This window comes from Streptomyces sp. NPDC023573, from assembly GCF_055559735.1.
In genome coordinates this window covers 1-56,616 of sequence record NZ_JBVHKB010000007.1, presented here as the reverse complement: position 1 = coordinate 56,616, position 56,616 = coordinate 1, and the positions used below count along the sequence as shown (strand labels likewise).

At 68.9% G+C, this 56,616-nt stretch carries 48 protein-coding genes and 12 pseudogenes (1 of these 60 only partly in view); 32 read left to right on the top strand and 28 right to left on the bottom strand.

The features are described from left to right. Window positions 1-1,880 carry the 5' portion of a glycoside hydrolase family 9 protein gene (locus ACZ32T_RS22590; protein ID WP_467368632.1) on the bottom strand. 709 nt of this gene lie to the left of the window's left edge, so the window shows 1,880 of its 2,589 coding nt (coding positions 1-1,880); it begins with the start codon at window positions 1,878-1,880; its stop codon lies beyond the left edge, outside the window. 275 nt (window positions 1,881-2,155) lie between these two features. Here ACZ32T_RS22590 and ACZ32T_RS22585 point away from each other — a divergent pair, with 275 nt between their 5' ends. After that, complete coding sequence (locus ACZ32T_RS22585; RefSeq protein WP_467368630.1) at window positions 2,156-2,287, top strand: hypothetical protein; 132 nt, start codon at window positions 2,156-2,158, stop codon at window positions 2,285-2,287. Window positions 2,288-2,432: 145 nt separating this feature from the next. Here the strand turns inward: ACZ32T_RS22585 and ACZ32T_RS22580 are convergent, their stop codons facing one another. Then, complete coding sequence (locus ACZ32T_RS22580; RefSeq protein WP_467368628.1) at window positions 2,433-2,606, bottom strand: hypothetical protein; 174 nt, start codon at window positions 2,604-2,606, stop codon at window positions 2,433-2,435. A 321-nt stretch (window positions 2,607-2,927) separates the two neighbouring features. Beyond that, complete coding sequence (locus tag ACZ32T_RS22575) at window positions 2,928-4,535, bottom strand: alpha/beta hydrolase (protein WP_467368626.1); 1,608 nt, start codon at window positions 4,533-4,535, stop codon at window positions 2,928-2,930. A 741-nt stretch (window positions 4,536-5,276) separates the two neighbouring features. Here ACZ32T_RS22575 and ACZ32T_RS22570 point away from each other — a divergent pair. Continuing rightward, on the top strand, window positions 5,277-5,552 hold the full coding sequence (locus tag ACZ32T_RS22570) for a transposase (protein WP_467368624.1): 276 nt from the start codon (window positions 5,277-5,279) through the stop codon (window positions 5,550-5,552). Window positions 5,553-5,609: 57 nt separating this feature from the next. On the opposite strand, the gene ACZ32T_RS22565 is transcribed toward ACZ32T_RS22570, so the two are convergent. Further along, a complete protein-coding gene (locus ACZ32T_RS22565; protein ID WP_467368622.1) occupies window positions 5,610-6,437 on the bottom strand; it encodes an enoyl-CoA hydratase/isomerase family protein in 828 nt (275 codons plus the stop codon). 120 nt (window positions 6,438-6,557) lie between these two features. Here ACZ32T_RS22565 and ACZ32T_RS22560 point away from each other — a divergent pair, with 120 nt between their 5' ends. Next, window positions 6,558-6,953, top strand: a complete 396-nt coding sequence (locus tag ACZ32T_RS22560; protein ID WP_311578434.1) for a winged helix-turn-helix transcriptional regulator — start codon at window positions 6,558-6,560, stop codon at window positions 6,951-6,953. A gap of 524 nt (window positions 6,954-7,477) precedes the next feature. Here the strand turns inward: ACZ32T_RS22560 and ACZ32T_RS22555 are convergent. After that, window positions 7,478-8,028: pseudogene (locus ACZ32T_RS22555) on the bottom strand (AAA family ATPase). Window positions 8,029-8,699: 671 nt separating this feature from the next. Between ACZ32T_RS22555 and ACZ32T_RS22550 the strand changes: the two are divergent. Continuing rightward, a pseudogene (locus tag ACZ32T_RS22550) lies at window positions 8,700-9,389 on the top strand (restriction endonuclease). A 41-nt stretch (window positions 9,390-9,430) separates the two neighbouring features. On the opposite strand, the gene ACZ32T_RS22545 reads toward ACZ32T_RS22550, so the two are convergent. After that, window positions 9,431-10,054, bottom strand: a complete 624-nt coding sequence (locus tag ACZ32T_RS22545; protein ID WP_467272009.1) for a type III effector protein — start codon at window positions 10,052-10,054, stop codon at window positions 9,431-9,433. Between the two features lie 128 nt (window positions 10,055-10,182). On the opposite strand from ACZ32T_RS22545, the gene ACZ32T_RS22540 reads away from it, so the two are divergent. From ACZ32T_RS22540 to ACZ32T_RS22530, 3 genes are all read left to right on the top strand, one after another. Next, window positions 10,183-10,614 (top strand): Hsp20/alpha crystallin family protein, encoded by a 432-nt coding sequence (locus tag ACZ32T_RS22540; protein ID WP_467272007.1) that lies wholly within the window; start codon window positions 10,183-10,185, stop codon window positions 10,612-10,614. Continuing rightward, window positions 10,611-10,958, top strand: a complete 348-nt coding sequence (locus tag ACZ32T_RS22535) for a DUF2267 domain-containing protein (protein ID WP_467369018.1) — start codon at window positions 10,611-10,613, stop codon at window positions 10,956-10,958. The genes ACZ32T_RS22540 and ACZ32T_RS22535 overlap by 4 nt, the downstream gene beginning before the upstream one ends. A gap of 62 nt (window positions 10,959-11,020) precedes the next feature. After that, entirely contained in the window at window positions 11,021-11,464 is a 444-nt protein-coding gene (locus ACZ32T_RS22530) for a DUF2267 domain-containing protein (RefSeq protein WP_467272003.1), read from the top strand. A 688-nt stretch (window positions 11,465-12,152) separates the two neighbouring features. Here ACZ32T_RS22530 and ACZ32T_RS22525 read toward each other — a convergent pair. Then, entirely contained in the window at window positions 12,153-14,771 is a 2,619-nt protein-coding gene (locus ACZ32T_RS22525; protein ID WP_467368619.1) for a helicase associated domain-containing protein, read from the bottom strand. Window positions 14,772-14,938: 167 nt separating this feature from the next. On the opposite strand from ACZ32T_RS22525, the gene ACZ32T_RS22520 reads away from it, so the two are divergent. From ACZ32T_RS22520 to ACZ32T_RS22500, 5 genes and pseudogenes are all read left to right on the top strand, one after another. Beyond that, window positions 14,939-16,510 (top strand): helix-turn-helix transcriptional regulator, encoded by a 1,572-nt coding sequence (locus ACZ32T_RS22520; protein WP_467368617.1) that lies wholly within the window; start codon window positions 14,939-14,941, stop codon window positions 16,508-16,510. Beyond that, window positions 16,510-17,085, top strand: a complete 576-nt coding sequence (locus ACZ32T_RS22515; RefSeq protein WP_467368615.1) for a transcriptional regulator — start codon at window positions 16,510-16,512, stop codon at window positions 17,083-17,085. Before ACZ32T_RS22520 ends, ACZ32T_RS22515 begins: the two co-directional genes overlap by 1 nt. A gap of 1,062 nt (window positions 17,086-18,147) precedes the next feature. Next, the gene (locus tag ACZ32T_RS22510) at window positions 18,148-19,056 is read left to right on the top strand and encodes a helix-turn-helix domain-containing protein (protein WP_467368613.1); all 909 of its coding nucleotides are present in this window, start codon (window positions 18,148-18,150) and stop codon (window positions 19,054-19,056) included. A 274-nt stretch (window positions 19,057-19,330) separates the two neighbouring features. Then, window positions 19,331-19,456: pseudogene (locus ACZ32T_RS22505) on the top strand (hypothetical protein); the annotation flags it as partial. A gap of 414 nt (window positions 19,457-19,870) precedes the next feature. Further along, entirely contained in the window at window positions 19,871-20,458 is a 588-nt protein-coding gene (locus ACZ32T_RS22500; RefSeq protein WP_467369015.1) for an SMI1/KNR4 family protein, read from the top strand. 418 nt (window positions 20,459-20,876) lie between these two features. On the opposite strand, the gene ACZ32T_RS22495 is transcribed toward ACZ32T_RS22500, so the two are convergent. The 3 genes from ACZ32T_RS22495 to ACZ32T_RS22485 form a co-directional block, all read right to left on the bottom strand. Beyond that, window positions 20,877-21,329 carry a DUF6098 family protein gene (locus ACZ32T_RS22495; protein WP_467368611.1) on the bottom strand — a complete coding sequence of 151 codons (453 nt, stop codon included), beginning with the start codon at window positions 21,327-21,329 and terminating at the stop codon, window positions 20,877-20,879. 686 nt (window positions 21,330-22,015) lie between these two features. Further along, on the bottom strand, window positions 22,016-22,633 hold the full coding sequence (locus ACZ32T_RS22490; protein WP_467368609.1) for a dihydrofolate reductase family protein: 618 nt from the start codon (window positions 22,631-22,633) through the stop codon (window positions 22,016-22,018). Between the two features lie 96 nt (window positions 22,634-22,729). Further along, the gene (locus ACZ32T_RS22485; RefSeq protein WP_467368607.1) at window positions 22,730-22,891 is read right to left on the bottom strand and encodes a hypothetical protein; all 162 of its coding nucleotides are present in this window, start codon (window positions 22,889-22,891) and stop codon (window positions 22,730-22,732) included. Between the two features lie 109 nt (window positions 22,892-23,000). Here ACZ32T_RS22485 and ACZ32T_RS22480 point away from each other — a divergent pair. Next, window positions 23,001-23,072: pseudogene (locus ACZ32T_RS22480) on the top strand (Hsp20/alpha crystallin family protein); the annotation flags it as partial. 197 nt (window positions 23,073-23,269) lie between these two features. On the opposite strand, the gene ACZ32T_RS22475 reads toward ACZ32T_RS22480, so the two are convergent. From ACZ32T_RS22475 to ACZ32T_RS22465, 3 genes and pseudogenes are all read right to left on the bottom strand, one after another. Continuing rightward, on the bottom strand, window positions 23,270-23,776 hold the full coding sequence (locus tag ACZ32T_RS22475) for a GNAT family N-acetyltransferase (RefSeq protein WP_467369014.1): 507 nt from the start codon (window positions 23,774-23,776) through the stop codon (window positions 23,270-23,272). A gap of 259 nt (window positions 23,777-24,035) precedes the next feature. Continuing rightward, window positions 24,036-24,244: pseudogene (locus tag ACZ32T_RS22470) on the bottom strand (Hsp20 family protein); the annotation flags it as partial. Window positions 24,245-24,503: 259 nt separating this feature from the next. Beyond that, a complete protein-coding gene (locus tag ACZ32T_RS22465) occupies window positions 24,504-24,665 on the bottom strand; it encodes a DUF6098 family protein (protein ID WP_467369012.1) in 162 nt (53 codons plus the stop codon). An 8-nt stretch (window positions 24,666-24,673) separates the two neighbouring features. Between ACZ32T_RS22465 and ACZ32T_RS22460 the strand changes: the two are divergent. Beyond that, a pseudogene (locus ACZ32T_RS22460) lies at window positions 24,674-24,884 on the top strand (VOC family protein); the annotation flags it as partial. A 3-nt stretch (window positions 24,885-24,887) separates the two neighbouring features. On the opposite strand, the gene ACZ32T_RS22455 reads toward ACZ32T_RS22460, so the two are convergent. Further along, window positions 24,888-25,142 carry a hypothetical protein gene (locus ACZ32T_RS22455; RefSeq protein WP_467368605.1) on the bottom strand — a complete coding sequence of 85 codons (255 nt, stop codon included), beginning with the start codon at window positions 25,140-25,142 and terminating at the stop codon, window positions 24,888-24,890. A 209-nt stretch (window positions 25,143-25,351) separates the two neighbouring features. On the opposite strand from ACZ32T_RS22455, the gene ACZ32T_RS22450 reads away from it, so the two are divergent. After that, window positions 25,352-25,927, top strand: a complete 576-nt coding sequence (locus ACZ32T_RS22450; protein ID WP_467368603.1) for a DUF6328 family protein — start codon at window positions 25,352-25,354, stop codon at window positions 25,925-25,927. Between the two features lie 28 nt (window positions 25,928-25,955). On the opposite strand, the pseudogene ACZ32T_RS22445 reads toward ACZ32T_RS22450, so the two are convergent. Beyond that, window positions 25,956-26,134: pseudogene (locus tag ACZ32T_RS22445) on the bottom strand (transposase); the annotation flags it as partial. Window positions 26,135-26,219: 85 nt separating this feature from the next. On the opposite strand from ACZ32T_RS22445, the gene ACZ32T_RS22440 reads away from it, so the two are divergent. Beyond that, the gene (locus tag ACZ32T_RS22440; RefSeq protein ID WP_467368601.1) at window positions 26,220-26,834 is read left to right on the top strand and encodes a hypothetical protein; all 615 of its coding nucleotides are present in this window, start codon (window positions 26,220-26,222) and stop codon (window positions 26,832-26,834) included. 195 nt (window positions 26,835-27,029) lie between these two features. Then, window positions 27,030-27,500 (top strand): hypothetical protein, encoded by a 471-nt coding sequence (locus tag ACZ32T_RS22435; protein ID WP_467271977.1) that lies wholly within the window; start codon window positions 27,030-27,032, stop codon window positions 27,498-27,500. A 614-nt stretch (window positions 27,501-28,114) separates the two neighbouring features. Here ACZ32T_RS22435 and ACZ32T_RS22430 read toward each other — a convergent pair. Next, window positions 28,115-28,846 (bottom strand): class I SAM-dependent methyltransferase, encoded by a 732-nt coding sequence (locus ACZ32T_RS22430; protein WP_467271975.1) that lies wholly within the window; start codon window positions 28,844-28,846, stop codon window positions 28,115-28,117. 266 nt (window positions 28,847-29,112) lie between these two features. Between ACZ32T_RS22430 and ACZ32T_RS22425 the strand changes: the two are divergent. Next, window positions 29,113-29,793 (top strand): annotated as a pseudogene (locus ACZ32T_RS22425) (transposase); the annotation flags it as partial. A 28-nt stretch (window positions 29,794-29,821) separates the two neighbouring features. Here ACZ32T_RS22425 and ACZ32T_RS22420 read toward each other — a convergent pair. Beyond that, window positions 29,822-30,478: a hypothetical protein gene (locus ACZ32T_RS22420; RefSeq protein ID WP_467368599.1), complete on the bottom strand. Its 657-nt coding sequence runs from the start codon at window positions 30,476-30,478 to the stop codon at window positions 29,822-29,824. Next, complete coding sequence (locus ACZ32T_RS22415) at window positions 30,475-31,128, bottom strand: hypothetical protein (RefSeq protein WP_467368597.1); 654 nt, start codon at window positions 31,126-31,128, stop codon at window positions 30,475-30,477. Before ACZ32T_RS22415 ends, ACZ32T_RS22420 begins: the two co-directional genes overlap by 4 nt. A gap of 244 nt (window positions 31,129-31,372) precedes the next feature. Here ACZ32T_RS22415 and ACZ32T_RS22410 point away from each other — a divergent pair, with 244 nt between their 5' ends. Further along, window positions 31,373-31,564, top strand: coding sequence for a hypothetical protein (locus tag ACZ32T_RS22410; RefSeq protein ID WP_467369010.1), 192 nt, complete (start codon window positions 31,373-31,375; stop codon window positions 31,562-31,564). A 235-nt stretch (window positions 31,565-31,799) separates the two neighbouring features. Continuing rightward, a complete protein-coding gene (locus ACZ32T_RS22405) occupies window positions 31,800-33,335 on the top strand; it encodes a hypothetical protein (protein ID WP_467368595.1) in 1,536 nt (511 codons plus the stop codon). Between the two features lie 816 nt (window positions 33,336-34,151). On the opposite strand, the gene ACZ32T_RS22400 is transcribed toward ACZ32T_RS22405, so the two are convergent. After that, window positions 34,152-34,448 (bottom strand): hypothetical protein, encoded by a 297-nt coding sequence (locus ACZ32T_RS22400; protein WP_467368593.1) that lies wholly within the window; start codon window positions 34,446-34,448, stop codon window positions 34,152-34,154. Between the two features lie 88 nt (window positions 34,449-34,536). Between ACZ32T_RS22400 and ACZ32T_RS22395 the strand changes: the two genes are divergently transcribed. Then, entirely contained in the window at window positions 34,537-35,331 is a 795-nt protein-coding gene (locus ACZ32T_RS22395; RefSeq protein WP_467368591.1) for a hypothetical protein, read from the top strand. After that, window positions 35,324-35,710, top strand: a complete 387-nt coding sequence (locus tag ACZ32T_RS22390) for a GntR family transcriptional regulator (protein ID WP_467368589.1) — start codon at window positions 35,324-35,326, stop codon at window positions 35,708-35,710. The genes ACZ32T_RS22395 and ACZ32T_RS22390 overlap by 8 nt, the downstream gene beginning before the upstream one ends. A gap of 220 nt (window positions 35,711-35,930) precedes the next feature. Here ACZ32T_RS22390 and ACZ32T_RS22385 read toward each other — a convergent pair whose 3' ends face one another. Next, complete coding sequence (locus tag ACZ32T_RS22385) at window positions 35,931-36,314, bottom strand: DUF6223 family protein (protein ID WP_467368587.1); 384 nt, start codon at window positions 36,312-36,314, stop codon at window positions 35,931-35,933. A gap of 231 nt (window positions 36,315-36,545) precedes the next feature. Here ACZ32T_RS22385 and ACZ32T_RS22380 point away from each other — a divergent pair. After that, window positions 36,546-37,673 (top strand): annotated as a pseudogene (locus tag ACZ32T_RS22380) (sensor histidine kinase). Continuing rightward, on the top strand, window positions 37,670-38,332 hold the full coding sequence (locus ACZ32T_RS22375) for a response regulator (RefSeq protein ID WP_467368585.1): 663 nt from the start codon (window positions 37,670-37,672) through the stop codon (window positions 38,330-38,332). The pseudogene ACZ32T_RS22380 and the gene ACZ32T_RS22375 overlap by 4 nt, the downstream one beginning before the upstream one ends. On the opposite strand, the gene ACZ32T_RS22370 is transcribed toward ACZ32T_RS22375, so the two are convergent. Both ACZ32T_RS22370 and ACZ32T_RS22365 read right to left on the bottom strand, forming a co-directional pair. After that, a complete protein-coding gene (locus ACZ32T_RS22370; RefSeq protein ID WP_467368583.1) occupies window positions 38,296-38,766 on the bottom strand; it encodes an Rv3488 family transcriptional regulator in 471 nt (156 codons plus the stop codon). The two genes, ACZ32T_RS22375 and ACZ32T_RS22370, sit on opposite strands and share 37 nt — an antisense overlap. Window positions 38,767-38,807: 41 nt before the next feature. Next, entirely contained in the window at window positions 38,808-38,945 is a 138-nt protein-coding gene (locus tag ACZ32T_RS22365; RefSeq protein WP_467368581.1) for a hypothetical protein, read from the bottom strand. Window positions 38,946-39,323: 378 nt separating this feature from the next. Here ACZ32T_RS22365 and ACZ32T_RS22360 point away from each other — a divergent pair, with 378 nt between their 5' ends. Beyond that, window positions 39,324-40,313 carry an ArsR/SmtB family transcription factor gene (locus ACZ32T_RS22360; protein ID WP_467271957.1) on the top strand — a complete coding sequence of 330 codons (990 nt, stop codon included), beginning with the start codon at window positions 39,324-39,326 and terminating at the stop codon, window positions 40,311-40,313. 35 nt (window positions 40,314-40,348) lie between these two features. Here ACZ32T_RS22360 and ACZ32T_RS22355 read toward each other — a convergent pair whose 3' ends face one another. Both ACZ32T_RS22355 and ACZ32T_RS22350 read right to left on the bottom strand, forming a co-directional pair. Further along, window positions 40,349-40,801, bottom strand: coding sequence for a VOC family protein (locus ACZ32T_RS22355; protein WP_467271954.1), 453 nt, complete (start codon window positions 40,799-40,801; stop codon window positions 40,349-40,351). 782 nt (window positions 40,802-41,583) lie between these two features. Beyond that, window positions 41,584-45,012, bottom strand: coding sequence for a tetratricopeptide repeat protein (locus ACZ32T_RS22350; RefSeq protein ID WP_467368579.1), 3,429 nt, complete (start codon window positions 45,010-45,012; stop codon window positions 41,584-41,586). A 203-nt stretch (window positions 45,013-45,215) separates the two neighbouring features. Here ACZ32T_RS22350 and ACZ32T_RS22345 point away from each other — a divergent pair, with 203 nt between their 5' ends. Next, entirely contained in the window at window positions 45,216-45,398 is a 183-nt protein-coding gene (locus ACZ32T_RS22345; RefSeq protein WP_467271948.1) for a hypothetical protein, read from the top strand. Window positions 45,399-45,883: 485 nt separating this feature from the next. Here ACZ32T_RS22345 and ACZ32T_RS22340 read toward each other — a convergent pair. Beyond that, window positions 45,884-45,978 (bottom strand): annotated as a pseudogene (locus tag ACZ32T_RS22340) (transposase); the annotation flags it as partial. A gap of 546 nt (window positions 45,979-46,524) precedes the next feature. After that, window positions 46,525-46,863, bottom strand: coding sequence for a hypothetical protein (locus ACZ32T_RS22335; protein WP_467368577.1), 339 nt, complete (start codon window positions 46,861-46,863; stop codon window positions 46,525-46,527). Window positions 46,864-47,225: 362 nt separating this feature from the next. On the opposite strand from ACZ32T_RS22335, the gene ACZ32T_RS22330 reads away from it, so the two are divergent. After that, the gene (locus tag ACZ32T_RS22330) at window positions 47,226-48,335 is read left to right on the top strand and encodes a hypothetical protein (protein WP_467368576.1); all 1,110 of its coding nucleotides are present in this window, start codon (window positions 47,226-47,228) and stop codon (window positions 48,333-48,335) included. A 71-nt stretch (window positions 48,336-48,406) separates the two neighbouring features. After that, the gene (locus ACZ32T_RS22325; protein ID WP_467368574.1) at window positions 48,407-49,273 is read left to right on the top strand and encodes a DUF3592 domain-containing protein; all 867 of its coding nucleotides are present in this window, start codon (window positions 48,407-48,409) and stop codon (window positions 49,271-49,273) included. 100 nt (window positions 49,274-49,373) lie between these two features. Here the strand turns inward: ACZ32T_RS22325 and ACZ32T_RS22320 are convergent, their stop codons facing one another. Continuing rightward, complete coding sequence (locus ACZ32T_RS22320) at window positions 49,374-50,186, bottom strand: MerR family transcriptional regulator (RefSeq protein ID WP_467369007.1); 813 nt, start codon at window positions 50,184-50,186, stop codon at window positions 49,374-49,376. A 108-nt stretch (window positions 50,187-50,294) separates the two neighbouring features. Between ACZ32T_RS22320 and ACZ32T_RS22315 the strand changes: the two genes are divergently transcribed. From ACZ32T_RS22315 to ACZ32T_RS22305, 3 genes and pseudogenes are all read left to right on the top strand, one after another. Further along, complete coding sequence (locus ACZ32T_RS22315; RefSeq protein ID WP_467368572.1) at window positions 50,295-51,806, top strand: alpha/beta hydrolase; 1,512 nt, start codon at window positions 50,295-50,297, stop codon at window positions 51,804-51,806. 1,067 nt (window positions 51,807-52,873) lie between these two features. Beyond that, window positions 52,874-53,242, top strand: coding sequence for a VOC family protein (locus tag ACZ32T_RS22310; protein WP_467368570.1), 369 nt, complete (start codon window positions 52,874-52,876; stop codon window positions 53,240-53,242). A 321-nt stretch (window positions 53,243-53,563) separates the two neighbouring features. After that, window positions 53,564-54,161: pseudogene (locus ACZ32T_RS22305) on the top strand (transcriptional regulator). A 251-nt stretch (window positions 54,162-54,412) separates the two neighbouring features. Here the strand turns inward: ACZ32T_RS22305 and ACZ32T_RS22300 are convergent. Beyond that, the gene (locus ACZ32T_RS22300) at window positions 54,413-55,597 is read right to left on the bottom strand and encodes a hypothetical protein (RefSeq protein ID WP_467368568.1); all 1,185 of its coding nucleotides are present in this window, start codon (window positions 55,595-55,597) and stop codon (window positions 54,413-54,415) included. 313 nt (window positions 55,598-55,910) lie between these two features. Here ACZ32T_RS22300 and ACZ32T_RS22295 point away from each other — a divergent pair. Next, window positions 55,911-56,616 (top strand): annotated as a pseudogene (locus tag ACZ32T_RS22295) (transposase); the annotation flags it as partial.

Genomic DNA, 56,616 nt, shown 5'->3' with positions numbered 1-56,616 from the left:
GCCGTGGCCAGCACGGTCATGTTGTTCAAAACCTGACTGTTGGATCCCCAGACGTAGTCCTCACCCTCGGGGTCGTACGGAAGGCCGTACACCTGCGCGCCGGACTGCGCGGCGTAGCGGTCGGCGGCCGCCGTGACCACCGAACGGACCTCGCCGAGCTGCGCCGACGTCAGACCGCTCGGCACGGTGGCCAGGGTGAGCACACCCAGTCCGCCGGTGGACCCCCACGAGATGCCGCCGCCGGCCGGGAAGACCGCGTCCGTGTCACCGTGCAGGCCGGAGGAGAGCACCGCCTGGCGGTAGGTGTCCTTGCCCGTCGTGGTGAACAGCTCGGCGGCCGCCCAGTAGAACTCGTCCGACACGTCGTTGTCGCTGTACGCGCCGCCGCCGATGCCGTCGGCCGGGTCGGCGAGCAGGTCCGGGTGCTGTTCCGCCGCGGCCCACGCGGTCTCGGCGGCCCGCAGGCAGCGGTCCGCGAAGTCCTCGTCGAAGGGGGCGTAGAGCCGGGCGCACTGGGCGGCCGTGGCGGCGAGGTTCAGCGTGGCCGCCGTCGACGGGGGATGCAACTCGCGCTGCTGGGGGTCGAGATGCGGCTTCATGGGCAGCCCGGTCCACTCGGCGTCGTGCATCTTGTGGTGCGCCATCCCCGCCAGCGGCTCGCCGGCCGGGACCTGCATCCTGATCAGGAAGTCCATCTCCCAGCGCGCCTCGTCCAGGATGTCCGGCACCCCGTTGTCGCGCTCGGGAACCCGCAGCTCACCGTCGCCGAGCTCCGCCGACTCGGCGTTCGGGGCGGTCAGGGTGCGCTCGTAGGTGGACATCAACTGGGCCACCGAGATGCCGCCGTTGACCACGTACTTGCCGTGGTCGCCCGCGTCGTACCAGCCGCCCGACACGTCCAGGCGGTAGTCGCATTCCCCCGCCCTGCAGGGAACGTCCGTGTCGCCCTTGTTGGGTGCGACGCCGATGTGTCCGGCCGGGCGCGCGTACTCCTCACCGACTAGGTCCGCCTCGATGGGCGTGCCACTGCGGTTGTGGTAGAAGTACGCCAGCGCGTCGGAGCGCAGTCCGTCGTACAGGTCGCCGCGGATAGAGAACGGCTCGCTCACCTCACCGTCGACCTCCACGGTGTAGCCGTCGCCCGCCGTGGTGACGCCGTCGAAGTCGAAGGTGTGGACCCGCTGACGTGAGCTCGGGTCCTCGCCGTGCGGAACGGTCGTACCGGTGGCGGCGGTCGAGCCGTCACCTGTCTTCACCGTCCACGTCAGCGGCGCGTCGGCGTCGGTGACCACGGTGCCGCTCTTGGGGCCGTGGGGCAGGTACCCGACCTGGTTGACACGTACCGGCGAGCCGGTGTCCGGTACGTAGACGGGCGGTTCGGCCCCGCCCCGCAACGACACGTCGTCCAGACAGAACCGGGTCGCCCGCTCACCACCGCCGATCTGCAGCTGCACCGACGCGGCGGGCAGGTCCACCGAGGCAGTGAACGTACGGGTCACCTGCGTGACCTCCGTACTCACCGGGTCCGCGGTGGCGAGCACCGTGGTGTAAGGCTCCGCCGCCTCCTGGACCCGCGTCTGGACGGTCAGGGGGACAGTCGAACTGGCCGTGTAGGAGAGTTCGTAGCTCTCGCCCGCGACGATCGGGACATCGTTCTGGCCGACGATGACGTCCCAGGCGTTGGCCGTGCCGGCGGGTACCTCCGCGCACAGCCGGCCGTCCGACACGGCCGCCGGCGCGTTCGCCGTCCACCACCAGGGGGCGGTACCGGCGGAGAAGTCGCCGTTGGTGATCTGTTCGGGGCCGGGCTCGGCCGCCAGGGCACCGGCCGCGCCGGGCACCGCCGGAGCCACCGCGAACAGTAAGGCGGCGGCTGACATCCCGAACACGCGTCTTCCGCGCCGGGGGCGGATGCGCACGGGCCGTGCGGAGAGTGGTGAGGCATTCACCGGGAAGGCCTTTCGTCGACAGGGGCGGTGGTTGTGGAGAGCGGTCATCGATATATGGGAGCGCTCCCACCCGCATTGTGAGGGCGGACTGCTCATTCCGCCAGGGTCATGACAGCTCTAGCTCGTGCGACTTCATCCAACTGGTGAGTATGGGTGATGTCCGCCCGACTCTCGGGCTCGGTCGGCCTGCGGAACCGTCATCGTCGGTGAGCACCATCGCCTTCACGGCGATCTTCCTGTTCCACCCGTCAGCCAGGGCCTGGCCCGGACTGCCTGCTGTGGGAGAACCCCGCAACGTGTTCCTCGACGAGGTCGCATGGCACCCGTTGCATCCGTAGGGCACTGTCGGGCAGAGAGAAGCCCGGGTGGCGGGAGCGGCGATCAGCCGCTCCCGCCACCCGGGCGGGCGGCCCGGAAGCCAACTCCTACTTCTGCATCTCGCGCTTCACCTCGGCCTTGGACGTGTCGCGGCCCGGAAACCAGTCATTGCCCGGATCGCCCCCAGTACGCGTCCTTGTCCAGCATCCGCATCTTCGACAGGAACGGATTGAGCCCGATGGACATCCGGTCCATCGATCCGCCGTTGATCGCGTGGGACATCGACGAACGGCCGCAGGTTTCCCGCCAGGCGGGCGGGTCGTAGCGGGTGTTGTCCACCAGGTGCTCGGTGCCGTCGTCAGCGCGTCGAGCCGGATGGATGGTGGTCGGCGGTAGCGGACGAGGGCTGAGTCGCGCCCCGTCACGAGGCGTCGTACACGGGGACCACGAGCGAGGAACGGTCGTGGTGGCACCCGGGCGACGTCCTGCCGGAAAGCGGGAGCTACGAGCGGACTGTGCCGCGGGCCACCACTGGAGCACCGACGCGAAGGGGCGCCGCCTCCCGCTCCCCCAGGGGCTGCTCCGGGGCCGCGTGGCGACTCAGGGGCAACGCGCGCCCGACTCTCGACACCCAAGGCACCCGGCCCGCGTTCCGGCGGGTTACTTCCGGGTGACGTCGGTGCAGTAGACGTCCTTGCCCGGCAGATGGCCGGTGACCAGGAAGCCGACGGTGGCCTTGTCGGCACAGGCTGAGCCCGCGCCGTAGACGGAGTGCCCGCCGTTGTCCACGCCGACGAGGGCAGAGCCGTCGCGGAGCGACTTGTGCAGCCCGACGCCGCCTTCCCACGGGGTGGCATTGTCCCGGCGGTTCTGCAGGATCAGAGTGTTACGCGGGCCGCCCTTCACGATCTTGACGGTGGCCTCAGCGGGCTTGTCCCAGTAGGCGCATGCCCAGATGTTGGCGGGCATGCCCGCGGTGAGCGGCCACTTCTCGCGGTCGGCTGCGGTGCGGGCGGCGTAGCCGGCGACGTCGTGTGGCCATTCGGCGTCGCCGCAGGTGAGAGCCATGAACATGGTGGCCTGGTTGTCCGCGGGGATGCCCGGGGCCATCGGTGCGGCGGTGAACACCTCCTTGAGGACCGCGATGTCGGCGGCCGTGGTGCTGCCATGGGCCAGGTCGTCGGCGGCCTTCCAGAACTTGGCGAGCACAGGAAGGGTGTTGTTGTGCAGGAGCAGGGCGTAGGTCATGTTCCGCAGCAGCGCTCCGTCCAACGACACCGATGCGCCGGGAACCACCGCGGGCGTGCGGTCGAGCTGGTCGGCGAGGGCGAGGTAAGTGTCGGTGACCTGCGCGACGTTCGTGCCCAGCTTGAGGGTGTCGGCCTGTGCCGCAGCGACGCGGGCGGCATCGGGGAACCGGTCAGCCATGCCCTTGCCCCAGGTGTCCGACACCTGGTTGGCCCATACCTTGGTGGGGTCGACGTTGCCTTCCAGGACCATCCGGTCGGTGCGGTCCCGGAAGAGGGAGCGGTAGACGGTGCCGAGGTAGGTGCCGTAGGACTGGCCCCAGTAGGAGATCTGCTTCTCACCGAGCGCCTGGCGGATGCGGTCCATGTCGCGGGCTGTGTTGGCGGTGTTGTAGTACCCCAGGTTCTTGCCCACCGTGTCGGCGCACTGCTTGGCGTTGGCTTTGGCGAGAGCCACATTTTTGGTGATCGAGCCGTCCGCGGCAGGATAGGGGAAGAACCCGGACACGCTGGGGTCCTGCAGACCGCAACTCTGTGGGGTGCTGTGTTCGACGCCGCGCGGGTCGAAACCGATCAGGTCGTAGCGGTCCAGCACGGACTTCGGCAGTATGGACGCCATGGTCTCGGGCATACCGAGACCGCCCAGGGCCGGCCCGCCGGGGTTCAGCAGAAGAACGCCGTGCCGTTTCCCGGGCTTTGCGGTGGACAGCCGCGAGACCGCCAGGTCGATCTTCGTACGGCTCTGGTTCTGGTAGTCGAGTGGCACCTCCAACGTCCCGCAGGCCAGGTTGGGATCGCGGGTTCGTCCCTCGGCCAGGTCCGGGCACGTGCCCCAAATGATCTTGGTGTCGCCCGCGGTCTCGCCGACGCTCTGGCCGGAGACCTCGGCCGGCTGTGCGTCCCTGGCGTCGGAACCACACGCGACCAGTGTGGTTCCTCCCAGCGTGGAAACCAGCAGAGCTGCGGCGATGCGACGGCCTCTGGAGAAACCGTGCTGCGCGGAACGGCGTGTGGCGGTCATGGTGTTGTCCTCAACTACTGGGCTGGTCGGCCTTGTCCGGCCGTCTTGTTGACGCTTCGAGTCAACAAGAGAGCACCGGTGGCGCGCGTCACCCCAGAGAGGACAAAAACATGTAGCTCGCTCGGGGGATCGGTCCTGGGCGTCGGCGTACGGACTTTCCTGACTCCGGCAATGTTTCGTAGCCGGGAATCATCTCAATGGCATGGTGGGCCGGTCCTCGTATCGTCGGAGGAAGTGGGCGATCAGGACGACGCGGTGGCACAGGAGCAGAACGCCGGTACGGCTGGCCCCGAGGCGTAGCCATGCCCGACGCCACCCCACACTCCGGTGCCATCAGCGATCTGGAGAAGGGCCGAGTTCTCGATTCGTCCTCAGTGGCGGCAGAGCATTGCCGGTCTGGTCCCCAGGGCGGTGTTCCAGGTTCGTAAAACGCCTGATGTAGACCGATGTGCGCGGCCGGCTGGCTCAGCGGGTGTGGTCAGGCTTGCCCATTCTTTCCCCCCGGATGAAAAAATAGCCCACCGCACAAATACACCCGAGAATTCTTATAAGAGCGTGTCTCGCGTGGCCTTGATCGATGCGGCATGATGTCGGCTTGTGAGTGTTCATCTGTCACAGCGGCTGGTGCCTGACGAACTGTGGGAGCTGGTCCAGCCGTTGCTGCCGTCATTTGCTCCGCGTCCGCAGAGTGGCGGGACCGCACCGGTCGACGAATGAGCGATATTCACGGCCGTGGTGTGAGTGCTGACCTGCGGGTGTGCTTGGCGGCATCTGCCGGAGACGTTCGGCGTGTCACCCGCAACGGCGCATCGCCGGTTCGCTGCCTGGGCCGAGGACGGCCTGTGGCGGCGGCTGCACTGCAAGGTCCTGGCCGGCCGAAGCAGCCTGGTTGTCACCAACGAGGCATCCGACTCGTCACAGGCGCTCATTCAGCAGTCCTTCTGTCACCAGAATGGTGCCGCACCGCCGCCGAACGGGCCGCCAGGCAGGCGGTCGACGCCCGGCTCGCCACCCTAGCTCCGCAAAGCCGACCACCAGCCCTACGGGCTGGCGCAGAGGGCGAGACGGGTTCCGCTACCCGGCGAGATGGCGGAACAGACTCTCGAGGTCCTGTTCGCCGTCCCGAGTCTGGGCGTCGTTGGCCAGCCCGGCGTCCATGAGCTGTGCTGTGGCGGGTCGGAATACGAGCCCGGCCCAGGCGGCGTTCTCCCGCGCCAGGCCATCAGAATGATCGCGGGGAACGATGGCATGCTTGGCTGCCGCGACAACGCCGTCGGGCAGCGCGGCGATGTTACCGGCGAGGCGGTTGACGAACTCGTCGAGCTGGTCGGCGGGGACGGCTCGGTTGACCCAGCCGTACCGCTCGGCGGTCTCGGCATCCATCAGGTCGGCGCCGAGCACGATCTCCAAGGCGCGGTTACGCCCGACGCGCTCGGTGAGGTACTGCGTGGCGCCACCGCCAGGGACGATGCCCATGAGAGCTTCGATCTGGCCGAGCCCGGCCGTGCCTGTCGCTGCGAACGCCATGTCCGCGGCTACGACGAACTCGGCTCCGCCGCCGCGCGCCTTGCCGGCGAGCTTGACGATGGTCACCTGAGGTTGGCGGCGTAGCTGCTCCCCGACGGCCTGGAAGACGTTGACGCCGCCCGGCAGGCCGGCCATGAGTCCGGCGAGGGCATCCGGGGTGGCGGTCATGTCGACGTGGGCGAGGAAGAAGTCCGGGTCCGCGCTGTCGAACACGATCACGCGTACGGTGTCGTCGCCGGCCAGCGTGGTGAGCAGGCGCCGCAGGTCGGTCATGACCGCGACGCTGAGGACGTTGATCGGCGGGTTGTCGATCGTGACGTGTATGACTGCATCCTTCCGGCTGACGCGCAAGGTCTGGTAGGCGTCGTTGCCCATGGCTTTTCCCCTAGGTACCTGGCAGGATTCTGGTTCCTGTTGCATACCTACAGTGAAACCGTCTGTGACCTGCGTCAATAAGGAACTTCAGGCATCCCAGGGATCGTGGAGGATACCGCCATGGCCACTTCTGAGGCCGTCTACCGGGCCATCGCCGAGCACGACGTGGTGTTTCGGGCCGACTGTCCGAGCCGGCCCATCCTTGATCAGATCGCCGACAAGTGGTCGATGATGGTGATGGCAGTCCTGGTCGAACCACGCCGGTTCAACGAGATCAAGCGCCGTCTCGACGGCGTCACGCAACGTGTCCTCACGCAGACCCTGCGCCGGCTCGAGCGCAACGGGATGGTCGAGCGCCGCGTGCTGCCGACCTCGCCGGTCGGCGTCGAATACTCGCTGACCTCGCTCGGCGAATCCCTGCGCGAGCCGTTCGCCCACCTCTACGACTGGACCGTGGCGAACGCTTCCGAGATCCAAGCACGCCAGCGCGACTACGACCAGCGAGCCCCGCGCTGACACCACGACCATGAGGCGAGCCGTAGCGAGCGGTATCCACCCGGTCCCATGACCTGTGCCACGCGCCGACCACGACCGGCGACTCAAGCTCATGCGGGGGCTGTGACGGTCGGGGGAACAGTGCCGATTGTGTCGTTGATCGAAGAACTGGGGCTGCGGCCCGGGCGCGGGTGGAGTCAGAGCAGCTCACGGCCTGCCTCGCGAGCTTTCCAAAGCGAGAGCTACGCCCATCGACAGCCATCCACAGTACCGTCGGTGACAACAAGCCTGCCTATGTGACAATTGGCGTGCTTCGGCTGAAAAAATCACCACGTGAGACGCGCTCTGAGTGTCTATCCTCTGCTGTTTCCCGAAGAAATCATGAAAACAGAAAAGGCAATTCCTAGGGCTCCGAATGTGGCAGCGAACTGGCTATACCGTTTTGAACTGCATCCCGTCGCTCCACCGCCCATCCGGCCGCTCCAAGCAATGGCGTAGCAACTGAGGTTGGTTTCTTCCGTGAAATGGGACCCAGTCAGCCCCGGTCAGTCGGCCTGTACTCGGGCGGCGGAGAGGTTGTCGAGAATCGATGAGACGGTCTGGATCGGCGTTTGCTCCGACGTGTCCAGCCAGAGCCCGATACGCGGCGTCTCCTGACGTAGAGTTCGGTCCAGGGCGTCGACCGTCCAAGCGGCTCCATATCCGGTCTTCGAGCGCTGAGCTTCTCTGCTCTGCACGGTTGCCGTGGAAGGAGCCAGCACGACAACATACAAGGGCCGTGTACGCACCCTCGCGACATACCCGTCCAAGTCTTCCCCCAGGACGATGTCCTGCACGACCGCGGTCCAACCGTGGTCCGCGTACTCGTCTGCCACCAGCGCGGACAGGCGGTAGCGCAGTTCCAGTTGGGCTCTGGCCTCGGCGGTCTCTTCCCGCAGCACTTCCTCCCGGCCGGACACCACCATCCGTCGGAATGCGTCGCCGCGCACGTGGGCGGCACGGGGCAGTTGCCCGGCCAGCAATTCCGCCACGGTGGACTTCCCCGCCGCCATGAGCCGGTGATCAGGACGACTGCGGAACCCAGTTCGATGCCCACGGAGACCTCTCGTGTACAGACGGCGACCCTCCGCTCAGGGGAGGGCGCGAAACCCTGGTAGGACAGGTCTCACCACAAGATCATGTCCGAACCGCCAAAGGCTTCCAGCTGGTCACCTATGCTGCCACGCTCGATGTACCCCGACACAACGTCGTTCACCTCTCGTCTGCTCGCCGCGCAGCGTCGTCGTCTTCACACTCCATGCGCGTCACGAGCCCTGGGCACGTTCCGTCATGCCACCAGGATCGCCGCGGGCCTCCGGAATAGTCAGCTTGATCGGCTCGCGTCTGACGGTGAGGCGATACCGCGCGAGGGCATGCCGAAGAGCCGCAGTACGTGCGCAGGGACGGGACGAGAGTGAAGGCCCATTCCCGGTGGGCTGCGGGCGGTCGCCGGGAGATGTCCATCGTGGTCATGGTCGGGCTGGCGGTGGTCGTGCTCGGTAATCCTTCGAGCTCGGCCGACGATCCGGGGGAGACGCCCCGTTCGACATCGACATCGACATCGGTGTATCCGCTCAAGTTTCCCGGAAAGCAGGAGGCGACGACCAGGTCGAGGCCTCAGCCGGCCGTCTCCTATCCGATCGAGTTCCCGGAGACGCGGAAGGCTCCGGCGCGGCCGGTGCCTCGGTCCACGGTGACGTATCCGATCCCCTGGGAACGGAGCAGCCGATGACCGCCCACCGACCCGCTCCACGACGCCGGCCCCGTTCACGGAAGCGCAGGCAGGCCTACACCGGCGGCGAAGTTCTCGTCGGTGTCATCGTCATCGTGTGGCTGGTATCCGGGTTGATGGACTGGCTCGCCGCCCGCCCCTGGGTTCTCCCTCTCGTTCTGCTGGCGGCAGGGGCCGGAGCTTTCCTCTGGTTCCGGCTCCGTGTGCAGGGGGAGCGGAAACAACAGGCTCAGACAAGGACCCAGCGGAATCCGATGGCGCGTCTGGACCTGTCGCATCACCGCCAGTTCGAGCACGCGATGCCGGATCTGCTGCTTCGCGACGGCTGCCGTGACGCCGTACAGGGCGGCGGCGCCGGCGGCAACGGAGCTGACGTCAAGGCCACCGACCCCTTCGGCCGCTCCTGGTCATCCAGTGCAAACACCGCCGCGCCGGACTTGCCGGAGCAGCTGTCGGTACGCCGGATCTGCATGTCCTCAATGGCACCGGACGCCCCGTACCCAAGGGCGACGTCATCGTCCTGGTCACCAACGGCCGCTTCACCAGGCCTGCCCAGGACTTCGCCACGTCCCAGCGCCTGCACCTGGTTGACCGGCACACCCTGGCCACCTGGGCAGGCGGACCGCGTCCCTGTGGGAGCTCCTGCCGGCGTACCACCACCCCGCAGGCCAACTGGCCTGTCGTGAAGGGGTGTGGACCGGGCTGCTGTGGCGGTGCCGCAGACGGTTCAGGAGGATGTGAGGGTGTCGAGCCGGGCGGTGAGGTCCGGGTGCGCGGCGGCCAGGTACGGGCGGGCGGCAGTCAGGGGAGCGATGAGGTCGGCGGGGTCGTCCTGGGCGAGGGCCGCGTGGAGCTTGCGGAGCGGGCGGCGGGCGGCAGGGGGAAGGTCGGTGAGTGCGGTGATCTGGCCCGCGAGACGGCGTAGGTCGGCTGCGTTGCGGCGAGCCCAAGCGGCGGTACTGCGGTCGGCGGCCCTGGCCTGGCGGGTGGCCGTCACGCGTTGCTCGCCGGTGGTCCCGGCGGGGCCGGGGCGGCCGCGCAGGTAGCGGCGTTCGGCGGCCTGGCGGCTGGCGACGCCGAGGGGGTTGGCGAGGTCGGCCCAGCTGGCGCCTGCGTCACGGGCCGTTTCGATCAAGCCCGTCTCCCATCCGGCGAGCTGCTCGCGTACCTGCCGCAGCAGCGACAAGGAGGCCAGGGCCTGCTCCGGACCGGGGGCAGGGGCGTTCGGGGTCGTGTGCTGGGCTTCGCGCAGGGCGTTGTCGATGGCGTGAAGGGCCGCCGCGGCGGCGAGGAACGACGCCGGGCTGGGGGCGTCGGTGCTGGGTGGGGACGGCTGGTCGGCCGGTGTCACGGGCACCTCCCTAGGAAGGTCGTCAGACTGACGACACCATGTTTGTCATCCATTGGATGACATGCTACAACGGTGTCAGTGAGGCGCATTGGCAGTAACTGCCTGAACCTGCTGGAGGTGTTTTCACGATGTTGATGCGCACTGACCCCTTCCGTGAGCTGGACCGGCTGGCGCAACAGCTGATGGGCCCGGGAACCTGGTCGAAGCCGTCGGCGATGCCGATGGACGCCTATCGCGAGGGCGACGAGTACGTGGTGGCCTTCGACCTGCCCGGCGTCACCGCGGAGGCAATTGACATCGACGTCGAGCGGAACATGCTCACCGTCAAGGCCGAGCGGCGGCCGGTGTCGAAGGCCGACGACGTGCAGATGGAGCTGTCCGAGCGGCCGCTGGGCGTCTTCTCCCGCCAGATCATGCTCGCCGACACCCTTGACACCGAGCACATCCAGGCCGACTACGACGCGGGCGTGCTCATCCTGCGCATTCCGATCGCCGAGCGCGCCAAGCCCCGCAAGATCTCCATCGGCGTCGGCTCCGGCCGCAAGGAGATCTCCGGCTGAGACTGGCCGGACGTGTGCGGAGGACGGGAGGGGACCTCCCCTCACTCCGCCCTCCGCACCTGGTCGGCAACGTCCGCTCCCAGCTGGCGTCCCGCCTGCCGGAGAGCTTCGCCTACATCCTTCTCAATCCGCTCCGGAGCGCCGAACCTTTGTCCTCGGAGCGGTTCGTCCGCGCGACCGCCGCGTGGATCGAGGGCGCCACCGAGCAGACCGCGACGTGGGACGTGAGCGCAGTGCTGTCCACCGCCGCCGACACAGCCGGCGACGACCTGCTGGCACAGATCCTGCTCCAGCTCCCCGTCGGCTACGACCTCCTCTTCGGCCGACCCCAGCCCACCACCTGACCCACATGTCGGCGCCACCCACCGGCGCCATCCGACCCCGGCCACGAAAGGCATGCACCGCAGTGATCACCGACGTGCGCACACCGCTTGAGCACCAGCAGCCGTACGGGACGGCGTACGAGCAGATGCTGGAGAAGGTCCGCTACGAAGGCGCCTACCCCACCCGCGAGAGGGCAGAGGAGGCCGTCCGCCTGGTCCTTTCAGGGCTGGGGCGCCAGCTGACCGGCGACGAACGCGTCGACCTGGCCGCCTGCCTGCCCCTGGAGGCCGCCCGTGTTCTGACCACCCAGCTCCCCGACACCCGGCCGCTGACCGGATGGGCCTTCGTGAAGGACCTCGCCGCCCGCTCCGGCGCCTCCCTGGCCACGACCCGGTGGGACACCGGCTCCGTCTTCGCAGCCGTCGCCGCGCACGCCGGTCCCGACCTTATCACCCGCATCCTCCACCAGCTCCCCACCGGCTACGCGCTGCTGTTCGGCCGCGCCGAACTCACCCCGGCCGCGTAAGGCGTCCCCGTGCCGTAGCCCCGAGCAGCCCCACCTACCGTGCCGGGCGGTAGGGACAGCGGTAACGAGATGCCTGGCGGCCGGTTATGGGGGTCGCGAGGCGGCGCAGGCGGCTGGAGCGATCGTCGCTCACCCGCGCATTCCTGATGAGGTGTGCTGCGGTGCCGAGTTTCCCGGTGTGCTGCGCAGGGGGGTGCGATCCCATGGGCGGCCCGGAAGCAACATTGTGCTACTGCTTCCATCACTGGGCTTCCACTGAGGGTGAGGAAGCAAGCAGCTGCGGCTTCCGGGTGGCGGATGGGTCGCGCCTCCGCGTTGCGCGGGCCGGGTCAGCGACTCGCCCGCAGGGTTCGGGTGGGATGAGCACCGACCTGAACACCGTACCGTTCACGCAACCGGCTCAGAATCAGGCTCGCGCCGACCTGCTGGCACGCCTGGAGGAGGTGGACATCAACGAGTCCACGGGTGAAGAGATCGCCGCAGCCCAGGCCGAAGTGGCCCAGAACATGGGTTGGCAGGGACTCGTTCGAGGTTCGGGTCCTCCCGAAGGGCGCCTCGAACTGCGTCGCTCACATGGAGAATCACCGGACATGGGAGCGGCCTGCGTCCTACCGAGACTCCCACGGACAGCGAAACGAGTGCGACGCCCGCCCCGGAGGATCCGGGGGCGGGCGCCGTCGTCGTGGGGTCAGGTCGTCCAGTCGAGTCCGAGTGCGGCGAGCTGGGCGAGTTTGTCGGCGGTGAGCTTGGCCCTGCGGGTCTTGGAGTTCGTGAGAAATACCCCCAGTTTCACGGGGTGCTCCTGGCCGTCGACGACCACGGTTTCGATGTGGGCCCTTGGGACGGTCACGGTTCCGGTGCGGTTCTTGTACTGCTCCAGGGCGAGGACGCCTCGCTCGAACGCCCCCGCCGCCGGAGCCGTCTTCTTGGCCGGTGCGGCGGGCAGGGGTGCCAGCCCGAGACCTCGGAGCCGCTGCTGCTGCTCGGGCAACAGGTTCTCCCACACGGTGTGCTGGCGCTGGCGGTTGATCCAGGTGCCGACGTCGCAGCCATGGACGAGAACGCCCGGCAGGACTTCGGTCAGCCCGCCTTCCTCGGAGAGCAGGGCGCGCGCGGTGGCGTAGTGGCGCTGCCACTCGATCGACCACTGGGGGCGCCAGTCCGGGTCGATGGCTTCCAGTGCGGCCCGGCGCTCCGCCGCTCGCTCCTGGTCCTTGCCGAGCCCGCCGGCCTTGCGGAGATTGGCCAGCCACTGACCAACCGCCACCCCCTCCACCATCGCCTCCTTCGGCGCGGCGAGGGTGCCGTGCGCCGCGTGGTAGGTGCGGGCCGCGGTGAGGTTGCGCCAGAAGCCGGCGTCCGCGACCGACCACACCATGCCCACCTCGTTCAGGAGATCGGCCCGCCATGCCTTGAGTGTGCCGAGCCGGAACGCGCGGCGCTGCTCGCTGACCCATGCGCCCAGTGCATACGTGATGCTGTCCTCGCCGAGCTCCACGGACACGTCCAGCGGCACTTCGGCACTTCCGTGCTCGCGCACCCAGTGGCGCAGGGCGTTGTAGCCGGTGAGCCAGACCTCGGAGTCGGGACGCAGGACCCGGGTGCGCAGGAACAGCGCGACGTCCCCGGGGTCGCGGGGGAAGGAGAATCGCAGCAGCGGCACTCCGGCGCCCGGGTGTTCCTCCTCGCTCGCGTCGCCGCCGGTACCGTCCTGTGCGGCTGCCTGCGCCGTCTCCGCGTCCGTGCCGGTCTCGGTGCCGGCCGCCGCCTCGATGCCGTGGTCGGTGTCGTCCTCCTGGACGTCGTCGTCGCCTTCCTCGCGTACGGGATCGAGTGCGACGACGGAGGTTGCCTGTCCCCGGGCGGTCGTGGTGGACAGCGCCATGCGCTCGATGACCCGGTCGTCATGTGCCCGGAGTCCTTGGAGGACCGCGACGAGGCTGCGGTAACTGGGGGAGGCCATCATGTCGGAGGGGTCCTCGCCCGGCTCCAGGAAGACGGGCACGATGATGCGGGAGACCTTGCCCTCTCCGGGGTCTTGGCGCAGGCCCCGGCCGATGATCTGGACGATCTCTACGGGCGAGCTGCGGGTGTCCGCGAAAACGACCGCCCCGACGCCGCGCTTGCCGCGGATGTCGACGCCTTCACCGAGCACGCGGCAGCTGGAGAGGACACCGAGGTCGGTGACCCATCCGTCTTCGTCGATGCCGTCCGCGAACCGGTCCAGCACGACCCGGCGGTGTGTGGCGGGGTGCTCCCCGCACAGCCACTCCGCACCGACCCGCCCTGGATAGGTGACGGGGTCGGTCGCGTGGAGCTCGGCCGCTGTCTCCGGCAGTGCGCGGGCAAAGGCCATGGCGTCCAGGGTCCGGGCGTGGAACGTCATGAACGAGCGGACCCCTGACTCGTCCGCGTGCTTGAGCAGCGCCTCCTGGAGCGCCGCGAGGCGCCGGCCCCGCCGCTCCTCCGGCGACGCGTCCGGCCCGGGTGCCTGCGGGTCGCGGATCTCCAGCACATCGATCTCGAACCGCGCCAAAATTCCGCGCTCGACACTTTCCATCAGCCCGAACTCGAACAGCACCGGCCCGTACAGGTTGACGTCGTCCATCGAGGCGACCAGGCGCCCGCCGGTCTCGTCCGCGCCGGCACTTCCGGGTGCGGCTTCCCACAGGCGGGGGGTGGCCGTCATGTACAGCCGCCGCTCGGCAGGGATGCGCGCCTGGTCGTGCACGGCGGCCCACGCCTTACCGAGATCACCCGAAGTTCTGTGGGCCTCATCGACGACCAGGAGGTCGAAGGGGCGCATGGTCTGGCCGTACGAGCCGCGCAGCGCGCGTTCCAGCACACCCGGTGCCGCGCCGTTCTCCTCGTCGCCCTGGTCGTCGATGAGGCCTTGGGGGGAGAGGCTCGCGTACGTCGCGAACACGAGCATGGGACCGGTCTGCGCGGTCCACAGGGCGAGTTGGGTGGGGTTGGTCGTGCACCGGACGTCGAGTGCGTCCAGGAGCGGATCGGCCCCGAGGCTGCACACCGCGACCGCCGGGGCCTTATGCCCGACAGCCCGCCAGGCTTCCACGGTCTGGGTCAGGAGATCGAGGGTCGGGACCAGGACGCCGACCATGCCCCGGGGAACCATGCGCAGCGCGGCGACGGCCGCCGTGATGGTCTTGCCTGAACCGGTGGACATGTGGACCTGGCCGCGCCGCCCCTGCGCCGGCACGGAGCCGTTCACGGGGAGCGCGAGGCCTTCGATGATCGCGTCCACGGCCTCGACCTGATGCGGCCGAAGCGAGATCACACCCTGCATGCCCACTCCCTCACTGCCCAAGATCAACGACGGCCGGGGCGGCAGGGAGGCGTTGCCTCTCGCTCCGCTGTCCCGTAGCGCTACGACCGTAGCGTACTCGCACAAGACATGGTCACTGAGTGTCCAATGTGACGCCGTAAGTTGTCCAAGTCTGCTAGGGTCAGCGCATGAGCGAAGTGAACGGTGTGGAAGCGCTGCTTGAGGAAGCCCGGCTGAACGCCTCGATCCCGCCTCCTGCTGAGCGTCAGCGTCTGCGGGAGGCCGCGAGCCTGTCCCGCGCGCAGGTCGCCGCAGCGGTCGGTGTCGGGCGCACCACGGTCGCCAACTGGGAGACCGGCCACTCGGACCCGACCCCGCCCGGACGCCTGCCGTATCTGAAGCTCCTGAAGGGCCTGGCTGAGATCTACCCGGCCACCTCCGCACCCGGCGCCGCTCCCGAGCTCCCTGCGGGTCCGCCCCCCGTCCCGCCCGCGCTCGTCGCCGCACCGGAGACGCTGCGCGGCCCGGACGGGCGCGCCATCGAGGGCGACCCCGGCCCCTGTATTCGCTGCGGTGTCGAGACGACCTACCAGTCGACGGATGGCCGCCCGCTGCACTCAGGTGGCCTGTGCCAGCCCGCCGGCTCCGCCGCGCCTGCTGCTCAGGCCGCGCCCACTGCCCCGGCTGTCCCTGCTCCGGTCACCGCCGCTTCGGCACCGGTCTCGCCGACCCCGACGCCCCTGCCCAACCGGCCGGAGCGCCGCGCCCGCAGTGCCGCCCGCGCCCAGGCCGACACCACTCTCCTCATCAGCCGCGCCGTCCAGGAGGAGGCCGAGCGTGCCGGCGGGGACGAGGAAGCGGCGCTCAAGGCGCTGATCAAGCGTGCGATCCCTGACGTGATGCACCTGTTCAACGAGACCCGGGCGACCGCTCGTTACGACTACACTGCCTACCCGGCGCTGCCCGACATCCTGAAGAAGCCGTCGAAGAAGGACCCGGATCAGATCTGGGAGGCCCGCCCCAAGTTCCACCACCCCGGCTACTCGCTGCGGGCCCCCGGCGACATCAAGGTGACCGCACTCGATGTGAACGCGGCCTACCTGTCGGCGCTCAAGTGCTGGCTGCCCATCGGGAAGCTCGAGCACAGCACCGGCAGTGATGGTGTCGAGCCGAAGCGCTCCGGGGTGCACCTGATCACCCCCGCACCGTGGACGCACGCGCATCTGCCGGACCCGATCGGCGACCGCGACGAGCCCGGCGCCCTCTGGGTCACCAACAGCACATTGCGCCTCCTCCAACGCCTAGCCGGACCGAAGTATGGCCTCACGGACGCCCCGGTCATCCACGAGTCCTGGACCTCCGGTGCCACGGAGAACTTCCTGGACGCCTTGCGCAAGCTGCTGTCCGCCGCCCGTGACGAGGCAATCGTGAACCGGGACACGCTGACCTTGGAGTACGTCAAGGCGATGTACAGCAAGTTCATCTCGACGATGGGGGAGTCGATTCACAACCGGGAGATGGTGCGCCCGGACTGGATGCACATCATCCATTCCCAGGCGTACGCGAACCTGTGGGGCAAGGCGTACAAGGCGCACCAGGCCGGGCTGGATGTCGTCGCGATGATGGGCACCGACGAACTTCACGTCACGGGCGATTGGCGGAAGGTGTTCACCGAGGGCCGGGGCGTGGCACAGATGAAGATCAAGCACGGTGACGCGAAGGCGTCCGGTGAGTACGCCGTCGGCACGGTGGCCCGCTGATGGCCGGCCGCTGGATGGATCTGGGCATGTACAACGCCCGGGGCGTCCCTGGCGCGGACGCGCTCGGTATCGCGATCGAGCGGATGGTGACCGGCATCGCCTCGCCCGTCGACAGTGAACGCGGCCTCGCCGCACGCCTGAACTACCTGACCAAGACGGATGCTGGATACGAGGCGATGGACCGCGCCGGCATCCACGTCTCCCCCCGCACCCTGATGGCCTGGCTCGCCGAAGAACGCATCCCGAACAAGGCCAACCGGTCCCGGCTCGATGCCGCCTACTGGGACCTGCGCCGCCGCAACGTGGCCGCAGACCTGAAGAAGCGGCTCAACCGGGACGGCCGCGGAACCCGTGTCGAGATCAACCCCGTCGACCAGTCCCGCGTGGAGGGCAGGCATCAGCGGGACCTGTCCAGCCGCAGCATCACCGTGCGCGGCCTCTGGGACCGCGCCGTCGACGCCTGGATGAACGACGACGTCGACGAACTCGATGCCATCTGGGACGACATCATCGAGGACCTCGGATCCGAGTACGACGCGTACAGCAACGTCTCCTCCATCGGCTGGGCCGCCTGAGACCAGCGAAAAGCGCCCCGCCCCGGCATTGCAGCGACCTTGTTGGCCAATTCCGCATTGGACAAGGCGGGCGCTGGGTGGCGTCGGTCTCCTCGTCAAGCTCCACGTCCTCACCGAGGCCCGATACCGGCAGCTTCACCAGGAAGCAGGATCCAGCCGAGCCCGCGACCAGCGGCCCTGCTCCAACCTCACCGGGAGACAGACATCGGCTCACAAACCGCCCTCTCACAGCGCCCGGCAGGTGGCACTGACACAGCCTCTGCGGCGCAGCGACAGCTGATCCCGCCCGAGCGGCACCGGCCCACAGCGGCACCGGTTCCACAACTTGCTGCAGGTGGGGAATCGCGGCGAGCAGGTCGGAAGAACCTCCAAGCAGCCGGTGGGGACATTCGTGGAGCCTCATCAATGACCCACTGTTCTGCCGATGCCGGCACACCGGTTCAGCATTTCGGCGTTGCCTCACCGCCCCACAGACTCACGCCGCCTGGCGGCGCGCCACGCGATTCGCTGACGCGAAGGTCGGGATCAGCTGTCTCATGAGACATCCTGAACGCGAAGTGGGCGATGGCGTACTGGATCGCCGGTCAGATCGCCGACGGATCCCTGGATCCCGCCGTCGGCACTCACCTCATCTGGGCAGACATCGCCTACGACCTCGGCTACCCCGAAAAGCTATAACCCCTTGTGCACTGCACGCACAACCTGGACGGCTGGGAGGAGAGCTGGGGAGTCTCCGTCGAGGAACTCAGCGGAGAAGCGGTTGAGGCAGCGAAGCAGTTCCTCAGCAAGAGGTCTGCAGTCGAGGCGGGGGACTAACCCGGGGCTCGTTCTCGCCATCGGGATCGGACAACCGCGGGCTGATCCACTCACTCAGCGTGGCCGCACCACAGAACCTGAAACCTGAGACGGACAGCAGATGTTCACCACTTCGGGAGACACCTGCCTCCGGCTCTGTTCCCCCGAGCCCCTGGCCTGAAGGTTCTCTCTCGTCTCGTGATCGACCGGTCAGTGCGCACTGAGGCGCTTGAGTCTCCAGCCGCCGGAGGGTACAGGATCTTACTCATGGATGACGAACGCCCCGACGTGCTCACCATTGGCCGGCTCGCGCACCGCACCGGACTCTCGGTGCGTACCCTGCGCTTCTGGTCGGACGAGGGGGCGGTGCCGCCCGTGGCCCGCTCCGCGGGCGGCTACCGGTTGTACGACGCCGAGTCCGTGGCCCGGGTCGAGCTGGTCCGCACCCTGCGGGAGCTGGGCCTCGGGCTCGACGACGTGTGCCGCGTCCTGAGCGGCCGCACCACGGTCACCGAGGTCGCCGACGCGCATGTGGCCGCGCTCGACGCGCAGATCCGCTCACTCAAGGTGAGCCGGGCCGTCCTGTCCACCGTGGCGAAACGAGGTTCAACCGTTGAGGAGACAGCACTGATGAACCGGTTGGCGCGGCTTTCCGCCGCCGAGCGCAAGCAGATCATTGACGAGTTCAAGGAGGAGGTGTTCGGCGGCCTCGACGACCCGCGTTTGCGTGTCCGCATGCGCACCTTCAGCATCGCATTGCCCGACGATCCCACACCTGAGCAGGTCGACGCCTGGATCGAACTGGCGGAATTGGTGCGGGACCCCGGATTCCGCGCCCGGTTGCGCACATGGATGGAGCTCAACACGCCCGTACCGGGGCAAGGCCCTCCCCGCGGGGCGGCCATCTGGTGGGCCCGGCAGATCGTGCAGACCGTCGCGGAGGTCAGAAAAGGCGGGGTAGCTCCCGAAGGGCCGACCGCGGCCGAGGTGCTGTCCGAGCTGTTCGGTGACGCCGATCGGGCCGCCGTGCTGCGCAGCCTGGAGGCCGGGATCGAGGCAGGAGCGGAAAACTACCGCAGGCTTGTCGCCCGGGTACGCGGGCAGGAATCGTCGCCCGACGCGACCGAGGAGCTCGAATGGCTGGCGCGAGCCCTGCGCGCCGCTGGTCAGCCCTGACCCGCGTTGGCACACCCGCGACGACTGGTGGCACTGGTCGCTCCGTCCTGTGCGCAGTCGTAGGTTGCGGACTGTCCGAATCTTGGCGCCTCCCGAAGTGGTGACCGTCTGCTGTCCGTTCTCAGGTTCTGGCTCACTTTCCGTGGATCACCACGCTGAGTGACGTTCGTCTGGCGGGCGGGCTCCTGGGAAGCTGCCTGAAAATGATCCGCCCCCAGGGCGGTGTGGCTGACAGTTCGGCCCGTGGGCCGTATGCATCGAGGCTCAGAGCACGGTGGCCGGGTCCGATTGCCCTGGCTGTGGAGGCTGGTCGCGGCGGATTCATAGCTCCCACCTGCGGTTTCCCACTGATGTGCCCAGCGGTGGCAGACGAGCCGTCCTCTGCCTGCGTGTCCGCAGGTTGCTCTGCCCCATCATCTCGTGCGGGCGCCGGACCTTCGCCGAGCAGATGCCGGGGCTGACTCGTCGATACGGCCGGCGCACCGAGCGCCTGCGGTCGAAGCCGGCCGCTGTCGGCCTCGCGCTCGCCGGTCGGGTCGGGGCCCGCATGGCGAGAGTCTTCGGCTTGTCCGTGAGCCGCAGCACGTTGCTGCGGCTGGTCGAAGCGTTGCCCGACCCGGAAGTTCCCGCCCCACGCGTCGTCGGCGTCGATGCGTACGCGACCCGCAAAGGCCGCCACTACGGGACCGTCCTGGTCGATGTCGAAAGCCGACGCCCGATGGACCTGGGATCTCTTCCGCGGGCAGTGGCAGGGTCGGCCGTCCAAGCTGGACGCGTTCAAGCCCTACGTGACGAGGACGAGAGAAGATGCACCATGGATCCCCGCGTACCCCGGCTGCGTCGCAAGCTGGCCGCGATTCCGTTCCAACCACTGCGCAGCCACTCCTTCGGCGAAGAGCAATATGAGTTCCGCCTGGATCCGAAGCTCGCGGAAGCACGCGTCACCGCGTTCGAGGCCGAGCACGACATCGATCTGCCCGACGCCTACCGGCAGTTCCTCACCCACATCGGCGGCTCGGGCGCGGCGCCGTTCTACGGGCTCATGCCGCTGGAGCGGTGCTCCCTGCTGGTCATGATTCCGCGCGGAGAACCCGGGACACCCCGCGGCTTCGACGGAGCAGAGCCCGGGGCACACGAAGGCGACCTCTTCCTCCACATCATCGAGATGGGCTGCACCGACGTATGCGTCATCGCGGTGACCGGTCCCCTCACCGGCCGCGTCCTCATCGGCAACGGTGACGGGTTCTGGGGCCCCAACGTCTCATCCGCCACCGACTTTTTCGACTGGTACGAACGCTGGCTCAACCACATGAGCGCCGGACGCGACAACCGGGCCCTGGAACTCACTTCACCCCGGCTGCGCGCCCACCCCAACCGCCATCGCATGGCCCCGAAGATCTGACTCTCCGTAACGACTGCACGAAATGTGAGCCAGAGCCCGTTCTCATGGACAGAACCAGTCCTGGTTCTACCCTCAGCCCAGGGCGCGTCGATGCCTGCTGCCGGCGAATCGGCGGCGCAACCCACGAGCAACTTGCCTCCCAACGAACTCTTCTGGAATTCCCGCCCGAGGACGGTGCTGTAGAAGGCTTGAGCGGCGCGTGGGCCGCTCACCATCGTGTTCACCCAGCACATCATCCGAACGGCGCCAAGTCAGATGTCGCGGAAGGCTGACGGGAGTGGCTGCAGAGTCAGGCTGGTCGAAGCCGCCCAGACGGCTAGCCAGAACTGAGCAGGACGCGCCTCTTTGCCTGGGCGTCGCATGGTCCACTGCTCAAGCGGCCCCGTCGGTGGCAAGCGGGAAGCGTACATGGGCAACCTCAAGCGAGGTCGTTGCGCTGCATGGGCCCCCACGGGCCAGGCTGATCGGTGATCACAGCGTTGGCTTCAGCGATCACGTCGGCGTCGATCCAGCCGAGGGGTTCGACCTGGTCAACCAGCGGCTCGTTGTCTGGGCCGCGGCCGACCTCGGTGCCGTGCAGGACCCATGGCCGCGTCCTGGGGCCCTTGAGGCGAGGCAGATGGGAGTAGTCGTAGAGCCGCCGGGCCACCCATGTCCGTACCGGACGCTGGCCCCACCAGTCTTCGACATCGAGTGCGTTCACCGACAGCCCAGGCAGGGGTACACCGGTGAGTTCGTCCCTGCTGGAGACGGCCTTGAGATCTGGCACTGGGCCACGTGACCAGCGCACGTAGAGGCCGCGGCGTCTCGTCACCAGCTCAGCCAATGCTTGCAGAGTGGTGAACACCGGCATCTGTCCTGCACTGCTCATGGTCGCTCGCCTGTCCAACAGTCCGGAATTGTTTCTCGGCCTCGGAAGTTGCCCCGCACCCTCTGTCCCAAGACCGTCGGTATCGCCTCACCAGGGCCGCATCTGGTGAGGCAGGCCAATGCAACGCGGCTCGCCGTCGTCACCTGGTCCGGCTCATCCCGCCCGGTCGCAGAAGCATATGCACCGAAGCAGCCATGAGGTCCACCCCACACATAAGACACCTTGAACGGCTGACAGCCGCCTCAGTCGGTGGACAGGGCTTCGAGCAGGTCGCCGACCTGGGGGTCGGGCAGGGCGCGGGCCACTTCGGCTTGGGCGATCATGCCGGCCACGCGGTGGCCGTCGATGCCGGGCGGCCGACGGAGCGACTTCGGTCATGTACCACCCCCCCCGGGGAGTCGGCATCCCTTGCGAGACCTACGTCACCCATCGGCTGGATGAGCCGACTGCGGGCTCATGCGAGGAGTTGGGCCTGCCACGGAGAGGAAGCCTGAGGAAGTCACGTCTGACGGGACCGGCCCGCTGCCGGCAGGAGCGGACGCACCCGCCACGCAGCCCCGTCCGCCCGCCGCCCCGAGAAGAAGGCCCGTCCGTGGCCGGATGGAGCGTGTGGCCCGGAGAGCCCAACGCCTCGGGCCCGTACGTCTCGGGCTCCGGCCGAGGCGTCGGCCCCGTACGCCCCCTGCTCAGGCCTGAGCGTCGGCCCCGTACGTCCCGTACTCCGGAAGTCCCGTCGACTCGTAGACGTGCACCGCGACGCCGCCAGGCGTCGTCTCGCTGTGCAGCATGCGCAAGCCGGCCGGGGTGCCGCCGTCCGGGAACAGGCGTCGTCCGCTGCCCACGACCACCGGGGCGATGGCGAGCCGTACCTCGTCGATCAGGCCGGCGGCCAGCAGGAACTGGCCGAGCCGGGCGCTGCCGTGGATCTGGAGCTCACGTCCGGGCTGCCGCTTCAGTTCGGCGACCTGGGCGGGGATGTCGCCGGACAGGATCGTGGTCGGATCCCACCCGGCCCTGGTCAGGCTCTGGGAGGCGACGTATTTCGGCGAGCCGTTCATGATGCGGGCGTTCGGGTGGTCGGTCATCTTCGGCCAGTCCCTGGCGAAGTTCTCGTACGTACGGCGGCCGAACAGGAACGCGTCCGCCTTGCTGAGCCAGGTGGCAGCCACCTGGTCGAATGCCTCGTCCAGGTGCGGCACGAGCCAGCCGCCTCGGGCGAACCCCTCACTCGTGTCCTCGTCAGGGGAGCCGGGTGCTTGGGAGACGCCGTCCAACGACAGGAACTCCTGCAGTACCAATTTCATCGCGCACCATTTCTCTCTCGGGCAGGGAGCCGTCCGCCCCCTTGCTACAGACTGCGCGACGCACGGCAACTCATCGGCCCTGCGGAGGCGGACTGCTCACCGGTTGCGCAGGAGGAGTAGCGCGATGTCGCCGGTACACGCGTGATGACCCCCGCTTGCCCGCTTGGCGCAGGCGACCTCACTCAGGTCGTCGAGCGGCCGGTCGCCGTCCCTGGTGAGGGCGTTTCCGAGCCCTGCGATGGAGTCGGTGATATCCACGTCGGGTGGTTTCCACCAGACCGTCGGCGCAGAGGGCGAGGAGGGGCCCTGCGGGCAGCGGAACGGGGTGACCGGGTAGTCGCTGTCGGTGCACAGGCTGACTCCGGGCGAGCGCCGACCGGTGGCGAAAGCCGACGACGTGCAGGTAGAGCTCTCCGAGCGGTCCCTGGGTGTCTTCGCTCCCCGCCCCGGGTCTCCCGGAGTGCGGACTGCCGCACGGCCTCCCACGCACTGGCGAGCTCGGCGAACAACTCGCCGAGATGCGCGCATGAGACACCGGACAGCGCAGAACTGGAGCAGGTCGCACGGGCCCAGGTCAGCTACACAACTCACCCAACCCGTTCGGCCGTTCTTATGTCACGGCCCGGCCGGGGACGCTCACCCTTTCCCCGAGGCCGACAGCTTGGCCTGAATCGCGTCTGCCGGGGCCTCAAAGACGATCGAGAGCCCGTCGCGCTCATTGCCCTGCTCGCCGACACGTGTGAAGCCGAAGCCCGCGATGGTGGCCAGGGAGGCGGTGTTGACAGGGCTGATCCTGGCCCGCACGGTCCTGACATCGGGTTCGGCGGCGGCCCTGACGAGTAGCGCCATCAGAATGGCGCGCGCGTAGCCCTGGCGGCGGTATCCCGGCACGACCGTGAAGCCGACCTCGACCATGCCGGACTCATCCGGCGGCCCGTGGAACCCGGCGTCGCCGACGACGACCCCGTCCGGCTCGGACACCACGGCCCGCGTGATCCAGGGCGCGGCAGACGGGTCCTTGGCGAGCTGGTCAGCCCGATAGCCGAAGATCCAGCGGGCCCTGTCGCCGACGAAGTGTTCGTCAAGGGTGACCCCGGCTTCGGCGCTGCCGCCGACGAGGTCGCCGTCGGCAAGTGCCCGCAGCGCCTGCGCGCTGAGCTCGACGAAACGGACGTGTTTGCGGGGTGAGAGAGGCTCGCTGTTCACCGGGGAGATGGTCGCCCAGGATGGGAGGGCTGTCCACCGCTTTACGGCCTCGGCGGACAGGGTGCGCATCCCGGCCGGGCCGGGCCATGAGAAGGGCCGTACGGGCGCCGTGACACCTACGCCCAGAACCGTCTCGCGATCGCCTCACTTGTCACCCACCGGCCGAGCCGCCAGGCCAGCATGCCCGAAGCTCAAATTCCCCCGAGACCGTAAGCATGTTCCGCTCGACGTCGATGCCGATCACGTCCTGGGCTACGCCGGGCAGATCGAAGGCGATGACGTACTCGTTGCCTTCGCGGCAAGCGTCCATCGGCATCGCTGAGGGACGGGGCCACGTGCCCGCTGTACAGGTCAGCTGCTGGGCGGTCCGCTCAGTACATGGAACGGGTCGGTGCGGATCAACATGGGAAAACCTCCGGATGCGTCGTTCTGGCAGTAGCTGCCAGTGCGCATCACCTGGCATATGGTCCAGCACATCATCCGAACGGCGACAAGTCAGATGTCGCGGAGGGCTGACGGGAGGAAAGCGGCTGCAGAGTCAAGCTGGTCGAAGCCGCCCAGACGGCCAGCCAGAACTGAGCAGGACGCGCCTCTTTGCCCGGGCGTCGCATGGTCCACTGCTCGAGGGGACCCTGTCGGTGGCGGGAAGCGTTCATGGGCAACCTCAAGCGAGCTCGTTGCGCTGCATGGGCCCCCACGGGCCAGGCTGATCGGTGATCACAGCCTTGGCTTCAGCGATCACGTCGGCGTCGATCCAGCCGAGGGGTTCGACCTGGTCAACCAGCGACTCGCTGTCTGGGCCGCGGCCGACCTCGGTGCAGTGCAGGATGCATGGCCACTGTTGAACCGCTGCCTGCCGAAGAGGACCTGGTCGTCGTCTACCTCGACGAGCAGGTGTCGCAAGCGCTGGCTCTCACGTCTGGAAGCCCACGGCGGCAAGCGCGTGCAGGCTCGTAACCCGTACTGGGACACCTGGGGCACCAGCATCGAAGACCCGGACGGTTACCGGTTGGTCCTCAGTACCCGCAGCTGGGCCAACTCCTGACTGTCAGAATGCCCGGTGAACGCGACAGCCTCGGGATGCATGGGCCTTCAGGCAGTGCGGGGCGTCGCAGCCTGAGGCTTCGCCGCGGTAGATGGCGATCAGCGAATCACTGCCCCGCCACCAGGTGACAGCGAGGCCCTGGACTTCAGGTACCGGCTCGAATCCGTCAAGGTTCAGCTCATTGACGGCACTGCCCTTGATCTTCGTGATGGTTTTGGCCCAGTAGCCCGCCTGGTCGGCCAAGGCCAGGGCTTCCACCCATCCCCTCACCCAGCGGGGCGGCCCGGACGCGGTCCGGCTCAGTGGGCGGGTGTGTGCGGTGGCGACGCACGGAGCACGTGTTTTTCCACGCAGGAGGGCCCCGGAAGTCAGTGGCGCACAGCAACCTTGCGCGCTGGGCTGCTCCTTTCGGCCTGTGTGAAGGACTTAATTCCGGGAATCCGAGAGGTTCAGCACTTGGAGGATGCATGACCATGACGGAGCGGCAAATCGGGCCGGAGACAGGGGAGAAGCTTTGCCATTCCTGCGCCTCGGGGGAGCCTGGCCCCGAGGCGGAAAAACCGGAAACTGCTCGGGAACGGGTCAATCGCCGGTGGAACGAGCTCCTCCAGGAGACGAGGGTGGCGCAGACGGGTGTGCAGATCCTGTTCGGCTTCTTGCTGAGTGTGGCTTTCACACCCTTGTTTCAGGACCTGGGCACGTTCGAGCGCGCCGTGTACATCACAACCGTCGTGCTCGGAGCGATATCTACCGCCTCGCTCATAGCTCCTGTGTCCATTCACCGCTTCTTGTCCGGCCAGCGCATGAAGGACGAGGTGGTCAAGACCGCTAGCAGGCTCATGATCTGCGGGATGGTGCTGCTGGCCCTCACCATTGGGTGCACTCTTCTGCTCATCCTTCACGTGGTGATAGCGGGCCCACTCGCGATAGTGCTGGTCGGCAGCGTCATGCTCTGGTTCTGCCTGTGCTGGTATGTCCTGCCTCTGCGGCTACGCCGGCGGGCCGCCCTGCGTCCTCAACCGCGCCGGTCGACACAGAGATAGGACGGTTCCGGCGGATCGGCGCGTGGCTCAGTGCTTGGACGGAACGGTGGATGCCGCGTTTGCGCGTCTTCTGTGTGAGCTCGGCGAGCCATCGTTCCACCAGGTTCAGCCAGGACGTACTGGTTGGTGTGCAGTGCAGGTGGAATCGGCCAGCAGCCACTTCTTGACCGCCGGTGTCTTGTGGGTCGCGTAGTTGTCGAGGATCACCTTGGATATCTTCTCCATATCCGACGCGGAACAGGGGGGACATGACGCCCCGTCGTCCCGGGCGCCGGAGAAGGGGAGGCAGCACATGAGTCGCAGCCGTCAGGCCGCTCTGCTGGCCCGGCACCTGTCCGAGGTCACCGACGTCGAGGTGGGGCTGTACTACGACACCGGCGCCCGGTGGATCGCGATGTGGGTGGACGGCCCCCGGCAGGAGGAGATGCGTGCCCACCTCGACACCGCCCTCGCCGGGTACCGCTACCTCGACATGCGCGACCGCACGATCCACTGCCACCGCTCGACCTCGGAACGGGCATGGGCCGCACGGGCCATCGCCTCCCGCCGGGAGGGCACCCTGGGCCCCGCGATCGCCGACGGCGCGGCCCACCGCCGGTCGCTGGGTGTGGGGATGCCCCGCCCGGGCGTCCAGGGCCCGACGCACACGCACGAGTACTACGCCCTGTTGCGGCATGTCGATGACCTGTGCCGGGGGACCGCGTACCCGGAGCGGGCGAGCGCACCCGAGGACGAGCCGCTCATCGGGCAGCTGCTCGCGGCCGATACCCGGGACCGCGCGAACCTCGGCCGGCCGGCCGTCAGCGAGTACGACATGGCCACAGCGCTGCTCGCCGCCGAGCAGGCCCCTGCCGGCGACTGGTCGTCCAAGCTCGCCGTCGTCCGGGCCCCGGAGGAGGGCCGGTGACAGGGGTGAGCGAGGACGCGAGGCCGGCCTTCTCTGAAGACTTGCACGCGGTAGAACCACCTTGCCGCTGAGTGTCGATTGTCAGCGTAGGTAGTCGTCGGCGATGCACTGACCTGGGCGGGCTCTGTTCGTTGACAGACGACCTGCGCCGGGTGGGCTGCCAACCGCAGCTCGGGGAGAGAGAAGGACCGAACAGTGTCCGGCGAGCACGATGAGACAGGGTTTCGGTTCGGCTGGCGTGGCAGCCATTACGCCGGCATGCCTGTTGACGACCTGTGGTTGGCGATCAGCAAGGATCCGGACGGTACCTGGTGCCTTGACGTGTACTTCCTCGGACGCACGGCACTGACGGGTGGCGCACCGCGGGCCGCGGCGTTCGCCCAGTGGCTGCTGGCCCGCCCACCCGAAGGCCGGTATGAGAAGGAGTTCATGCTGGTTGACGGCGAACCGCAGAGCGGATCGCGCCGGCTCACGGACGGTACTCGGCTCACCGTCGAAATCCTGTTGGGGCGTGAAGAAGCGGGTGGGCCCGAGTACCTCCAAGTGCTCATGTTTGGCGAGATCCGCACCTACGCCTTTGAGGTGTGCGCACCGCTGGAATGCCAGCGGGTGCTTCGCGCTGAGCTGGAAGCCGCCGCGGCCCGACTCCTTTTCTCGCGCGCCTAGTTCGCCGGCCAGCCTTCCTGCGCAGCCACCCGGACGCGCCCCAGGATCCGCGGCCCGAATCTGATGCAGCTGACCTTCGCCCAGGTCAAGGGGTGGGACTGCGCACCGGACACCCTCATGCCGGTCGCGTCCTCGACGTCGCCCGCGCCCGTCGTGACCGCGATCGGGCCCTGGGCCGGTTGCCGCCGCAGGTTGAGTTCTTACTTTGCCGCCTCGAGCGCGGGCAGCTCGGTCAGCCGACCACCGACCACCCAGCAACGAAGGCTCTCCTCCTGCGCTACGCGCACGGGTGGGAGCATTCCGACGGAGGCACCCATACTTCCCTGCAGCAACTGGAGCAGGCCGTCAGCCTCGGCGCAGTAGGTCGCCTCGACGCTTTGCACCGCCTCGCCACGGCAGGTGAAGCCCAGCTGTACTACGGCGAACCGACGATGCCGGTGAGAGCGGAGGGGCCTGGCCCGGCGTGCCAGCTTCGTTCTCGTCGCGGATTGACAACGCATCAACAGCAACCGCCCACGTCTGGCGTGACGCAACGGCGTGCACCTTCGACGACGTGAGGTTCTCGGGTGCTTCGACGGGACGCGACAAAGCTCGGCGCATAGGCGGTAAAGCAGTCAGGTGAGGCCAGGTCGTGAAGGGTGCTCTCGCGCCACCCGGGCGGGCAGGCGCCGGGCGCGGATGAGCTGCTGGACGACCAGGGCGCTCTCATCCGGGTGTGGAAGCAGGTCGATGGCCTCGACGCGGAAGCCGTACTCGGTGAGCAGGTCCTCCCACAGCTGCGGTGCCAGGACCCACATCTGCGTCGGCAGGGGCGGGTCGTCTCGCAGCAGGATCATCTGCTCGCGCGGCGCCACCTCAGTGGACGGACCGTGCCCGTGCAGATCGGTGTGCAGGAGCGAGAGGATCAAGGGGGCGCCCGGACGCAGGCCGTCGTGCAGCGCCGGCAGCGAGCGGTGCGGGTCGATGAAGGCGAGCGTCCCGATCGCGTACGCGGCGTCGAACGGCTCTGCTCCGGCCAGGTACTCGGCCGCGTCCGCTTGGACGAACTCCACGCCGTGAACGTCTACGTGGGTGGAGACAGCGCGTTCATGCTGGGTCGGGGACAGCTCGATGCCGGTGACGCGGGCTCCATGAGCTTGGACGAGATGGACAGCGTGGTGGCCGGCTCCGGACCCGATGTCCAGGACCCGGCGCCCGGCGACGTCACCGAGGACCTCTGCACCCGGGCCGGTCCCTTCCCAGGGCGTCCAGCCGAGCCGGTCGGGAATGGGCGGGATGTAGGCGCGGGCCATTTGACGCCGGCCGTAGATCTGCCAGGCCCGGATGTTGGTCTCCTCGGCGGGCACGGTGCCTCCTGGATAGCGGGTTGGGGATCAGGTGGGCGTGATCAGATAGGCGGGCCCTCGCCGCGCCGGGCTCGTTCGATGGTATAGAGGCGAGCGAAGGCGCGCGGCGCCTTCAACTCCGGAGTGGCCTGTGCCGCCGCGCGGTCGCGCCGGGGCCTGGGTGCCAGTGGGTCGACAACGTCGGCCTGATGCCGCTCCCGTCGACGCCGCCACATACGAGGCGTCCCTGACGGCGGAGAGAGGACCGCATGACCAGCCTACGATCCCGCAACGGCTGGTCCTCCCCGTTCCCGGCCCGACGGGCGACGGAGCGGGACGACGATGGTGGCTGGGTGGGTCAAGGAGGTGTGGCCCGCGCGGAAGGCTCACGGCGGCCGTGGGGCCTGGCTCGTCTTCGAGGACGAAGCCGGCTTCTCCATGACGCCGCCGCTCGGGCGGACGTGGTCCCGGAGCGGCCGGACCCGGCGGTGAGGGTCCGCGGACGCTCCCGCAGACGGATATCCATCGCCGCCCTGACCTGCCACGAACCCGGCCACCGTTCTCGGCCTATCTAACGGCCTCGCCGAGACGATCGCCGGCGTGAGGGCGCAAGAGCTTCTCCCGGCGCGACTACCGTGACCTGCTGGTCAACGCCCACCGGCAGATCGATGGCCCGATCGTGCTGGTCTGGGACAACCTCAACGTCCACAAGGCCGCCGGACTGAGGGAGTTCGCCGAAACCCGCGACTGGCTGACCATCTACTACCTGCCGTCCTACACACCCGACCTCAACTCCGTCGAAGGCATCTGGTCACTCCTGCGGCGGGGATGGCTCTCGAACGTCGCTTTCAGCACCCGGAACACCTCGTTGAGACCGTCCGGCGCGGCCTGCGGCACAACCAGACCGCAGCCACCTCATGGACGGCTGCTGCCTCACCGAGACCGGCCTGACCATCAGACCTGCCTGATCAGCAGCACGACGTCACGAGTGCAACCTCAGTAACCGGCAGGCCAATGTGGGTTCGGCGTGCCGTCATTGCTCATGTGCGCCCGTTGCCAGATTTCGTTCCAGTTGAACGGGGTCTGCGGCACGAACCGGTGCCGCTGCCCGCACGGACAGGGCGCCAGCGCCCGCGCGCACCCACGGCACAGCTCGACCCAACCGTGCCCGGTCGAGCTCAGCACTCGTGGCCCCTCATCCCCGCAAGCCGGGCAACCGGGCAGCTCGGCACCGTCCAGAATAGCGTTCTGCCGCCGGACGTAATCGGACAGTCGCAGCGACGGGTGGCAGAACGGGGCTTCGAACCAGGCACGGTCAGGACTTTCCCACCAGCTCTGCAGCCACCACGGCCGAGGGCTCGGTACAGCCCGCCGCCCGGCCTGCTTCTCCCGCCGGCGCTGCACGGCGTACGCGTCTGCCCGCACGAGCCACAGCACCCGCGCCTCGTGCAGTTCCTCCACCGCCCGCACCAGGGCGTCCGGGTCCGCCTCCAACCGACGGGGGATCGCGGCGCTGAGCGAGAGGTGGTGGTATGTCGCCCGCAAGCCGTAGGGAGCAAAAGCGGTGAGGCAGGTGCGCAACGCGCTGTGCCGCCGGTGGACGGGGAGCCGGGCGTCGTGCACGCGCGCTCGGTGGGTCAGGAAGCTGGTCATGGTGTAGGCACCAGGTCCAGTGCCCGTGCCGGGGCGGCAGTGACGGCGGCAGCCTGTGGCGGCAGGTGTGGTTCAGCCCAGGTTTCGGCAAGGCTGAGGAAGTACTGCACGTCCTGCTGGGCGCCGGTGACGAGCGTGCGTATCTGGTCTACCGACAGCTCGATCACCGGCCTGCTGTCCGTCTCGTAGGCGTCCGGCATCAGCCGGGCGAGGTCGCCAAGACGTTCGGCCGTCGAGGACGGATCGTGGCCGAAGTAGGAGCAGCCGGTGCCATCGAGCACCTCCAGCCAGTCGCGCCAAGTTCCCAGGCCGTTGCAGCAGCCCGGCTCGACGAAGACGATGTCGGTGGCGTCGCCGGTCACCCGGAAGCCGCCGGCGGCGAACAAGTCAGGCATGGCGAGCAAGCCGTGCAGGAAGGTGCCGAGCGGGTCGGGCGGGCACGGCCCGTGCTCCACCTCCGGCTCGAAGTCGTTGCAGCCGGCGATCTGCATGACCGCCGTGCCGACCTCCGCCGGAGTGAGCTCCCGGCAGCCATATGCCTCGTGTTCGTGAACAGGCCAGAGCGCGAAGTCGTCGCCTGCGGAGATCTCCAGAACGGGTTGCATCACCATCACATGGGGATGATGCCGGACCCGCTGCAACACCGCCACGGGCTTTCAGCTGGCGCCGCACTGGGAGCGGCCCGCTACCTGGGCAGTATCGCGTTCCGCTCCGGGCAGGCGGCACTGACATAGCGCACGGCGGTCTGCACGGTGATCCCTAAAAGCCGCGTCAGCTCGAGGGGATCACTGGTGGCAAACCCCTCGTTGAGCATGCGGTCATGCCGCAGGCCGACGAGGGTGACGTTCTTCGGGGGCGCGATGGCCGAGTCATAGGGTTCGACCGGGGGTGACCATGACCGATCGCGGCTGGTACGACGACACCGAGTACCACGACGCGGCCCAACGGGCCGAACGAGCCACGCGGTTCGGCTGGGCAGCGATCGCTGGGACGGCAGGAGCACTGGGCTGCGCACTGATCGTCTTGGTTGCGCTCGTCGTGGTCGCGGTCGTGGCGTGTCTGTACGTCATGGTGGCTATGGACTAATAGACCAAGCAGGGATGGGCACCCGCCCGGCGTGTCCTTCCGCAGCCCGGTCAACGACTTGGTGATCAGGCAGGGCATCGTCTCGTCGACCGTCTCGCGTGCTCCGGACAGTCACCGTACGCATGACGGGCAAGGCCGTCGCCGCCTGGGCCGAAGCCTTCGCTGGAGCTGCCAGCGAGCGGCGTAGTCGCCACGCGGCGCGGCCGGGCGCGCGACGGGGTGGCAGGATGACGCGGTGTCCGACTTTCTGGGTGAACTCTGGCTGCGCGGCGTCGCCTTCAATCCGGCGGCGCCCTCCGACGTACTGATACGCCTGATGGATCAAGCGGCCGGTGAGCTCGGCCAGCTGATGTGTAAGGACCGCGACCTGCCCGACGCCGTCATCGACGCAGCCCTGCGTCACCCGGAGTGGCGGATCCGCGGCGCCCTCGCCAGCAACCAACACGTAGATCCTTCGCGACTGGCCCCCCTGGCAACGGACCCGTCGGGACTCGTCCGTGCACGGCTCGCCAACCCCCACCTCCGCCCCTGGCCCCGCTGGGTCCGACCGCTGCCGGACGACATCCTCGTCACCCTCCTGACTGCCCAGGACGGGGGTGAGGACGGCAAGGTCACCGCGAACGAGATCATCTGGGAGCTCGACTCGTCCCGGCAGATCCCGCTGTCCTTCTTCCGCTCCATGGCAGGCCACGAGGAACCCGCACTCCGCATACGGGCCACTTCGCGGTGGGAGTCGCTCACCCCGGCGCAGCGGGCGGGGCTGCTCGACGATCCGGACCCCGCGGTCCGTGAAGCGGCGCAGGACAGGAACTGGGAGCTGGACCCGGAACGGGTGGAGGCCGAGCTGCCGTCCATCCGTCCAAGCAGCAGGCAGTTCGTGCTCGGCAGGTGCGCCCTGTCGCCCGCTCTCGTCGAGCAGTGCTTCACGGACGACATGGTGCGCCCCTTGGCCCGAAACCCCCACACTCCGGCCGACGCCGTCGCCCGGCTCGCCCGGCATCCCGAGGCGAAGGTCCGCGAGATGGTCGCCGCCCGGCCCGACCTGGGACCTGACCTGGTGGCGAAGTTGAGGGAGGACCCGGACAAGGACGTGCGGATGCGCGCGCGCCTCCACCTCTTCCCCCGCACCTGGGTCGAGTACGACGTGATCGACCGGGTGATCGGGCACGGTCCTGAATGCATCTGCCCGATCACGGAGCCGGACCCCGAGCCGGCCGCCGTGCCGTCGCCTGACTGGTTCGCCGCCTGCGCGATGTCCGGGGAACCGGTGCTGCGCCGGGTTGCGGCAAGCTGGCCCAACCTGCCCGCAGAACTTGTCGGGACACTCGCGCAGGACGACGACGAGGAGGTCCGGATCCGGCTGGCCTGCAACCACCCATCGGCTCCGCACCACCTGCTCCTGGACGTCTTCGTCACCCGCCCGGACCACCGTCCGGCCCTCCTGACGCTGCCCGGCTTCCCGCGCACCGGCCGGACCCACCTCATCGGCCACCCGGATCCCGAGGTACGCGCCCTGGCCGCAGCCGACCCCGCCCTGCCCGAGCCCCCGGTGGACGACGCCGACGAGGCGGTGCGTCGGGCCGCCGCCGCCAACCCGAGCCTGACACCGGAAGCCCTGGAGACCCTCCTCGCCGACCCCCGCACCGCAGAAGGTGCCGCGGCCAACCCGTCCCTCCCCGTATCCCGTATGCACGCACTCCTGGACCGCTGCCTCAACGGAGTCGCCGCCCCACCAACTGCGGCGGGACGCCGAGAGGCGACGTCTGCGTAGCGCTCACAGGCCGGGCAACCTCTGCCCGCCCACAGCCGACGCCGACACTCCAGACAGGCGTTTCCAAGTCTCATCAACCTTCGGGGCACAAACGACAAGCGACTACTCCTGTACCGCGTCTGCAAACGCTGTCCGCCTTCGCCTGCGGGTAGCCCGTCCACGCCAGCGGGACGATGGCGGGACCCGAGGCTCCCGGGAAACGCGGCGATGAGTGTCGCGTCCGCGGTGGGCACCGCCTCGATGGCTTCCTCCGTGTCCCAGTGGTGCGTTCCGTGGGAGGGGTTCGTCTCGTCGGCGTGGTCATGCGGGACGTCGGTGTGCGGGGGATCACCGTCATGGGCTGGGGTCTCCTTGTCCGTCAGGGTGCCGGGCTGTGCGCACCGTCCCCGGCCCTCTTCAGCTTGGGCCGGGGACGGCACACAGGGCTGTTAGATCGGGTCAGGGCTCACAACGCCGGCGACCTCGGAGGGCATCGGTACGGGCGGTGCACTTGCCTCTTCGGGCGCCTTCTTGGCCAGGGCTGCCCGGGCCCTGCACTTCCGCCCTCTTCTGGCTGATGAGGTACTGAGGACATCGCGGACGGTGAAAACATCCACCGGGTCATCCGCGTCGTTGGTGAGCAGGGTGAACTCGGGCTGGGTGAGGCCGCCGTCCGTGAGGCGGTAGCGACAAAGAAGGTGGCTTCGCCGTTCGCGTAGCCGCGCCAGCGGTCCTCGGAGTTGAAGAGGGCTCCGTGGTCCACGGACCAGGAGGCGATGGCCGCCCGGTTGCGGAGTCGGCCCCGGTAGCCGCGGTGACCCGGGCCAGGTCTTCCTCCTACGTCTCGGCGAGCGGGGGAGTGGGCCGGACTGCGCGTACCGGGGTGGTGGTTGAGGCCGACCACAGACGACGGCGCAGCGGGTCGAGGATGATCCCGAGGAGGCTTTCGGCGGCAGCTGCGACGGCGACGAAGATCCGGAGGTCGCCGAACCAGTTGGCGGGGCTGAGGAACCAGGCTGCGTGGACGGCGGCGACGCCGATGACGAGGCTGGTCGCGACACTGCCAGTGGACAGAAGCGTGCTGGCGCGCGTCAGGGGAACCGCACCGCTTCGGAACCCGTCTTCCCCTCGCACCGCCTTGTATCGAGCGTTTGACACAAGATACCCGGCCACGGCATCTTGTACTCACCGCTTGATACAAGATGATCCGGGGGATCTCTGCATGCTCGACACCGCCCCGCTCCAGTACCGGTTGCTCGACCACGCGGACCACTACGCCCGCTGGTCCGGTCTGGCCGCCGGCCTCGTGGTCGCGCAGGCGCTGTCCACGCTGGGGGATGTCGAGTTCGAGCAGCGCGTCGTGTTCTGCCTCACGGCCTTCGGCCTGTGCGCGGTGGCGGGTGTCCTGCTCGCCGACGCCCTGACCCTGCGCCCCCAGGAGGCGGTACGCACCGCGAGTCTCGCACCACGCCTGGTCAGAGATCATGTGCCGCCGCACATGGGCCCCCTGATCGCCCTCCAGGGACTCTCCCTCGTCGTCCTGCTGGTGATCACGGCCGCCACGGCCTCCGTCGACCCCGACCGCGTCTTCAGCATGGGAAAGGTCCTCACCCTCACCTGCAACGGGATGCGGGCGACCACCGGCCCCTGGCCCGGCCTGTACTACACCCTCCCGATGTTCGGCGCGCTCGCCATAGCCACCCCCACCTGTGTCTGGGCCCTGCGCCGCATCGCCCACGGTCCGGGTGAGGAGCAGCAGCGCCGCGACCGTGCGTGGGCGGTCACCGGCGCCTGGGGCCTGTTGGTGTCCAGTCAGCAGCTGTACGCCGTGCTGATGGTCTCCCTCGCGCTGACGGAGACTGGCTGCTCCGGCGCGCTGGGCGTGCTCACCTTCTGGGTGTTCTACCCGCTGGCCCTGCTGAACCTGTTCACCGCCGTCTGGTCCCTGGCCACCGTGGTGGCACCGCGGGCCGTCGCCGACGAAGCGGCGGCAGAGGGGTCCTACGACGATGAGTGAGGCCGCCGTCCGCGTCGACACCACCAGTCAGGTCCCGCCGTACGAGCAGATCCGCGCGCAGCTCGCCGCTCTCATCGTCACCGGGCGGCTGGCCGAGGGCGACCGGCTGCCGACCGTGCGCCAGCTGGCCACAGACCTCGGCCTGGCCCCGGGCACCGTCGCCCGCGCCTACCGTGAGCTGGAGGCCGGCGAGCTGATCCGCACCCGTCGGGGCGCGGGTACCCGGGTGGCCGCGCCGCCCACCGGCCCGACCCGCCCGCACGCTGCCCAACTCGACACTCTCGCCCGTGACTTCACTTCGTCCGCCCGCGCCCTGGGCGCCGACACCGAGGCCATACTGGCCGCAGTCCGCGACGCACTGGGCCCGGACCGTGCCTAGGACCTGTCCGCCCAGGGTTCGACTGCAGGGTCTCGCCTCCGCATGGACCCGCTCCTCGGACGAGGGCCGCCCGGCCAGGGCGGACCCTGTCCTCGGGCTGGCTGGCTGCCTCAGCCTGGCCTTCGCTCTTCCGGTGTCCTCGGTGATCTGGGGTGGTGCGGTCCTGGCCCTCGGCGCTGCCGCCTACGGGGTCAGGCGCGTGGTGGCCGCCCGCTCGCCGTCACTCCAGCGCTCGGGAAGTCATCCGGTCGGCAGGCCGGCCAGCGCGGAAGCGGGCCACCACCCGGCGGCCCAGGAACACGCCACCCAGACCCAGCGGGACGGCCAAGACGGCGCCGACGAGCCCGTTGCCCGTGCCGGGGCCCCCGCTGGAGGTCGTCAGGTGCAGCACCGCGAGGATCGTGGCGACCGTCCCCACCGCGATGGCCGACATTCCGCCGGTGCGCGCGCTGCCGGGGCTGATCCGGCCGTCGGCGCGTGCCAGGGCCAGCCAGCCGATCAGCAGGCCGACCAGCCCTGCCCCGAGGGCCAGGTTGGCTCCCGTCCGCCCGTCGCCGATGATCCCGCCCTCGGCGGCCGCAATCAGCACTGCTGAAGTGCTCATCCCGCTCTCCTCCTTCTCGTTGGTGCTGAATCCGAACTGCGATGTGCTTCGAGAATGCGCTCCGGCCCCCCTGACGGTCGTCCCGCAGGCGCAGGCACTTTCCCCTGCCGCATCCGCGGCATCTGGGTACTGCGGACGCGGCAGGCGGCGCACAGGTACCGCGGCCGCGGTAGCCGGCCGCTCGTCCGTGAGCGGGACTCGCCCGCCGCCGCGTCCGGCTACGGTGCACCCATGAACAAGGGGCGGTTCACTGTTCCGGCCAAGGTCACCGACTGGTCGATCGCCGTGGGGGTCGCGGGAACTACTGCTGAGTGGCGGGTTGTCCGGGACCCACCCGTCCGGGGGCCGCGAGGTGCTCGGCCTGGCGCTGCTGGCGGCCGGCGCGCTGGCGCTGGCCGTGCGCCGCCAAGCACCGCTCGCGGTGCTTGGGGTCACCGGGCTGTCCGCAGTCGGTTACCAGGCAGCCGGGTTCGAAGTGCTCTCCGTCTCCTACCTGGTCGCGGTGTACAGCGCCGTATGCGCCGGACACCGCACCGTCACCATGGCCTCTTCCGTTGGCCTGCTGGTCGCGCTCCTGCTCACCGCCCTGATCTCCGCGGGCGGTTCCGCACGCGAGGACGTGGCACAGGCCCGGACCACCCTGGAGATCGCCTGGTTGATCGCCGCCATTGCCGCCGGAGAGGCAGTGCGGCAGGCGGAGCGGCGGGCTGACGAAGCCGAGCGCACCCGCGAGGAGACCGCCAGGCGCCGGGCTGACGAGGAGCGGCTGCGCATCGCGCGGGAACTGCATGACTCGCTCACCCACCAGATCTCGGTCATCAAGGTGCAGTCCGAGGTCGCCGGACATGTGGCCCGTCGGCGGGGCGAGCAAGTACCGGTGACCCTGCTGGCGATCCAGGAAGCCGGCCGGGAGGCGAGCCGGGAGCTGCGCGCGACCCTGGAGGCGCTGCGCGACGACGACATCGCCCCGCCGCACGGACTCGATCACATCCCGCACCTGGTGAAACAGTTCCAGACGTACGGCTCCAGGCCGTGTTGACGATCGCAGGACACCCGCAGGCTGTGTCCGCCGCGGTGGGCCGTACCGCGTACCGAATTGTTCAGGAGTCGCTCACCAACGTCTCCAGGCACGCAGCCGCCACCACCGCCTCGGTGATGATTGACCACCGGCCGGGCGCTCTCGCCATCCGCGTCGACGACGACGGAAAGGCCACACCGGGCACCGCGCCGACGCCCGGCCTCGGGCTGGTGGGCATGCACGAACGTGTCACCGCCCTGGGTGGCCGCCTGCGCACCGAGCCACGCAGCGCGGGCGGCTTCACCGTCCAGGCCGAACTCCCCTTGGGGGGACCGTCGTGATCCGAGTCCTGTTGGTCGACGACCAGCCGCTCCTGCGCAGCGGCTTTCGCGCACTGCTCGACCTCGAGGACGACATCGAGGTGGTGGCCGAAGCCGCCGACGGCGAAGAGGGCCTGGCGCTGGTCAGGAAGGAGCTGCCCGACGTCGCGCTCATCGACATCCAGATGCCGGTTATGGACGGTATCGAGGTGACCCGGCGCATCGCCGTGGACCCGGCCCTGGCCAGCGTGCGCGTCGTCATGCTGACCAACTACGGCATGGACGAGTACGTCTACGACGCGCTGCGCGTCGGTGCCGCCGGGTTCCTCGTGAAAGACGTCCTCCCGGAGGACTTCCTGCACGCCGTGCGCGTCGCTGCCCGCGGCGACGCACTGCTCGCACCCGCGATCACCCGCAGACTCATCGACCGGTACGTCACCCAGCCGCCCCCCACTCGCGTCAGCTGCGGCCTCGAGGAACTGACTGGCCGCGAACGCGAAGCGGTCACCCTCGCTGCACAGGGCCTGTCCAACGACGAGATCGCCGACCGCATGGTCATCAGCCCGATGACCGCCAAGACCCACATCAACCGGGCCATGGCCAAGCTCCATGCCCGCGACCGCGCCCAGCTCGTGGTCCTCGCCTACGAATCCGGCCTGGTGACCCCAGGCAACCGCTGACGCCGCACGCCGCCAAACGGCCAGGCGCTACGGCAGCTCGTCGCCCAGTAATTCACGAGCCAGTTCTTTGAGCGCCCTGCGGTCCTCCGAGCCAGTTCTTTGAGCGCCCTGCGGTCCTCCGCCCGGGCCTTCTTCCCGGCCTCGGTCGCCTTGTAGACGCACCGGGTGCGGCCGTCGACCCCCCGCTGCTCGGAGACCAGCAGCCCGTCGGCCTCGAGCCGGTGCAGCGTCGGATACAGGGTGCCGGGACTGATCTGGTAGCCGTGGGAAGCCAGCTCCTCGGTCATCCACGCACCGTGGATCTCCTCCATGGCGGCGTTGTGCAGGCGGTGCAGCCGCACCGCACCCCGCTGGAACTGCCGCGAAGCGACTGTCCTCGACACGGCCATCAACGAGTGGCTGTAAACGTTGGCTTCGCACTTGCGGCTCACCACGGTGTGAATAAGGGACGGGCTCCTGGGGCCCCGGCCACAGGTCAGCTTTCCGTGGCCGACGACGCGCTGACGGCTGCTGTGAGCAGGCCGGGGAAGAGCCGTGCGAGGTCGTCGTCGCGCACCTCGTTCACGCGTGAGGTGCCGACGTAGTACTCCGAGGGCAACCTGCACAAGACCACGGACACCGACGGCAAGACCGACCTGCGTTGGCGTTCCCGGTGCTGGATCTTCGCTGGTTGTGGTGTTCTTCAGGTGGGTCTGTCGAAAGCTGGTTGGTCTTGAGCCCGTACGTCGGCGCGTCCGGAGCGGACATGCGGGTAGCCGTCGAGGGCCTGATGCCAGGAGGATGTCCGCGGCACTGACGATCTGGATTCTCGGATCTGTAGGGCGGTACGAACCCTGGCATCAGCGCCCGGCTTGCCTCGTCGGACGCTACGGGCAGTCCTGGACGTAGCGGCTGTTCACCGCGGCAAGTTCAGCGCTTCGAGCCGCGAGCCGCTGCACGGAGCCGGGCCGCGCTCGATCGGCTGAGTCGTGTCGGCGGTAGCCTGCTCGACGTGCCGCAGAAGTATGTCGAGTTCCGCCTCGCTTCGGAGGACATCTCCACCGTCCGATTCGGCGTGTCGCCAGGGCATGAGATCGTCCACGCGGTGCGGACCCTCAGTCGACCGCAGGAGCAGCCGCTGCAGTGGGGATGGCTGGGCGCCGTTCGCGACGATGTCCCGCGGGAGTCCCTCGAGTTGCTACGCCTCGTCGTGGGCGAAACCGGGTACGCACCCGATCTGTTCACGTCGGCCGCGTCGTGGGATCTCACGCCTGCGGATGAGATCGAGCGGCTGCGACAGGCGCCGCTCGAGCCGATCTCGGTCGACCTGCGCAAGCGTGCGGTCCGCAGCGCCGGCGTCGCGCGGGCCGCGCTCGAAAGGATGGCGGCCGATCCCGCGAGGATCCGCGCCATGATCGTGCGCCACGTCGAAGCACTCTGGGAGGCCGCACTCGCGCCCTACTGGGCGCAGATCGAACGCATCCTTCATGCGGACATCGGCTCTCGGGTGCGACGGATGACCGCGGACGGTCTGGCCGGCATGGCGGCCGATCTGGGCGAAGGTGTCGAGTGGAGTGCCGACACAGGCTTCGGCACCGTGCGCGTGCGGATGGAACGACACGAGGAGATCGTCGACTGCCAGGGGCAAGGCCTCGTGCTCGTGCCGTCGTTCTTCGGGCGCCACTGCGCGGTGCTCACGGAGCCGCCTGCGCAGCCGACGCTGTTCTACCCCGCGCTCGGAGTGTCCGAGGTGTGGCATCGCGCTGATTCGACGGACGCGCTGGCGGGCCTGCTCGGGGAGAGCCGCGCCGCGGTGCTCGTCGCGCTCGGCGCGCCGCTGTCCACGACGGAGACAGCAGGAGAGGCCGGCATCGCGGCTTCCACCGCATCCCACCACCTCGACGCCCTGCGCGCCGCCGGGCTCATAGCGTCCCGGCGTGCCGGGCGGCGCGTACTGCACGCGCGCACGCCGCTCGGCGATGCGCTCGTCCACCGCGTCTGACGCGGCGGACGAGCGTATCCGGGGCCGGCGCTGGGTCACCGACCGGGAACGAGGTCCGGTCCCGCGCCGTGCTCGGCGACGTACGCCTCAGGACCCTGCTCGGTGGCCTGGGGCTCCATGTAGAGGAACTCGAAGATGTTGCCGTCCGGGTCCTCGAGGGAGCGCCCGTACATGAACCCGTGATCCTGCGCCGATCTCGGCTCACGGCCGCCAGCGGTGACACCGGCGTCGACGGTCCTGTCGACGTGGTCCCGCGAGTCGCGCGAGAACGACAGCAGCACCTGGGCGACCGTGTGCGGGTCGGCGATCTGCTTGTCGGTGAACTGCGAGAAGTGCCCGTGGGTGAGCACCATGAAGTTCGTGTTCTCGTCCCAGACGACGCACGCGGCGTTCTCGTCGGTGAACATCGGGTTGATGTCGCAGCCGAGCGCCGTGTAGAAGGCCTTGCTGCGCTCGAGGTCGGTTGTGGTGATGCTGACGAAGATCATGAGGTCTCCTGATATCGCACGGACGAGTCCTGCAGTTGCCGAGCTCAGCCTGGCACCAGGGTCGTGGGCATCCAATCGATTCGACGTGCGTCGAAAGGTCACGGTGCCGGGTGTGCTAATCGCGAGCGTCGACCGGGATGGGTCGTGCCGTTGACCGTGGCCGGAGTGGTGATCGTGCTGATGGCGTGCGCGTTCGGCGCGTTCCTCGTCCCAAGAAGTCCGAGCCTTGAACCGCGTCGGCCCGATTTCTTGAATACGGCCCGCCGCGTCGGAAATCTGCGATCCCTCGACCCGGGGGTTGCGGGGCTTGCCCCCCCGGTGCTCGAAGGTGCTGCCGCCACCCCGCGACACCCGTTCGTCAAGCGCTCGCGAATTCTTCTCTACGCCCCGTCAGGACCTGCCTGGCAGAGGGCTGGAACGGATTTTCGCGACAACTCGATCGTACGGATCGGATCGCGGACTGTGGCCTCGCGCTCAACCCGGAGCGCACCAACGATCCCCAGGGGGAACCTCATGACCACCGCGTCGAACCTGAACCAGCCCGCCGCCGCGCCGGCTTCCTGGACGAGGTCCGCTTCACCGACATCGAGCACCTCGAGTTCGACCTGTAGCCCCGCCGTACCCCGAACAGCTCGCGAGCCCCTGTCACTGAGCGCTTCAGTTGGCGGATGAGCGGTTGAGTCGGCGAGCTGAGCCTGCAGGTTCACCGGCCTGACTCACCGAAGCCCCGCCCAGCCCAGCACGACTCGCGAACCGCGGGACAGCAGCGCGGCGGATCGTCCTCAGAGGGCCGACAGGGGCTCGGCACCGTCGAAGGGCGCGGTCGCGTCCGGGCAGGTCCATGGCTCGGCAAGGGTGCCGTCCTGGTTCCAGCCGTAGCGCCGCAGCTGCCGGGCCCGGTCGGCTCTGCCCTCTTGTCCGAGGAGACGCACAGCGTCGTCGAGTGCGTACCTGTTGCCGCTGTCGGCGGAACGTCGCCAGGCCGTGGCAGCTGCTTCGTTGCGTCCCGCCTCCTCATAAAGGCGTGCGACGCCACTGAAGTCGTGGCTGCGCAGGAGCAGGGTGACGGCGTCGTCGAGGCGGCGGGACCGGGTCAGCAGAGCCGCCACCGCCGACCGGATGACGAAACCCGGGTCGTCGTCCTCTCCCCACAGATGGTGCACGGCCTCATCGACTCGGCCCTGGGCTTCCAGCAGAAGGACGAGCGGCGTGCGATCCGGGGCGGAGAACCAGCCGCGGCCGGTGCCATGCAGGTACTGGTAGGCGCTGAGGGCCTCGTCGGAAAAACCGGACCGCTCGGCCACACACGCCGCTCTGGCGATCAGGCGGGGGTCCCCGGAGCCGATTCTCGCCTGCATCCAGTCCCGGATTTGCCGCTCGTCCTCGGCTTCGCTGACCGGTGGTGCGGTGGCCCGAGCCGCCACGATCCGGCTGAGCAGGTCCTCGTAGGCGCCGGTGGCGTCCAGGAGCATCGTGGCGAGCATGATCCCGCTTGCGTCGAGGGAGGAGCGGGCCTCTTCCCATTCCTGAACCGCCTGGGCCGCAGTGACATCGGCACGGGAACGCGCGTACGCCTCGACGGACCACAGGAGGAGGCGTTCACCGTTCCCCAGAGGGTCCGCGGCCTCCTGCACCAGGACCAAGGCGAGCGAAGAATGGCCCGCGGCATGCAGCAGCTCGCTCATCCGGCCCAGTGGCCGGGTGCGTTCCACGCCCGCCGGGGAGGGGGGCCCGTCGGTGGCCAGCCACCGGAGCGCCTCCGCCGAACGGCCTGCGGCTTGGAGCGAGGCGACCGCCCGGGCCAGGGCCGGCCCGTCGCCGGCAGCGGCCCACTGATGCAACCACGCCAGCGCCTCGGGTGCGCGCCCGTCGTCCTCCAGCAGGTCGGCCACCCATCCGACGGTGTGGTCGTTGACGGTGGTCGCCCGGGCGGCGGCGTGGTTCTTCAGCCATCGGATGGCCTCGTCGCCCCGGCCGAGCGCCTTGAGACGAGCCACGAATTCATATTCGGCATGCTGGTTGCCGCGATCGGCCAGATCACGGAGCCAACCGATCGCCTCCTCGGTCCTTCCGGCTTCGACCATCACATCCGCCGCCTCGCGCAGTACTTCCGTGTAGTCGCCCTCGTCCAGATCCTTGGTGCTGATCAGCCGCATCCACCACGTGATCGCGTCGTTGACGCGGCCCTGATGGTGCAGCAGTCGCGCCAGGACCGCCCAGTCGTACGTTCCTCCCGAGAAGCTGCAGCGTCTGGGGGCCCAGGTGATCGCCTCGTCGCTCCGGCCTTCCGCGAGCAAGAACCCCATGATCGACCGGTTGACGTAGTAATACTCGCGCTGGGCCTGGTTCGCCCGATCCCACCAGCCTCGAGCCTCTTCGCCGCGCCCGGCGGCGTCCAGGTGGTAGGCCACCAGGCAAGGGGCATCCATGTCACCGGCATCGGCCGCCTCGGACCACCATCGCAGCGCCTCAGCGTCCTGCCCGTTCCGCTGCAGGTAGGTTCCGACGGTGACCATGGCTCGGACGTCGCCCGCCTCGGCGGCCCAGCGCCACCAGGCATGGGCTTCCTCGGCGCGTCCGGCCCGGTCCAGCAGCCGCGCCAGCTTTGCCGCCGACTCCCGGTCGCCGCCGTGCGCCGCACGGTGCAGCAGCAGCGCCGCGTGACGAAGTCGGCCGCGTTCCTCGGCCGCCTGGGCGAGCGCACGCCGGTCCGCGTCACACGGGGCGTGGTCGAGGGCCGCCTGCCAGAAGCTGTCCGGGGGAACCACATCGTGCCGCTGGGTACGGCCGTACTGCTGGAGGTAGTCGGCGAGGGTGACGACGCCGGGGAGAGCGCCCATGTCGGAGGGACGGGGCACGTCCTGCAGCGGCCTGACGACCCGCTTGATCATGGTGCGAGCGTGAGCGAGGGCACCGGTGAACCAGGAATCGGGGTCGGCGGCGGTGATTTCCTTGCGGGTGAGGTAGCCGCGCGCCGCCTCCTGAAGGAAGGTCAGCGGCATCGGCCCGGTGACGCCGAGACGGTGCGCGTCCATCGCCGCGCTGATCAGGGCCTTGCCGTAGGGGGCAGGGCCGTGCGGGTCGGCCGGGTCTTCATAGTGCGCCACCAGGTCTGGTCCGGCGGCCAGCACCTGGGTGATGTCGGTTCCTCCGCTCTCCAGAGCGGTGGCCAGGGACGGGTCGTGCCGGGCGGCGTCACGGACGGCGTCCAGATCGTCGGCGAAGGAGGCGGGAAGGCGGACGTGGTGCGCCTGGGCCAGCAGCGTCCGGGCCTGCCGATGGGGGTCTGGCTGGCCGGAGCCGGGAGGGGTGCCGACGGTGAGCGCCTTGTCGTGGTCGGGCCACAAGGTGGCGAACGCGAGGAACGGGCCGTCGTCGTCGAGGCGGCGCAGGAGCGCGGCCGCGGCGGCCTCACCGGCGGGGCCGCCCAGGTAGTGCTGAGCCTCGTTCAACCACAGTACGGAACGCGGGCTCAGAGCCTTCGCGTTCAGCATGGCCAGGAGGCTGTCGGCATCTGCGGGGAGGAACAGCCGGAAGTCGTCCGGAACCGCCGTCAAGGCTTCCACGGCGGTGCGGGTCTTGCCGGTGCACGACTCCCCGCGCACCACCACCAGTAGTGGCTCGCCGCCGGCCACTGCGGCGATCAGACGGGCCCGCAAGGCGGCGTCGTGAGGGCGCGGCACATAGGTGGGCAGGACGAAGTCGCCGCCCCCCGTCGTCGTGGGTCCGCCCGGCACGGCTGGGTGCACTCCCAGCCGCTTCGGTGACCAGTGCCGTACCGGGCGAGGGCGGTCCGCCAGCGCGTCCTGGCGAGTCCGCCGTTCCTTGTCCTCGAGCGCGCCGAGGGCCTGCTTGCGTTGCAGCGCCTCGTGGTTCGACCGCGTCCGGCGCTGCAACTCGGCCGTCCATGTCCGGTCCCAGCGGTCGTCGTCCAGGAGCTCGGCGACGCTCTCGTCCGAGGACGTGTCGGCCGGGGAGCCCAGCAAGCCCTTGAGGGCAGCCTCCCCTCTGATCAGTTCGAGGACGGCCAGCAACTTGTCCAGCTCTCGCGGGAAGCGTTTCCCCCGCAACCAGGCGCCGACCGTGTCGCGGGACAGCTGCGGCTTGGTGGCCTTGGAAAGCACGTTGTCCGAGGGCCGACCGCCCATCTGGAGCCGTTTGAACTCGCCCACCCGCTGCAGGTCGGTGAAGAAGTCCGGTGTGTCGCCCATGCCCCGTCCCGTACTCGACGGTGTCCGGCCGTGTCGGTTCAGGACACCGCCGGACACTGAGTTCCCCAAGCCCGCCACCAGCTGCCCGGCAGCGGGTCCGTCCAACTCTGTGGCGGCCAGCGGCAGGACACGCCTCAGGACAGGCAATCTCGCACCCATCTGGTCCGCATGACGCAGTGGACCACTCGTCCAAGGAGACCGCGATGTCTACGCTCCAGGTCCTGATGATGCTGCTGGCGCTGTCGGTGGCCCTGCACATCGGCTGCGCCGCCGCCTTCACCGCATGGCGCGCCGGCACGCACCCTGCCGAGGCCCTCCTGGTCGGCGGCGGCGCGACCGGCACCGCCTTCGCCCTGTACCTGACAGCAATCGGCGCCTACCGCTGATACTGAACGCTCAGCTCGCCACGTGAAGTGCTCAGTCACAACCGCGGGCCGGTCCGGGCCCCTGCCATGTGCCGTCGCCGGTCAGCCGGCGGCGGCCTTCTCGTCGGTGAGCGCCCTCTTGACCGCTGGTAGTCCTCGTACGTCACGAGCACCCTCGATACACGGCCTGTAGGCCCTCGGATCTCACGCTCTGCCAACAGGTCGCACTCTCACCCGCCAACCATCGTGGCCAACCCGGCCCCACCCTGTGGCGGTCTGGTTCCCGATCCTGGGGTTCCTCAAGGCGAACCCGGACGAGCACGTCTGCTTCGTCACCGACTCCCGCGCCGCTTCCGTCAACTCGCTTCGACCTGCCATAAGATCAATGATCAAAGTGCTCGTGCGCGGACCCTCGCGCAGGGGACGAACCTGACCAACGGCTCGACGCAGAGGACCGAGGTGCGCGGCCGGGGCGTGCGCGAGCCAGGCGTCGACGTCGGCCTGGAAGTAGCCGCTACGCTCGGGCAGATCGCGCCACGGAGCCCCGGTCCGCAGTCGCCGCAGCACCCCGCTGACCACCGTGCCGGTGATCACGCACGGGCACCACAACCCCTCCGGACGCCGTGACAGCCGCTCTCACCGCGCAGGTGCGTAGCCGCCATATCAGGCCAGCTCGACGCCGCTCCGGAAGACGCCGCCGCCGTAGACCTTCCGCCAGTGATCCAGAAATCGTTCGAGGTCAACAGGCTCCACCGAGCTTTCCACTGTGTGCTCCGACCCCGGGGCTGGAGCGTATGTCCGCCCGCTACGCCAGCCGACGCCCTCGCCGTGCGTCTCCAGGCACGAGCGCCTGGCCGACGACGACCGTGGCCCGGGGGAGCTCCAGGCAGTGCGCGAGCTCAATGCGTTGGAGCAGACCGAGCCCCGCGACGGCGACGAAGCAGGACCGAACGCGCGCTCCGCGGCATCGCGACCGCCCTCGCCGGCGAGATGGCGATCCTGCACACCGAGCCGGCTTACCGTCCGCCCCGTTCCGAGGGGCTGCGGGAGGCTGAGGCGCTGTTCGACACCGCCAGGGACCGCCTCTTCGGGTTGGGCTGCGACGGAGCTGTGTGGGCGGTTCCGTACGCGCGCCGGGTAGAGGCAGCTAATTTCCTGCTCCGCACGGCTCCACGCGCTTGGGCTGAGGCTCTGTTGCGACCGTCGGTGTGTCTTGCTTCGTCTTCGCTCTCGTAGTCGCCTCCTTGCCCTCCTCGTCAACCAGCGCGAGGTGGGTCAGACCTCGCGCCCAGCTCTCTCCGGAGCTGTCGGTGAAGAACATCCAGGGAACGTCCCAGTGAGTCACGTCGGACAGGCCGGCCCAGTGGCCACCCAACTCGGCCTTCTGCTTTTCCATGGGGAAGACCATTTCTGTGCAAGGGGGCAGGTTGTAGGCGGGCAGCAGCAGCAGATGATCTTTGCCTTTGTACGTGATGCGGAAGTACACGCTGACCTCTGTGACCGGGTCGGGCGATTTGTTGACCATGTGAGGCCAGGACGGTCGCATGGTGGGTGCGTACGTGATCGGGATGTCCGATCAGCTGACGTAAGCGTCATGGGTGATCAGGGTCTGCGGGGCGTACTGGCCTGGTGGGGGCGATGATCGTTTCGATCAACTCGTCGAACGGGTGTCACGCAGCTGCGGCCGACCTGGGGCCGACTCGGGGACGTGCTCATCGGCGTGGCCGAGTAGTCGCGCCTGTGATGCCTGGGAGGTGACAACGTCCTTTTCTAGCAACGCCGTTGGAGGGAGAGAGAAAGGCGCCCGGATACCTACCGGGCCACGGCCCGGGCCGCCACAATCTCGGTATGACGATCACGCCGGCACCTCCGAGCGCACCGCCGACGCGCCGCACCCCCCTCGACCTCGCCCGCGGAATCCTCACGGGCGCGGTGATCGGGAGCTCGCTCGCCGCACTCGTCGTCGGCACTGTCCTCGAACGCGTTCCCCTGCTGGTCGGCGGCTTGGCCGTCCCCATCGCCTACGGACTGCTGGTCCTCGCCGCTGGGGCGCCCGAGCGCGCACGCGAGGCGGCCATCGTCCCCCGTACCACGCTCGCCAAGATCGAGAGCCTGCGCGCCACCGGCGGGGAGACCAGCGACGTGCCCGTCCGCTTCGACCTCACCGTCGCCCCGGACGGCGGACCGGCGTACCGCGTCGAGTCGACCCAGTCCGTCAATCTCGTCGACCTGCCCGACTACAAACCAGGCGGCATCGTCGTCGTCCAGTACCCACCGCACCAGCCGTGGGCGGTGAAGCTGGTGAAGCGCCCGACACCGGAATGGGAGGACCGCGCGACCGCGGCCCACATCGATTCAGCGCCCGGCCCGGCCCTGACCGACGAGCGGCCCCCGGACGGCACCGTCGGCGGCTACCTCACCCTCCTCGCCCTGCTGCTCGGCGCGGCCGGCGTGGTCTTCGTCTTCCGGGCCGACCTCTTCGGCGCGGAAGACCCTACCGACCGGCCACCCTCGGCCGCTGGGCCCGCCGACCCCGGAACCTCGTCCACCACGATCGTCTCGGCTGCGTCGGGCACCGTCGCCCTCGGCCCCGGACAGTCCCTGTTTGACGAGGGCCGGCTGCGTTTGGCGGTCGATTCGCTCACCAAGGGCGACGGCAGAAAGCGCCAGGCTCTCACCGTCGTCGTGCAGGACCGCCTGCTCACCGTCGTCTTCACCCCTGCGGGCTCGCAGGCACCCGGCTTCGTCCTGGACGCGCTGCCCTACCCGCGCATCCCCGCCCTCGTCCGCGAGGCCAAAGCCACTCTCGGTGTCCGCTCCCCGCAGACCTGGCAGCTCACCGCCGAGAGCCTGTCCGGCACCCTCACCCTCAGAGTCGGGGTGGCCGGCGCCGACGGCGCCGCCTCGTTGGAGGCGAACGGCCACGGCGAGATCGTGCGGCGCGTCTCGGCGCGCTGACAGACGGACGGGCGCCCGAACGGAGCGGGTGAGCCGGGCGGGGCAGGCTATCAGGACCAGGAGGAGCACGGATGGGCTGGCACGGGTATCTGGCGTTGTGGTGCATCGTCCTCGGCGCCGTCGCGCTCGTCGGATACGGACGGTCGCTGGCCGGGGTGACCCGCGGCCAGCGGGCGGTCCGCGTCATGGGCCGGATCGAACGAGTCACGGAGCCCCGGCACGGGAGCTCGGGACGCGAGGGGATCGCCGTGGTCGTCACCTTCCGCGATCCCGCCACGGGGCAGGAGTTCACCGTCACCAACGACGGCGAGTGCGGCGACCGAATCAGCACGGCCTGGACGGGCCGGGAGATCGGCATCCGCTACCCTCCCGGCCGCCCGCACGCCTACCGCTTCACCACCGACCCGGACGCCGGACGGAGCGGCCTCGGCTGGCCCAACTTCGCGGTCTTCCTGGTCTACGTCGGGCTGGTCGCCGTCGCCTCGATCGACTGGGGCTGGCCGTGGGCCCTCATCGGTTTCGGCGTGCCCTGGACGCTGCTGGGCACGACCTACCTGCCCGGGGCCATACGCGACTCACGCCTACGCATCGAGGGCCTCGCCTCCGGCGGCCCGGTCCCGGGCCGCGTCATCGCCGTACTGAAGGACGTCACCGTCGACGAGGACGGCGAAACCGCCACCAGCCACACCCCGGTCGTCGCCTTCACCACCCACGACGGCACCGCCGTGACCGCCTACCGCACCGTAGGGCTGAGCGATCCCGCCCGCTCGCGCGGCCGGGACCTCACGATCCACTACCGCCCGGACAACCCGGTCGTCTTCACCACAGATCTCGCCGCCGAACACCGCTCCCACGTCGGCGAGATCGCGTTCGCTGTCGGGGCCCTTCTCGTGGGGGTCGCTGCGGCCGTGGCGGGAGGGATCTTGATCGCGGGCTGACGCCCACCGCCCGCAGCTGCCGCATGTGCCTCGTTTCTGTAGGCCGGTATGACACCGCGCGGACAACGCAGACGGGGCATGCGCCCGCCCGGCGCCGCCCTCACGGCTGGACGTCGCCGCTCTCGCTGCCTGAGGTGCCATTCTCGACGAGGATGCTGTGAACGCGTCGCAGCACGTCGAGGTGCGCCCGGTTGTGGAACTCGACCAGTGCGTGCACGACGACCGACTCAGCAACAGTTTTCTCCCGGCGCGAGGACAGCCCGAGGTCCGCCAGGCCGGGATGATCCCGGTGCTGCTGGCGGACCTCGGGTGCCATCCGCTCGGCCAGCCGCTGCCGTACGGCGTCAGGGGCGTCCTCGTCGAGTGCCGCGAATTCCTTTTCGAGCTCTCCACGAGGTCCCGAAAGCTGTTCGCGAAGCGCTGCCATCGCTTCGGGTGTGAGGATGCTGGAGTAGGCCATCAGCAGGGATCGCTGGTCTTCGGGCAGGTCGTCAGTGAGCGTCCTGAAGTCCGGGGGCATGTCGAGCGCGGCCCGGTTGTCCATGATGGCCGCCAGGTCCCGCCGCATCCGCCGTCGGCGTTCGATGTCCGCCGCAAGTTCGGCATCCAGGTCCTGAAGAATCAGCCGTGCTCTTCCCTCACCGCTCTCGACCGAGGGGACATCTGCGAGGGCAACGCCGAGGTCGGTCAGTCTGCGGATACGCAGCAGCCGCACCAGATGACTGACGCCATAACGCTTGTAGCCGTTGGACGCCCGCTCCGGCTCATCCAGCAGGCCGATCTCGTGGTAGTGCCGGACGGCCTTCGCCGTCGTCCCCGCGAGTTCCGCCAGCTGACGGGTACTCCACGCCACCGGGAGCCCCCTCTCCAGGATCATGCCCAACCACCATTGAAAACCCTGCCCCTGGGGCACGGTCAACCCCGGCCGGTACCAGCCCACCAGATGTTGACCGTGCCCCAGGGGCACGGAGTGGGATGGTCGCGACCACCCCACCACGAACCCGGCATGCGGAGACTGGACATGAACCGACAAAGCAATGTCGCCCAGAGCCTGGCCCTCCTGGCGGTCTTTGGCCTGGGTGCCTCGCTGACCACCGTGCCCGCCGCCGCCGAGGAGGCGAAAGCGCCTCAGGTGAAGTGGGGCCAGTGCCCCGACGACGTCGTGGCAGAAGCCGCTCCGACCGTGTTGAAGTGCGCCACCGTGCCCGTGCCGTTGGACTACGCCGAGCCGGAGGGCGAGCAGATCGACCTCACCCTCTCCCAACTGGCGTCCACCAACCCGGGCAAGAGGCGCGGCGTCCTCATGCTCAACCCGGGCGGCCCCGGCGGATCCGGGCTGGCGCTGTCCGCGCTACTGGTGGCCCAGGGCCTGCCCAGCAGCGTCACCGACCGCTACGACCTGATCGGCATGGACACCCGCGGGATCGGTCATTCCGCACCGGTCAGCTGCGGCTTCACCACAGACAGCCCTTACTACTCCAACATCCCGCCCTACGCGGTCGATGACGCCGCAGTTACCGCACAGGCGAAAGTCGCTGAGCAGGCAGCCAAGCAGTGCGCGGACAACGATGACGACGGACGACTGCGCCACCTCACCACCGCCAACACCGCCCGCGACCTCGACCGGATCCGGGCTGCGCTCGGCGAGGGGAAGACCAGCTACCTCGGCTATTCCTACGGCACGGCACTCGGCGCCGCCTACGCGTCAATGTTCCCCGATCGCTCCGACCGGATGGTGCTCGACAGCAACATCGGAGACACCCACCTCGACCGCGAAGGCATGCGCCGCTTCGCACTCGGCATGGAGCAGGCCCTGCCGGACTTCGCGAAATGGGCCGCCCGCCGGCACGACAGCTACGGCCTGGGCCGCACACCCAGGCAAGTCCGGGCGTCCTACCTCGCCCTCGCCGGCAGACTCGACAAGGCCCCCGTCGCAGGGATCGACGGCAACCTCTTCCGGCTTTTGACATTCGGCCACCTGTACAAGCAGACGCAGTACCCGACGCTGGCGCAGACCTGGCAGACGCTACTCGAAGGGGACGAGACTGCGGCCCGCGGCCTGACTGCCACCCCAGATGAAACAGCGGAGAACGGGCTGTCACCGACCGACAACGCCCTGACCGTGTTTCTCGCCGTCACCTGCAACGACGTCCAATGGCCCGAAGACGTCAACACCTACCGGCAGGGCGTCACCGAGGACCGCGAACGCTACCCGCTGTACGGCGCAGCGACCGCCAACATCACACCCTGCGCCTTCTGGCCGTACGCCCCCGCAGAACCGCCCGTGGAGGTCGACACCGAAGGCCCGCGCAACGTGCTGCTTCTGCAGAACCGCAGAGACGCGTCCACCCCCCACCTGGGCGGGAAAATGCTACGCGAGAAGTTCGGCGACCGCGCCCGGCTGATCAGCGTCGACGACAGCGGGCACGGCGTCTACGTCCTGGGCAAGAACTCCTGCGCGCTGAACACCACCACGCGCTACCTCGTCGCCGGTGAGATGCCCACGAAGGACACATACTGCCCCGCAGATTGACCACCGACCACCGAACCCAAAGCGCCCGCAGCCCGCCGACGCCTCCCGGGCGTGCCCGTCGACACCTGTGCAGTAGTTCGGCGTGGGACCCCTGGGCCCCGGCAGCACCGTCACCGCCGCCGGGGCCCCGAGGAAACCCGTCCGTAGTCGTGTCATGAGCCCCACGCCACCGGAGGCGGAGAGGGCCAGGTGCAGGCTCAGCACTGGGGCGGCGGCGAGGCGCGGACCACTCCAGGGGCCTTCAGCCGCACCGGCCACGTTGTGTCTCCTGGGAGCGCTCCTGCTCTCAGACTGAGTCGGCGCAACGTGCCTTCCGTCTCACGCCTGAAGTGTTCGAAGGACACCGGACTCCGCCACAGCGGGGCAGGACGGCAGGGGACGGTGGCGCCGTTGGCTGACCATTCTTCGGCGAGCCGACTGTACAGAGGTGTACTCCCGTTCATCGCTTCGTCAGAGGCCGGCCCTCGGGCGTGGGCGGAGGGCCGCCTCTGCGCTTCCCGCTGCCGGCGGGTGCGCTGCGGTTCCACTCAGCCCCATGATCATTCGTCAGTCGACGGCGCGCAGGGCATCCCTGGCCGCGCTGATGTTGCTCCGCGCTGGCGGTGGCGAGACACGGGCCTCGACCGCTCTGTCCGTCCGGATCCACTGGCAACCCTTCTGGTCCACCTCGCCCGGCCGCACGCCCGCGGCCCGGGTTGACCTGCGGCGGCGGACCGGCGGGCGGGCGGACTGAGAGTGCGGCGTGATGCGGCTGCCGACTCGATGCGGCCCCAGGTCCGACGGCAGCCCGCCGTTAGCGGAAGACGACAAAAACTTCCCGCACCGCTTGCTGCGCTGGGTGGAGGTCAAGGGGCACGACCGGCTGCCCTGCGTCAACGACGGCGAGTGATGTTGCCGCCCGCTTGAAACCTCAGGTCAAGGGGCTGGTGTGACCGGTTCTCGGGGTACTTGCGCTGGTGGTGGGCGCCAGGCTGGGGCGTAGATCGTCGGGCAGGGCGGCTATGCCGATGAGTTCAACGTCCGGGAACGGTCTACCCGGCGACACGACCGTTCTCCATAGGAGTGCCATGTCCACCATCCAGCCAGTGATCCTGACTGCCGACCAGGACGTCCTGCTCGGCTTCTACACAAAGCTCTTCGGCGCCGAGGAGATCTTCCGGATACCGGAGGAAGGGCCGGCCTTCTACCAGGGCTTGCGCATCGGCGACACCGACCTCGGGCTGGTGGCCAAGACGGACCTGGGACCCGGGGCTGCACCGCGGATGCTGCTCAGCATCGGTGTTGACGACGTCGACGAGACGCTCGGCCGCGTGGAGGCTCTGGGTGGCTCTGTCCGCAGTGGCCCCAAGGACATGCCGTGGGGACAGCGCGTCGCCCACATTCAGGACCCTGACGGCAACCCGGTGAACCTGACCCAGCCGATCCCGGCCCGGTGACATACCGGTACGGCGCCTGGAGCGAATCCGCAGCCACGAACGCCAATCCCGACCGGCCCGGCCGGCGCGCTTTCGGGCCGCCCTGCGGTGCTGCTGGCCCGCGCGGACTACGGCTACGGGCGCTTCCTGGCTCGTGCCGCCGAGACCGCAGCGACAGCCGAATCGGCGCGATCCGCGCCCCCAAGGGGGCCAAGGGCGGGCGTCGCGTTGACCCGTCAGGCCGCGCGCCGGGGCAGATTACGGCAACGCGTGTCCCCGATGAAGATCAAGCACGGTGACGGCAAGGCGTCCGGTGAGCACGGTGGGAACGGGGGCCGACTGATGGCCAGCCGCTGGACGGACCTGGGCATGTACAACGCCCGGGGCGTCCTGGGCGCGGACGCGCTCGGTATCGCGATCGAGGGGATGGTGACCGGCATCGCCTCGCCCGTCGACAGTGAACGCGGCTTGGCCGCACGGCTGAACTACCTGACCAAGACGGATGCCGGATACGAGGCGATGGACCGCGCCGGCATCCACGTCTTCCCCCGCACCCTGATGGCCTGGCTCGCCGAAGAGCGGATCCCGAACAAGGCCAACCGGTCCAGGCTCGATGCCGCGTACTGGGACCTGCGTCGCCGCAACGTGGCAGCTGACCTCACAAAGCGGCTCAACCGCGACGGCCGCGGAACCCGCATCGAGATCAACCCCGTCGACCGGTCCCGCGTAGAGACAAACGCCAGCGGGACATCTCCAGCCGGAGTGTCACCGTGCGGGCGTCTGGGACCGCGCTGTCGACGCCTGGATGAACGACGATGTCGACGAGCTCGATGCCATCTGGGACGAGATCATCGAAGACCTCGGGTCCGAGTACGACGCGTACAGCAACGTCTCCTCCATCGGATGGGCCGGCTCAGAGAGACAAGCGCCCCCTTCCTAGGCATTGGAGCTGCCGGGGAAGGGGGCGCTTCGCATGGTAGCCGGGGGCGTGATGTCACCCAGGTGAGTTTCAGCAGCGCGAGCACAGTGGGGAATGGCGCGGCGCCGCACACCATGGGGGCTGCGCAGACTCGAAGTCATGCTTCTTCGGAGCGCCGCGCACGTGGAGGAGGACCGGTCGGTCGCGCTTCGGTGCCGCGAGCTCGGTCGGTCATCCTTGCCTCTGCCGAGGTCATCTGGCCGGTACAGCGGTTACATTTCCCGCTTGTCGTAGTGGGCTTGCAGGAAGGCCTCGTACTTGCCCCATTCGAGGACCTCGTGGCCGTAGTCGTTCTTCCGGACGAGCATGACGGCGAACTCTTCTTTGTTCTTGAAGCTGGAGTCGTCCAGCTCGAAGCTCTCCAGGGCGATGAAGTCGTCGCACCAGGCGTCGATGAACAGGGAGACGATGGCTAGGATCACTCCGGCTGCTGCCTGGAGCTGGCCCTTCTTCTTCGTGGGGTCCTTGATTCCTTCGATCAGCTTCTCACTGATCTCGTTGGCCTTCTTCTTGATCTCCTCCAGTACCTTGCTCTTGCCGTGGTCCTCCTCCCAGCCTTCGAGGATCCCGATGATGGTGCCGGTCTCCGGAGGCGGGGGATAGTCCTTCTTGTCGGAGTTGGTAGCGATGAACTGAAGGTAGTTGTAGTCCTGCGTGACCCCGTCTTTGAAGTGTTCGACCGTCTGCGTAGTGCTGGTCAGCCCGTGCTTCTTGGTCGCTGTGTGAATGATGAAGTAGACCTCATCGTCGCCCCACTCGCCGACCGTGTCGGAGTGACACTTGGCTTTGACGAGCTCTACTACCGCGCTGTGAAGAAACCCGAAAAGGCCCCCGGGCAAATCCTCGGCGTCCTCGGCGGGCAGGGGCCGGCTCCAGCCGAGCCGCTGGATGTCCTCGGCTGAGGGCAAGCTCCCCTCGTCCAGCCTCGCGCCGGGCTTGATCACGTTGGGCAGTGCGCTGATGCGGTCCCAGTACTTGGGCAGGTCCCGGGAGGCGTCTGCGTAGCTATAGGAGGAGTCGGTGGTGAGGCCTGCGGTGTCCTCGGGGAAGAGGGCCGCGCTCTGGTCGGCTGCCAGGCCGGCGAAGGCCTGCCCGTAGCCGGCGATCTCGTCGGGGGTGGGGGCGGCGAGGCGTGCGAGGTCGACCAGATCGGTCTCCAGGTCCGTCAGCGGCTTGCTCTCGCTCGCTTTGCGGCAGGCGTTGAGCAGGACGGGGGTGAGGAGGTTGACCGAGCTGTTCGCGGCCAGACGGGCTCCGATGAGCCGGTTGTTGCGGGCGTCGCGTTCCTCCCGCGTCTCGCCTTCCTTGGGCTGCAAAGCGTCGTCGGCGGGCATGGAGCGGACGGATGCGACGGCGGCGTCGAGGGCGTCGGCCAGCATGGTGGCGGTCAGAGCCATATCGGTGGGTGCTCCGTTCGTGTGACAGCAGTGGTGCCTCTACCAGCATTTTTCACTCTGAGTGAGCGCGGTAACCATGCGTCACCCGCACGGAGCCAAGCTCTGGGGCGCCGTATTCTCCGCTCGTCCAGGGCCGGCGCGGCGCGTCACTCCCGAACCCCACGGCCCCGAGTGGGTGGCTGCCGAGTGGATCTACGTCTGGTGTCGAAGGCATCATGGCCGGGCGGCTGACGGGCCGTTACCGGCTGGACTGGCACGGCTGTCGCTCAGGAGTTCCTCTGACCTCCGGGGCCTGGCCTGCGCGCGGCCGGTGGCAGGCGGAAGCGAGGCACTCGTCGTGGTGCCTCGAAGGGATCTCCCCGCCGCGCGGGCCGAAGCCCGCGCCCGCGTCCGGAAGTTGGCCGATGCCGGGGCGCCCGATGCCGGCGGGACGGTGACCGTGGACCTTGACGGGGTGCTGGTTCTCGCGCACTCCGACAAGGAGGACGCCGCACCCACCTGGAAACGGACCTGCGGCCACCAGCCGCTGATGGGGTTCGTCGACCACGGACCGGGCGGCACCGGCGAACCGGTCGCGGCCCTGCTCAGACCGGGCAACGCGGGATCGAACACCGTCGCCGGCCACGTCCTGAAGGTCCCGGCCTCGGCTTGGACGCCGGCCGTCGAGACCGGCGGCCAGGTCCGCGGCGGCGCCTGGGTCGCCGAACTCGCCGGCGACGTCGTTCACGGCTGGCCCAAGGGCATGCGGCTCATCGTCCGGAAGGAACGGCCGCACCCCGGAGCCCAGTTGCGGATCACCGATGCCGACGGCGTGCGGCTGACGTGCTTCGCCACCAACACCGCCGGCCTCCCGATTTCCGAGCTCGAGCTCCGTCACCGACTGCGGGCCCGGGCCGAGGACCGCATCGGGGCCGCGCACGCCATCGGCCTGCGCAACCTGCCCCTGCACACCACCGGGCAGAATCGGATCTTGCTGGAGATCGTGCAGACCGCCCTCGACCTGCTGGCCTGGATGCCGA

Coding starts and splice junctions, on each gene's coding strand:
- ACZ32T_RS22575 (WP_467368626.1), bottom strand. CDS start 4,535: ATGACCGCCACACGCCGTTCCGCGCAGCACGGTTTCTCCAGAGGCCGT.
- ACZ32T_RS22565 (WP_467368622.1), bottom strand. CDS start 6,437: ATGGGCAACGACGCCTACCAGACCTTGCGCGTCAGCCGGAAGGATGCA.
- ACZ32T_RS22560 (WP_311578434.1), top strand. CDS start 6,558: ATGGCCACTTCTGAGGCCGTCTACCGGGCCATCGCCGAGCACGACGTG.
- ACZ32T_RS22540 (WP_467272007.1), top strand. CDS start 10,183: ATGTTGATGCGCACTGACCCCTTCCGTGAGCTGGACCGGCTGGCGCAA.
- ACZ32T_RS22525 (WP_467368619.1), bottom strand. CDS start 14,771: ATGCAGGGTGTGATCTCGCTTCGGCCGCATCAGGTCGAGGCCGTGGAC.
- ACZ32T_RS22520 (WP_467368617.1), top strand. CDS start 14,939: ATGAGCGAAGTGAACGGTGTGGAAGCGCTGCTTGAGGAAGCCCGGCTG.
- ACZ32T_RS22515 (WP_467368615.1), top strand. CDS start 16,510: ATGGCCGGCCGCTGGATGGATCTGGGCATGTACAACGCCCGGGGCGTC.
- ACZ32T_RS22510 (WP_467368613.1), top strand. CDS start 18,148: ATGGATGACGAACGCCCCGACGTGCTCACCATTGGCCGGCTCGCGCAC.
- ACZ32T_RS22500 (WP_467369015.1), top strand. CDS start 19,871: ATGGATCCCCGCGTACCCCGGCTGCGTCGCAAGCTGGCCGCGATTCCG.
- ACZ32T_RS22495 (WP_467368611.1), bottom strand. CDS start 21,329: ATGAGCAGTGCAGGACAGATGCCGGTGTTCACCACTCTGCAAGCATTG.
- ACZ32T_RS22490 (WP_467368609.1), bottom strand. CDS start 22,633: ATGAAATTGGTACTGCAGGAGTTCCTGTCGTTGGACGGCGTCTCCCAA.
- ACZ32T_RS22450 (WP_467368603.1), top strand. CDS start 25,352: ATGACCATGACGGAGCGGCAAATCGGGCCGGAGACAGGGGAGAAGCTT.
- ACZ32T_RS22440 (WP_467368601.1), top strand. CDS start 26,220: ATGAGTCGCAGCCGTCAGGCCGCTCTGCTGGCCCGGCACCTGTCCGAG.
- ACZ32T_RS22420 (WP_467368599.1), bottom strand. CDS start 30,478: ATGACCAGCTTCCTGACCCACCGAGCGCGCGTGCACGACGCCCGGCTC.
- ACZ32T_RS22410 (WP_467369010.1), top strand. CDS start 31,373: ATGACCGATCGCGGCTGGTACGACGACACCGAGTACCACGACGCGGCC.
- ACZ32T_RS22395 (WP_467368591.1), top strand. CDS start 34,537: ATGCTCGACACCGCCCCGCTCCAGTACCGGTTGCTCGACCACGCGGAC.
- ACZ32T_RS22390 (WP_467368589.1), top strand. CDS start 35,324: ATGAGTGAGGCCGCCGTCCGCGTCGACACCACCAGTCAGGTCCCGCCG.
- ACZ32T_RS22385 (WP_467368587.1), bottom strand. CDS start 36,314: ATGAGCACTTCAGCAGTGCTGATTGCGGCCGCCGAGGGCGGGATCATC.
- ACZ32T_RS22355 (WP_467271954.1), bottom strand. CDS start 40,801: ATGATCTTCGTCAGCATCACCACAACCGACCTCGAGCGCAGCAAGGCC.
- ACZ32T_RS22350 (WP_467368579.1), bottom strand. CDS start 45,012: ATGGGCGACACACCGGACTTCTTCACCGACCTGCAGCGGGTGGGCGAG.
- ACZ32T_RS22345 (WP_467271948.1), top strand. CDS start 45,216: ATGTCTACGCTCCAGGTCCTGATGATGCTGCTGGCGCTGTCGGTGGCC.
- ACZ32T_RS22330 (WP_467368576.1), top strand. CDS start 47,226: ATGACGATCACGCCGGCACCTCCGAGCGCACCGCCGACGCGCCGCACC.
- ACZ32T_RS22325 (WP_467368574.1), top strand. CDS start 48,407: ATGGGCTGGCACGGGTATCTGGCGTTGTGGTGCATCGTCCTCGGCGCC.
- ACZ32T_RS22315 (WP_467368572.1), top strand. CDS start 50,295: ATGAACCGACAAAGCAATGTCGCCCAGAGCCTGGCCCTCCTGGCGGTC.
- ACZ32T_RS22310 (WP_467368570.1), top strand. CDS start 52,874: ATGTCCACCATCCAGCCAGTGATCCTGACTGCCGACCAGGACGTCCTG.
- ACZ32T_RS22300 (WP_467368568.1), bottom strand. CDS start 55,597: ATGGCTCTGACCGCCACCATGCTGGCCGACGCCCTCGACGCCGCCGTC.